This window comes from Streptomyces griseorubiginosus (genome assembly GCF_017614965.1).
Classification (GTDB): Bacteria; Actinomycetota; Actinomycetes; order Streptomycetales; family Streptomycetaceae; genus Streptomyces; species Streptomyces griseorubiginosus_B.
On record NZ_WVUG01000018.1, the window covers coordinates 1 to 56,807 of the forward strand.

The 56,807-nt window shown below is 70.5% G+C and carries 55 protein-coding genes (1 of these 55 running past the window's edge); 40 read left to right on the forward strand and 15 right to left on the reverse strand.

Annotated features, from left to right (window positions below; all coding sequences use genetic code 11):
• The 25 genes from GRC12_RS47100 to GRC12_RS05855 form a co-directional block, all read left to right on the forward strand.
• Positions 1–264 (forward strand): DALR anticodon-binding domain-containing protein (locus GRC12_RS47100; protein ID WP_439959871.1); only part of this gene is annotated, 264 nt, incomplete at its 5' end.
• A 13-nt stretch (positions 265–277) separates the two neighbouring features.
• On the forward strand, positions 278–1,669 hold the full coding sequence (gene lysA / locus GRC12_RS05740; RefSeq protein ID WP_208777982.1) for a diaminopimelate decarboxylase: 1,392 nt from the start codon (positions 278–280) through the stop codon (positions 1,667–1,669).
• Positions 1,670–1,856: 187 nt separating this feature from the next.
• Positions 1,857–3,149 (forward strand): homoserine dehydrogenase, encoded by a 1,293-nt coding sequence (locus GRC12_RS05745; RefSeq protein WP_208777983.1) that lies wholly within the window; start codon positions 1,857–1,859, stop codon positions 3,147–3,149.
• Positions 3,150–3,155: 6 nt separating this feature from the next.
• Positions 3,156–4,214: a threonine synthase gene (thrC, locus tag GRC12_RS05750; protein ID WP_208777984.1), complete on the forward strand. Its 1,059-nt coding sequence runs from the start codon at positions 3,156–3,158 to the stop codon at positions 4,212–4,214.
• A gap of 293 nt (positions 4,215–4,507) precedes the next feature.
• Positions 4,508–5,425, forward strand: a complete 918-nt coding sequence (gene thrB / locus GRC12_RS05755) for a homoserine kinase (protein WP_208777985.1) — start codon at positions 4,508–4,510, stop codon at positions 5,423–5,425.
• A 405-nt stretch (positions 5,426–5,830) separates the two neighbouring features.
• Positions 5,831–7,846: a transcription termination factor Rho gene (gene rho, locus GRC12_RS05760; protein WP_208777986.1), complete on the forward strand. Its 2,016-nt coding sequence runs from the start codon at positions 5,831–5,833 to the stop codon at positions 7,844–7,846.
• Positions 7,847–7,974: 128 nt separating this feature from the next.
• Positions 7,975–9,780, forward strand: coding sequence for a trypsin-like serine protease (locus GRC12_RS05765; RefSeq protein WP_244372075.1), 1,806 nt, complete (start codon positions 7,975–7,977; stop codon positions 9,778–9,780).
• A gap of 214 nt (positions 9,781–9,994) precedes the next feature.
• Positions 9,995–11,128 (forward strand): LCP family protein, encoded by a 1,134-nt coding sequence (locus GRC12_RS05770; RefSeq protein ID WP_208777987.1) that lies wholly within the window; start codon positions 9,995–9,997, stop codon positions 11,126–11,128.
• A 122-nt stretch (positions 11,129–11,250) separates the two neighbouring features.
• The gene (gene rpmE / locus GRC12_RS05775; RefSeq protein WP_019753312.1) at positions 11,251–11,475 is read left to right on the forward strand and encodes a 50S ribosomal protein L31; all 225 of its coding nucleotides are present in this window, start codon (positions 11,251–11,253) and stop codon (positions 11,473–11,475) included.
• A gap of 109 nt (positions 11,476–11,584) precedes the next feature.
• The gene (gene prfA / locus GRC12_RS05780; protein ID WP_208777988.1) at positions 11,585–12,661 is read left to right on the forward strand and encodes a peptide chain release factor 1; all 1,077 of its coding nucleotides are present in this window, start codon (positions 11,585–11,587) and stop codon (positions 12,659–12,661) included.
• 39 nt (positions 12,662–12,700) lie between these two features.
• Positions 12,701–13,546, forward strand: coding sequence for a peptide chain release factor N(5)-glutamine methyltransferase (prmC, locus tag GRC12_RS05785; RefSeq protein ID WP_208777989.1), 846 nt, complete (start codon positions 12,701–12,703; stop codon positions 13,544–13,546).
• Positions 13,547–13,607: 61 nt separating this feature from the next.
• Positions 13,608–14,255: an L-threonylcarbamoyladenylate synthase gene (locus tag GRC12_RS05790; protein WP_133044670.1), complete on the forward strand. Its 648-nt coding sequence runs from the start codon at positions 13,608–13,610 to the stop codon at positions 14,253–14,255.
• Complete coding sequence (locus GRC12_RS05795) at positions 14,252–14,932, forward strand: arsenate reductase/protein-tyrosine-phosphatase family protein (RefSeq protein ID WP_208777990.1); 681 nt, start codon at positions 14,252–14,254, stop codon at positions 14,930–14,932. Before GRC12_RS05790 ends, GRC12_RS05795 begins: the two co-directional genes overlap by 4 nt.
• A 71-nt stretch (positions 14,933–15,003) precedes the next feature.
• Positions 15,004–16,245 carry a serine hydroxymethyltransferase gene (gene glyA, locus GRC12_RS05800; RefSeq protein WP_208777991.1) on the forward strand — a complete coding sequence of 414 codons (1,242 nt, stop codon included), beginning with the start codon at positions 15,004–15,006 and terminating at the stop codon, positions 16,243–16,245.
• A gap of 150 nt (positions 16,246–16,395) precedes the next feature.
• Positions 16,396–17,748: an MraY family glycosyltransferase gene (locus GRC12_RS05805; protein ID WP_208777992.1), complete on the forward strand. Its 1,353-nt coding sequence runs from the start codon at positions 16,396–16,398 to the stop codon at positions 17,746–17,748.
• Between the two features lie 300 nt (positions 17,749–18,048).
• Positions 18,049–18,486, forward strand: coding sequence for a hypothetical protein (locus GRC12_RS05810; protein WP_208777993.1), 438 nt, complete (start codon positions 18,049–18,051; stop codon positions 18,484–18,486).
• 273 nt (positions 18,487–18,759) lie between these two features.
• Positions 18,760–19,530 carry a F0F1 ATP synthase subunit A gene (gene atpB, locus GRC12_RS05815; protein ID WP_208778019.1) on the forward strand — a complete coding sequence of 257 codons (771 nt, stop codon included), beginning with the start codon at positions 18,760–18,762 and terminating at the stop codon, positions 19,528–19,530.
• 76 nt (positions 19,531–19,606) lie between these two features.
• Positions 19,607–19,846 carry an ATP synthase F0 subunit C gene (atpE, locus tag GRC12_RS05820; protein ID WP_190056306.1) on the forward strand — a complete coding sequence of 80 codons (240 nt, stop codon included), beginning with the start codon at positions 19,607–19,609 and terminating at the stop codon, positions 19,844–19,846.
• Between the two features lie 39 nt (positions 19,847–19,885).
• Complete coding sequence (locus GRC12_RS05825) at positions 19,886–20,434, forward strand: F0F1 ATP synthase subunit B (RefSeq protein WP_133044675.1); 549 nt, start codon at positions 19,886–19,888, stop codon at positions 20,432–20,434.
• Positions 20,431–21,246, forward strand: coding sequence for a F0F1 ATP synthase subunit delta (locus tag GRC12_RS05830; RefSeq protein ID WP_208777994.1), 816 nt, complete (start codon positions 20,431–20,433; stop codon positions 21,244–21,246). Before GRC12_RS05825 ends, GRC12_RS05830 begins: the two co-directional genes overlap by 4 nt.
• A 130-nt stretch (positions 21,247–21,376) precedes the next feature.
• The gene (gene atpA, locus GRC12_RS05835) at positions 21,377–22,966 is read left to right on the forward strand and encodes a F0F1 ATP synthase subunit alpha (protein WP_208777995.1); all 1,590 of its coding nucleotides are present in this window, start codon (positions 21,377–21,379) and stop codon (positions 22,964–22,966) included.
• Positions 22,967–22,987: 21 nt separating this feature from the next.
• The gene (locus tag GRC12_RS05840) at positions 22,988–23,905 is read left to right on the forward strand and encodes a F0F1 ATP synthase subunit gamma (RefSeq protein ID WP_133044678.1); all 918 of its coding nucleotides are present in this window, start codon (positions 22,988–22,990) and stop codon (positions 23,903–23,905) included.
• Positions 23,905–25,341 carry a F0F1 ATP synthase subunit beta gene (gene atpD / locus GRC12_RS05845; protein ID WP_208777996.1) on the forward strand — a complete coding sequence of 479 codons (1,437 nt, stop codon included), beginning with the start codon at positions 23,905–23,907 and terminating at the stop codon, positions 25,339–25,341. The genes GRC12_RS05840 and atpD overlap by 1 nt, the downstream gene beginning before the upstream one ends.
• Before the next feature lie 111 nt (positions 25,342–25,452).
• Positions 25,453–25,827 carry a F0F1 ATP synthase subunit epsilon gene (locus GRC12_RS05850; protein ID WP_133044680.1) on the forward strand — a complete coding sequence of 125 codons (375 nt, stop codon included), beginning with the start codon at positions 25,453–25,455 and terminating at the stop codon, positions 25,825–25,827.
• 151 nt (positions 25,828–25,978) lie between these two features.
• Entirely contained in the window at positions 25,979–26,425 is a 447-nt protein-coding gene (locus GRC12_RS05855; protein ID WP_133044681.1) for a DUF2550 domain-containing protein, read from the forward strand.
• Between the two features lie 87 nt (positions 26,426–26,512).
• On the opposite strand, the gene GRC12_RS05860 is transcribed toward GRC12_RS05855, so the two are convergent.
• The gene (locus GRC12_RS05860) at positions 26,513–28,339 is read right to left on the reverse strand and encodes a glycoside hydrolase family 18 chitinase (protein WP_208777997.1); all 1,827 of its coding nucleotides are present in this window, start codon (positions 28,337–28,339) and stop codon (positions 26,513–26,515) included.
• 182 nt (positions 28,340–28,521) lie between these two features.
• On the opposite strand from GRC12_RS05860, the gene GRC12_RS05865 reads away from it, so the two are divergent.
• Genes GRC12_RS05865 through GRC12_RS05880 form a run of 4 tightly spaced genes read left to right on the forward strand, consistent with a single transcriptional unit; the run spans position 28,522 to position 31,322 of the window.
• Positions 28,522–29,211, forward strand: coding sequence for a response regulator transcription factor (locus GRC12_RS05865; RefSeq protein WP_208777998.1), 690 nt, complete (start codon positions 28,522–28,524; stop codon positions 29,209–29,211).
• The gene (locus GRC12_RS05870) at positions 29,208–30,671 is read left to right on the forward strand and encodes a sensor histidine kinase (RefSeq protein ID WP_208777999.1); all 1,464 of its coding nucleotides are present in this window, start codon (positions 29,208–29,210) and stop codon (positions 30,669–30,671) included. The genes GRC12_RS05865 and GRC12_RS05870 overlap by 4 nt, the downstream gene beginning before the upstream one ends.
• 52 nt (positions 30,672–30,723) lie before the next feature.
• Complete coding sequence (locus tag GRC12_RS05875) at positions 30,724–31,125, forward strand: hypothetical protein (RefSeq protein ID WP_208778000.1); 402 nt, start codon at positions 30,724–30,726, stop codon at positions 31,123–31,125.
• Positions 31,095–31,322 (forward strand): hypothetical protein, encoded by a 228-nt coding sequence (locus GRC12_RS05880; RefSeq protein ID WP_208778001.1) that lies wholly within the window; start codon positions 31,095–31,097, stop codon positions 31,320–31,322. Before GRC12_RS05875 ends, GRC12_RS05880 begins: the two co-directional genes overlap by 31 nt.
• A gap of 19 nt (positions 31,323–31,341) precedes the next feature.
• Here the strand turns inward: GRC12_RS05880 and GRC12_RS05885 are convergent, their stop codons facing one another.
• Positions 31,342–31,914, reverse strand: a complete 573-nt coding sequence (locus GRC12_RS05885; protein WP_208778002.1) for a cob(I)yrinic acid a,c-diamide adenosyltransferase — start codon at positions 31,912–31,914, stop codon at positions 31,342–31,344.
• 364 nt (positions 31,915–32,278) lie between these two features.
• Here GRC12_RS05885 and GRC12_RS05890 point away from each other — a divergent pair, with 364 nt between their 5' ends.
• The 3 genes from GRC12_RS05890 to GRC12_RS05900 all read left to right on the forward strand — a co-directional run bounded on the left by GRC12_RS05890 (position 32,279) and on the right by GRC12_RS05900 (position 36,424).
• Entirely contained in the window at positions 32,279–33,127 is an 849-nt protein-coding gene (locus GRC12_RS05890; protein ID WP_208778003.1) for a 3-hydroxyacyl-CoA dehydrogenase family protein, read from the forward strand.
• Between the two features lie 186 nt (positions 33,128–33,313).
• Positions 33,314–33,637 carry an STAS domain-containing protein gene (locus GRC12_RS05895; RefSeq protein ID WP_133044688.1) on the forward strand — a complete coding sequence of 108 codons (324 nt, stop codon included), beginning with the start codon at positions 33,314–33,316 and terminating at the stop codon, positions 33,635–33,637.
• 252 nt (positions 33,638–33,889) lie between these two features.
• Positions 33,890–36,424 carry an ATP-binding protein gene (locus tag GRC12_RS05900; RefSeq protein WP_208778004.1) on the forward strand — a complete coding sequence of 845 codons (2,535 nt, stop codon included), beginning with the start codon at positions 33,890–33,892 and terminating at the stop codon, positions 36,422–36,424.
• An 80-nt stretch (positions 36,425–36,504) separates the two neighbouring features.
• Here GRC12_RS05900 and nucS read toward each other — a convergent pair whose 3' ends face one another.
• Complete coding sequence (nucS, locus tag GRC12_RS05905) at positions 36,505–37,176, reverse strand: endonuclease NucS (RefSeq protein ID WP_133044690.1); 672 nt, start codon at positions 37,174–37,176, stop codon at positions 36,505–36,507.
• 256 nt (positions 37,177–37,432) lie between these two features.
• On the opposite strand from nucS, the gene GRC12_RS05910 reads away from it, so the two are divergent.
• Positions 37,433–37,825, forward strand: a complete 393-nt coding sequence (locus GRC12_RS05910) for an SCO5389 family protein (protein ID WP_208778005.1) — start codon at positions 37,433–37,435, stop codon at positions 37,823–37,825.
• A gap of 88 nt (positions 37,826–37,913) precedes the next feature.
• Here the strand turns inward: GRC12_RS05910 and GRC12_RS05915 are convergent, their stop codons facing one another.
• Positions 37,914–38,942: an LLM class flavin-dependent oxidoreductase gene (locus tag GRC12_RS05915; protein ID WP_208778006.1), complete on the reverse strand. Its 1,029-nt coding sequence runs from the start codon at positions 38,940–38,942 to the stop codon at positions 37,914–37,916.
• Positions 38,943–39,164: 222 nt separating this feature from the next.
• On the opposite strand from GRC12_RS05915, the gene GRC12_RS05920 reads away from it, so the two are divergent.
• The gene (locus GRC12_RS05920) at positions 39,165–39,506 is read left to right on the forward strand and encodes an ATP/GTP-binding protein (protein WP_208778007.1); all 342 of its coding nucleotides are present in this window, start codon (positions 39,165–39,167) and stop codon (positions 39,504–39,506) included.
• A gap of 16 nt (positions 39,507–39,522) precedes the next feature.
• Here GRC12_RS05920 and GRC12_RS05925 read toward each other — a convergent pair whose 3' ends face one another.
• From GRC12_RS05925 to mce, 7 genes are all read right to left on the reverse strand, one after another.
• Positions 39,523–40,398, reverse strand: coding sequence for an ABC transporter permease (locus GRC12_RS05925; protein ID WP_208778008.1), 876 nt, complete (start codon positions 40,396–40,398; stop codon positions 39,523–39,525).
• Positions 40,395–41,759: an ABC transporter ATP-binding protein gene (locus GRC12_RS05930; protein WP_208778009.1), complete on the reverse strand. Its 1,365-nt coding sequence runs from the start codon at positions 41,757–41,759 to the stop codon at positions 40,395–40,397. The genes GRC12_RS05925 and GRC12_RS05930 overlap by 4 nt, the downstream gene beginning before the upstream one ends.
• A gap of 146 nt (positions 41,760–41,905) precedes the next feature.
• Positions 41,906–42,676, reverse strand: a complete 771-nt coding sequence (locus GRC12_RS05935) for an ABC transporter permease (RefSeq protein WP_208778010.1) — start codon at positions 42,674–42,676, stop codon at positions 41,906–41,908.
• 2 nt (positions 42,677–42,678) lie between these two features.
• The gene (locus GRC12_RS05940) at positions 42,679–43,635 is read right to left on the reverse strand and encodes an ABC transporter ATP-binding protein (protein WP_208778011.1); all 957 of its coding nucleotides are present in this window, start codon (positions 43,633–43,635) and stop codon (positions 42,679–42,681) included.
• 141 nt (positions 43,636–43,776) lie between these two features.
• A complete protein-coding gene (locus GRC12_RS05945) occupies positions 43,777–44,712 on the reverse strand; it encodes a cellulose-binding protein (RefSeq protein WP_133044698.1) in 936 nt (311 codons plus the stop codon).
• Positions 44,713–44,904: 192 nt separating this feature from the next.
• Positions 44,905–48,783 carry a polarized growth protein Scy gene (gene scy, locus GRC12_RS05950; protein WP_208778012.1) on the reverse strand — a complete coding sequence of 1,293 codons (3,879 nt, stop codon included), beginning with the start codon at positions 48,781–48,783 and terminating at the stop codon, positions 44,905–44,907.
• Positions 48,784–49,017: 234 nt separating this feature from the next.
• Positions 49,018–49,458, reverse strand: a complete 441-nt coding sequence (mce, locus tag GRC12_RS05955; protein WP_059192301.1) for a methylmalonyl-CoA epimerase — start codon at positions 49,456–49,458, stop codon at positions 49,018–49,020.
• A gap of 149 nt (positions 49,459–49,607) precedes the next feature.
• Between mce and GRC12_RS05960 the strand changes: the two genes are divergently transcribed.
• From GRC12_RS05960 to GRC12_RS46345, 4 genes are all read left to right on the forward strand, one after another.
• Complete coding sequence (locus GRC12_RS05960) at positions 49,608–50,810, forward strand: acetyl-CoA C-acetyltransferase (protein WP_208778013.1); 1,203 nt, start codon at positions 49,608–49,610, stop codon at positions 50,808–50,810.
• A gap of 51 nt (positions 50,811–50,861) precedes the next feature.
• Positions 50,862–51,818: a methylmalonyl Co-A mutase-associated GTPase MeaB gene (gene meaB / locus GRC12_RS05965; RefSeq protein ID WP_208778014.1), complete on the forward strand. Its 957-nt coding sequence runs from the start codon at positions 50,862–50,864 to the stop codon at positions 51,816–51,818.
• Positions 51,819–51,980: 162 nt separating this feature from the next.
• A complete protein-coding gene (locus GRC12_RS05970) occupies positions 51,981–53,279 on the forward strand; it encodes an MFS transporter (RefSeq protein ID WP_208778015.1) in 1,299 nt (432 codons plus the stop codon).
• Between the two features lie 49 nt (positions 53,280–53,328).
• Positions 53,329–53,463: a hypothetical protein gene (locus GRC12_RS46345; RefSeq protein WP_280117426.1), complete on the forward strand. Its 135-nt coding sequence runs from the start codon at positions 53,329–53,331 to the stop codon at positions 53,461–53,463.
• A 77-nt stretch (positions 53,464–53,540) separates the two neighbouring features.
• On the opposite strand, the gene GRC12_RS05975 is transcribed toward GRC12_RS46345, so the two are convergent.
• The 4 genes from GRC12_RS05975 to GRC12_RS05990 all read right to left on the reverse strand — a co-directional run bounded on the left by GRC12_RS05975 (position 53,541) and on the right by GRC12_RS05990 (position 56,194).
• On the reverse strand, positions 53,541–54,017 hold the full coding sequence (locus GRC12_RS05975) for a MarR family winged helix-turn-helix transcriptional regulator (RefSeq protein WP_133044704.1): 477 nt from the start codon (positions 54,015–54,017) through the stop codon (positions 53,541–53,543).
• Between the two features lie 92 nt (positions 54,018–54,109).
• The gene (locus tag GRC12_RS05980; protein WP_133044762.1) at positions 54,110–54,907 is read right to left on the reverse strand and encodes an AIM24 family protein; all 798 of its coding nucleotides are present in this window, start codon (positions 54,905–54,907) and stop codon (positions 54,110–54,112) included.
• 2 nt (positions 54,908–54,909) lie between these two features.
• Positions 54,910–55,560, reverse strand: a complete 651-nt coding sequence (locus tag GRC12_RS05985) for an AIM24 family protein (RefSeq protein ID WP_133044761.1) — start codon at positions 55,558–55,560, stop codon at positions 54,910–54,912.
• Position 55,561: 1 nt separating this feature from the next.
• A complete protein-coding gene (locus GRC12_RS05990; RefSeq protein WP_133044763.1) occupies positions 55,562–56,194 on the reverse strand; it encodes an AIM24 family protein in 633 nt (210 codons plus the stop codon).
• Between the two features lie 159 nt (positions 56,195–56,353).
• Between GRC12_RS05990 and GRC12_RS05995 the strand changes: the two genes are divergently transcribed.
• Both GRC12_RS05995 and GRC12_RS06000 read left to right on the forward strand, forming a co-directional pair.
• On the forward strand, positions 56,354–56,698 hold the full coding sequence (locus GRC12_RS05995) for a DUF3817 domain-containing protein (protein ID WP_208778016.1): 345 nt from the start codon (positions 56,354–56,356) through the stop codon (positions 56,696–56,698).
• Positions 56,695–56,807, forward strand: the start of a protein-coding gene (locus GRC12_RS06000; protein ID WP_133044706.1) for an MTH1187 family thiamine-binding protein. 181 nt of this gene lie beyond the right edge of the window; only the first 113 of its 294 coding nucleotides appear in the window; its start codon is at positions 56,695–56,697; its stop codon lies beyond the right edge, outside the window. The genes GRC12_RS05995 and GRC12_RS06000 overlap by 4 nt, the downstream gene beginning before the upstream one ends.

The following is a 56,807-nucleotide window of genomic DNA, read 5'->3' on the forward strand; positions in this document are numbered from 1 at the left end:
CCTGCTCAACCCCGAACACGGCGTGGTGGAGGGCCGGTTCGCCTTCCTGGACGTCTCCCTGGAGGGCCGCTGGGGCGGACTGATCAGCGGCGACCGGGTCTTCGTCGACTTCTCGCCCTGCGACTGCTGCCGGCCGTGTTGCCGCGGGGAGCGGAGAAACCCTCGGCCGCCCACCGTGCCCGGCTCGCTCTTGCCGAAGCCGCCGGGGCGGTGCTGGCCGGTGGCCTGTCCCTGCTCGGCATCGACGCACCCCAACACCTCTGAAAGACGACCGAAGATGAGCCGTTCCGCACACCCCGCCGGGCCCCGTCACGCCGATGTGCTTCCCGAGGGGCACTACTCCGCCCCTCCGACAGACCTCAACAGCCTCGATGCCAAGGTGTGGGCGCAGACCGTGCGCCGGGACGCCGACGGGGTCGTGACCGTCGGCGGGATCGACGTCAAGGCGATCGCCGAGGAGTTCGGGACCCCGGCGTACGTCATGGACGAGGCCGACTTCCGTACCCGCGCGCGTGCCTGGCGTACCGCCTTCGGGCATGACGCCGACGTCTTCTACGCGGGGAAGGCGTTTCTCTCGCGGGCCGTCGTGCGGTGGCTGGACGAGGAAGGGCTCAATCTCGACGTCTGCTCGGGGGGCGAGCTCGCCACCGCGCTCTCCGCCGGTATGCCCGCCGACCGGATCGCCTTCCACGGCAACAACAAGTCGACCGAGGAGATCCGCCGGGCCGTCACCGCCGGGGTCGGGCGGATCGTGCTCGATTCCTTCCAGGAGATCGTGCGGGTCGCCCATATCGCGCAGGAACTGGGCACGCGGCAGCGGGTGCAGATCCGGATCACCGTGGGGGTGGAGGCGCACACGCATGAGTTCATCGCCACCGCGCATGAGGACCAGAAGTTCGGGATTCCGCTCGCCGGGGGGCAGGCCGCGGAGGCCGTGCGGCGCGCGTTGCAGCTCGACGGGCTCGAGCTGATCGGGATTCACTCCCACATCGGATCGCAGATCTTCGACATGTCCGGGTTCGAGGTCGCCGCCCATCGGGTGGTCGGGCTGCTCAAGGACATCCGGGACGAGCACGGGGTGGAGCTGCCCGAGATCGACCTCGGGGGTGGGCTCGGGATCGCGTACACCAGCGACGACGATCCCCGTGAGCCGCACGAGATCGCCAAGGCGCTCACCGAGATCGTCAGCCGTGAGTGCGACGCCGCCAGGCTGCGCACTCCCCGTATCTCCGTCGAGCCCGGGCGGGCCATCGTCGGGCCGACCGCCTTCACGCTCTACGAGGTCGGCACCATCAAGCCCCTCGACGGGCTGCGGACGTACGTCTCCGTCGACGGGGGCATGTCCGACAACATCAGGACCGCGCTCTACGACGCCGAGTACAGCGTCGCCCTCGTCTCCCGGGTCTCCGACGCCGAGCCGATGCTCGCGCGGGTCGTCGGCAAGCACTGCGAGAGCGGGGACATCGTGGTCAAGGACGCGTTCCTGCCGGCCGACCTGGCACCGGGTGACCTCATCGCCGTACCGGCGACCGGGGCGTACTGCCGGTCCATGGCCAGCAACTACAACCACGTGCTGCGGCCGCCGGTCGTCGCCGTGCGGGACGGCGAGGCGCGGGTGATCGTGCGGCGCGAGACCGAGGAGGACCTTCTCCGCCTCGACGTCGGGTGAGGCCCACCAGGAAGAGAGCAGGAAGAGACCAGGCAGAGACCAGGAAGAGGCCAGGGGCTGGAAGATCTTCGGTCTTCCGGGGCCGTACAAATGAAATAGATGTCTCAGGATTCGGACAATCGGCAGAAAGTCCCGTCCGGTGAGTGAGACTGGTCCAACCGTAGACGGTATGAGGAAACGAGGTCGGATGATGCGTACGCGTCCGCTGAAGGTGGCGCTGCTGGGCTGTGGGGTTGTCGGCTCAGAGGTGGCGCGCATCATGACGACGCACGCGGCCGACCTCGCCGCCCGGATCGGGGCCCCGGTCGAGCTTGCCGGGGTCGCCGTACGGCGACCGGGCAAGGTGCGCGAGGGCATCGACCCGAAACTCGTCACCACCGACGCCACCGCGCTCGTCAAACGCGGCGACATCGACGTCGTGGTGGAGGTCATCGGGGGGATCGAGCCCGCCCGGTCGCTGATCACCACCGCCTTCGAGCACGGGGCCTCCGTCGTCTCCGCCAACAAGGCGCTGCTCGCCCAGGACGGCGCCGCCCTGCACGCGGCGGCCGAGGAGCACGGCAGGGACCTGTACTACGAGGCCGCCGTCGCGGGCGCGATCCCGCTGATCCGGCCGCTGCGCGAGTCCCTCGCCGGCGACAAGGTCAACCGGGTGCTCGGGATCGTCAACGGCACCACCAACTTCATCCTCGACAAGATGGACTCGACGGGCGCCGGCTACCAGGAGGCCCTCGACGAGGCCACCGCCCTGGGGTACGCGGAAGCCGACCCCACCGCCGACGTCGAGGGCTTCGACGCCGCCGCCAAGGCCGCCATCCTCGCCGGGATCGCCTTCCACTCGCGGGTGCGCCTGGACGACGTCTACCGCGAGGGCATGACCGAGGTCACCGCCGCCGACTTCCGCTCGGCGAAGGAGATGGGCTGCACCATCAAGCTGCTCGCCATCTGCGAGCGGGCCGAGGACGGTCAGTCGGTCACCGCGCGCGTGCACCCCGCGATGATCCCGCTCACGCATCCGCTGGCCTCCGTGCGGGGCGCGTACAACGCCGTGTTCGTGGAGTCGGACGCGAGTGGGCAGCTGATGTTCTACGGGCCCGGCGCCGGCGGCGCCCCCACCGCCTCCGCCGTGCTCGGCGACCTCGTCGCCGTCTGCCGCAACCGGCTGGGCGGCGCGACCGGTCCCGGCGAGTCGTCGTACGCCGCGCTGCCCGTGTCGGGCATGGGCGACGTCGTGACGCGGTACCACATCAGCCTCGACGTGGCCGACAAACCGGGTGTTCTCGCCCAGGTCGCCACGGTGTTCGCCGAGCACGGGGTGTCGATCGACACCGTCCGGCAGCAGGGCAAGGACGGCGAGGCCTCTCTCGTCGTCGTCACCCACCGCGCGTCCGACGCCTCCCTGTCCGGGACCGTCGAGGCGCTGCGCAAGCTCGACACCGTGCGGGGTGTCGCCAGCATCATGCGGGTTGAAGGAGAGTAACCAGCAATGACCCACCAGTGGCGCGGAATCATCGAGGAGTACCGGGACCGGCTGCCCGTCTCCGACACCACGCCGGTCGTGACGCTCCGCGAGGGCGGCACGCCCCTCGTGCCCGCGCAGGTGCTCTCCGAGCGCACGGGCTGCGAGGTCCACCTGAAGGTGGAGGGCGCGAACCCGACCGGATCCTTCAAGGACCGCGGTATGACCATGGCCATCAGCAGGGCCAAGGAGGAGGGCGCGAAGGCCGTCATCTGCGCCTCCACCGGCAACACCTCGGCCTCCGCGGCCGCCTACGCCGTGCGCGCGGGCATGGTCTCGGCCGTTCTCGTGCCGCAGGGCAAGATCGCTCTGGGCAAGATGGGGCAGGCGCTGGTGCACGGCGCCAAGATCCTCCAGGTCGACGGCAACTTCGACGACTGCCTCACCCTCGCCCGCTCGCTGAGCGACAACTACCCGGTGGCGCTGGTCAATTCGGTCAACCCGGTGCGTATCGAGGGGCAGAAGACGGCCTCCTTCGAAATCGTCGACATGCTCGGTGACGCGCCCGACATCCACGTCCTGCCGGTCGGCAACGCGGGCAACATCACGGCCTACTGGAAGGGCTACACGGAGTACGCCGCCGACGGCGTGGCGAGGCGGACGCCCCGGATGTGGGGCTTCCAGGCCTCCGGCTCCGCGCCCATCGTGCGCGGCGAGGTGGTCAAGGACCCGTCGACCATCGCCACCGCCATCCGCATCGGCAACCCCGCGTCCTGGCAGTACGCGCTCGCCGCGCGGGACGAGTCCGGCGGCCTCATCGACGAGGTGACGGACCGTGAGATCCTGCGCGCCTACCGGCTGTTGGCCTCCCAGGAGGGCGTCTTCGTGGAGCCCGCCTCCGCCGCCTCCGTGGCCGGTCTGCTGAAGGCCGCCGAGCAGGGCAGGGTCGACCCGGGCCAGACCATCGTGTGCACCGTCACCGGCAACGGCCTCAAGGACCCCGACTGGGCCGTCGCCGGTGCCCCGCAGCCGGTCACCGTCCCGGTCGACGCGGTCACCGCGGCGGAGCGCCTCGGCCTCGCCTGACGGGGACGAACCGGGGTCCGGCCAGGGCCCCGACCGGGAACTCCGCAGCGACTCCGGGGGTTGTCCCTACGGGGGTGCACAGGGGGCTTACGACACGCATCGTGCGCCTCCTGTGCGCCCTATGTCGCCACAGAACCTTCCTTCGATAGGCTGTACCGAACCCGCCCGCTGCATATGCCCTCGCATATGTCGGGTGCCGCGCCGTCTCCGCGGCCCGCAGGGTCTTCGTACGTCATCGAATGTCAATCGAATGCCATTCGACAATCACGCAGCTCAAGGAGAGTCGTCGAGCGATGGCCGGTCCAGCGTTCCGCGCCGCCGCCGTGCGGGTGCGCGTCCCCGCCACCAGCGCCAACCTCGGCCCGGGCTTCGACACCCTGGGTCTGTCGCTGGGGCTCTACGACGACGTCGTCGTGCGGGTGGCCGACTCCGGGCTGCACATCGACATCGCCGGCGAGGGCAGCGAGACGCTGCCGCGTGACGAAAACCACCTTCTCGTACGGTCCCTGCGCACCGCCTTCGATCTGCTGGGCGGACAGCCGCGCGGCCTGGAGATCGTGTGCGCCAACCGCATCCCGCACGGCCGCGGCCTGGGCTCCTCATCTGCCGCCATCTGCGCCGGGATCGTCGCCGCGCGCGCCGTGACCATAGGCGGCGAGGCCCGGCTCGACGACACCGCGTTGCTGGAGCTCGCGACCGAGATCGAGGGCCACCCCGACAACGTGGCCCCCTGTCTGCTCGGCGGCTTCACCATCGCCTGGATGGAGGCGGGGGCCGCCCGGGCGATCAGGCTGGAGCCCACCGATTCCATCGTTCCGGTGGTTTTCGTGCCCGGAAAGCCGGTCCTGACCGAGACCGCGCGCGGACTGCTCCCGCGCTCCGTGCCGCACGTCGACGCCGCCGCCAACGCGGGCCGGGCGGCCCTGCTCGTCGAGGCCCTGACCAGGCGCCCCGAGCTGCTGCTGCCCGCCACCGAGGACCGGCTGCACCAGGAGTACCGCGCCCCGGCCATGCCGGAGAGCGCCGCGCTGGTGGAGCGACTGCGGGCCGACGGGGTCCCTGCGGTCATCTCCGGAGCAGGGCCCACTGTGCTGGCGCTGGCCGACGCCGACAGCGCCGACAAGGTGTCCCATCTGGCAGGCGAGGGGTGGGCCGCCAACCGGCTCGACCTCGACGCCCGGGGAGCGAGCGTGCTGCCGCTTGCGACCTGACACACGGTTGCCGGATTTCGAGAGGGGGAATGTTTGTTGGATCCGGTAGTGTTAACCTCAAGTCTGCACCCGACCCCACCATGGCGAGGTGCTTCGTGTCCCCGTCCGGGACAGACATTCTTCCGGGAGCCTCCCAAGCCGCACTGTGTTCCGTACGACGTACGTGGGCAGTACCTCGTACGCGGGCACTGAGCGACTTGCCGGGCACGCTCCGGAATCGGTGCGACCAGGCCACGTGACACCGGCACTCGGTGCCACGGCCGTAGGAAGCGCCATCCCAGATATCGCCTCCGCCACCTTTGGCGGACCACCGCCCCGGCGCGGTCCACACAGCGAGGACCAAGCCGGACGCACAACCGGTCGCCGAGCCAGAAGGCCGACGTCCGCTCCAGGGAAGGACCCTTCGTGAGCGACACCACCGATCTGATGGGCGCACGTGTCGAGGAGACCGCTGCCGCGCCCGCCACGGACGCCTCCGCGCCTGCCACCGGTGCCGGCTCCCGGCGGCGCCGCGGTACCGGCCTCGAGGGCATGGTGCTGGCCGAGCTCCAGCAGGTCGCCTCGGGCCTCGGCATCAGGGGCACCGCGCGGATGCGCAAGAGCCAGCTGATCGAGGTCATCAAGGAGGCGCAGGCGGGAGGTGGGGCCCCGGCTGCCAAGGCCGACGCCGCCGCCGAGACCAAGCCGAAGCGCCGCGCCACCTCCAAGGCCCGTACCGGCGACGACGCCGCTCCCGCCGCCGACAAGAAGTCGGCCGAGGCGCCCGCCGAGACCGCCGTGGCCCAGCAGCAGATCGAGATCCCCGGCCAGCCCGCGGCCGGCGACGACGCGCCCACCGAGCGCCGTCGGCGCCGTGCCACCGCCGAGGCCGGCGCCCCGGCGTCGAACAGCGCCGAGACCATCGTCGCCGAGGCCAAGAGCGAGCCGAAGGCCGAGAACCCGGCCCAGGCACAGCCGCAGGGCGACGCCGGTGACGGCGAGGGCCGTGGCCGTCGCGACCGCCGCGACCGCGGCCGTGACCGCGGCGACCGCCAGGACCGCGGTGACCGTCAGGACCGCGGTGACCGTCGCAAGGGCGACGACCAGCAGGGCCAGGGCGGCCAGCGCCAGCAGCAGAGCCAGCAGCAGGGCGGCGGCCGTCAGGACCGCGGCGGCGCCGGTCCGCAGGACGACGACGACTTCGAGGGCGGCCGCCGTGGCCGCCGGGGCCGTTACCGGGACCGTCGTGGCCGTCGCGGCCGTGACGAGATGGGCGGCGCCGAGCCGCAGCTCGCCGAGGACGACGTCCTGATCCCCGTCGCGGGCATCCTGGACATCCTGGACAACTACGCCTTCATCCGGACCTCCGGTTACCTCCCGGGTCCGAACGACGTCTACGTCTCCCTCGCCCAGGTCCGCAAGAACGGCCTGCGCAAGGGCGACCACATCACCGGTGCGGTCCGCCAGCCCAAGGAAGGCGAGCGGCGCGAGAAGTTCAACGCGCTGGTGCGGCTGGACTCCGTCAACGGCATGGCGCCCGAACACGGCCGCGGCCGCCCGGAGTTCAACAAGCTGACCCCGCTCTACCCGCAGGACCGCCTCCGTCTGGAGACGGACCCGGGTGTGCTGACGACCCGCATCATCGACCTCGTGTCGCCGATCGGTAAGGGCCAGCGCGGTCTGATCGTGGCCCCGCCGAAGACCGGCAAGACCATGATCATGCAGGCGATCGCCAACGCGATCACGCACAACAACCCCGAGTGCCACCTGATGGTCGTCCTGGTCGACGAGCGTCCGGAAGAGGTCACCGACATGCAGCGGTCGGTCAAGGGCGAGGTCATCTCCTCGACCTTCGACCGTCCGGCCGAGGACCACACCACGGTCGCCGAGCTCGCCATCGAGCGGGCCAAGCGTCTGGTGGAGCTGGGCCACGACGTGGTCGTGCTGCTCGACTCGATCACGCGTCTGGGCCGTGCGTACAACCTGGCGGCGCCGGCCTCCGGCCGCATCCTGTCCGGTGGTGTCGACTCCACCGCCCTGTACCCGCCGAAGCGCTTCTTCGGTGCGGCCCGCAACATCGAGGACGGCGGCTCGCTGACCATCCTCGCCACCGCGCTGGTGGACACCGGGTCCCGCATGGACGAGGTGATCTTCGAGGAGTTCAAGGGCACCGGCAACATGGAGCTCAAGCTCGACCGGAAGCTCGCCGACAAGCGCATCTTCCCGGCGGTGGACGTGGACGCGTCCGGTACCCGTAAGGAAGAGATCCTGCTCGGCAACGAGGAGCTCGCGATCGTCTGGAAGCTGCGGCGCGTGCTGCACGCGCTGGACCAGCAGCAGGCGATCGAGCTGCTCCTCGACAAGATGAAGCAGACCAAGTCGAACATCGAGTTCCTGATGCAGATCCAGAAGACCACCCCGACGCCCGGCAACGGCGACTGAGGTCTTCGCAGAACCGAGGTTCCTCCCGAAGGGGCGGCTTCCGTGACGGAAGCCGCCCCTTCGGCGCTGATAGGAACGGGCGTGTCTTCGCGCCCCTCCTGTCACTTGTGTCCCCTGGGGGAACCTCCTTGTCCACACCCCTGTCCGGCGGGCGTCACAGACGTCGGATTCGTTTCGGGCTGCCCGTCGCCGCCGCGGGCGTCGCCGCGGCCGTCGGGATCGCGCTGTCCACCGCGTCGGCCGACGCCGCCACCCCCGTGCCCACGCCCACCACCAAGCCGGCCACCGCCTCCGTGCCGACCGCCGAGCTGACGAAGCGCATCGCCGGCGCGCTCACGACCGACGGCAGCGCCACGAAGTCGGCCTACAGCGCGAGCACGACCGGCTCCACGGTCTCGCCGTACGTCATCGGCGGCACCGACACCGCCATCACCACCGCGCCCTGGATGGCGCAGCTGTGGTACTACGACGACTCCGACAGCAGCAACGTCGTCAGCTTCTTCTGCGGCGGCACCGTCGTGGCGCCGACGAAGATCCTCACCGCCGCGCACTGCGTCAAGGACGAGAACGGCAAGGCCTACGACTGGAAGGCCTACGGCGCCGTCCTGACCGGCACCTCGCAGACGCCGACCACCGACAGCTCGGGCAACACCGACCTGCACGGCGGCACCGTCTCGCTGCCGCTGCGGCAGTGGAACCACCCATCGTTCAGCCCGACGACCGTCAACAACGACATCGCCGTCCTCACCCTCGCCGCGCCGGTCACCGCGACGCCGCTGCGGATGACGACGTCCGGCGACACCGCCTCGTACGCCGCCGGCACCAGTGCCCGGCTCTACGGCTGGGGGCGCACCAGCTCCAGCAGCAGCGACATCTCCCAGACCCTGAAGTCGGCCGCGCTGACCATCCACGCCGACACCACCTGCTCCGGCGCCTGGGGCTCCCAGTACGTCAAGGGGCACATGATCTGCGCCGGCACGCAGAGCGGCACCGACAGCGGGACCAAGGCCTCCTGCAACGGTGACTCCGGCGGGCCGCTGGTCGTGAACAACCGGATCGTGGGCGTGGTCTCCTGGGGCGTGCAGAACTGTGTGAAGAAGGGCTACTACAGCGTCTTCACCAAGGTCAGCAGCTACGTCGGCGCGGCCGGGGCCAATGTCGACGACGCCAACCTCAGCTACACGGACGGCAAGGCCGACCTGTTCGTGCGCAACTCCTCCACCAAGGAGGCGTTCGAGAAGGACTCCACCGGCTCGGCGTTCGCCGCGCGGGTCTCCCTGGGGTCGTACGACGGTGTCAACGTCGTCCTGCAGACCGACCTGAACCGGGACGGCTACCAGGACCTCGTGCTGCGCCAGAGCTCGACCGGCGACGTCTACTGGCTGCACTACGTGCCCTCGAGCGACTCCTGGGCCAGGACGAAGATCTTCAGCGGCTGGACGACCCGGACCCGGATCGTCACGCCGGGCGACGTCACCGGCGACTACCTGCCCGACCTGCTGTCCGTGGACTCCGGTGGCACCCTGTGGATCTACCCGGGCAAGGCCAACGGCACCTTCGCCGCCCGCGTGAAGGTCGGCAGCGGCTGGAACCAGTACGACGTCCTGCGCGGCAAGGGAGACTTCACCGGCGACGGCAAGGCCGATCTGCTCGCCCGGAACAGGAGCACCGGGGACCTGTACCTCTACAGGGGCACCGGAAAGGCCGGTACGGGCGCCTTCTCGGCCCGGATCAAGGTGCGCAGCGCCTGGACCGGCTACAACGCCTTCGACGCGATCGGGGACGTCAACGGCGACGGCAGGGCCGACTTCCTCGCCCGCACGCCCGGCGGCACCCTGTATCTCTACAAGGGCACCGGTAAGGCCACGAGCGAGATCTTTGCCACAAGAGTCTCGGTCGGTGGCGGTTTCCAGCAGTACGACCTGTTCGGCTGAAACCCCTGGTGACGGCGGTACGGCCGTAAACCTTCGTGACGCTCTGTGCCCAACCTTCCACGGGTTGGGCACAGTGCGTTGTGCAACCCTTTCCCGAGTTTCCCCGTCTGACCGGACGGAGCGACGATGGAGCGGTATCAGTTCGTCAGCCGCGCCGATTCAGGCCTGTCCCTGAAAACAGGGGGTAACCGACCGTACGAGATTCGAGGAGCACATGTCCGCCGAGAGCAGTCCGGAACCCGGCATACCGGGTGAGACCGGGACCAACGGTCCGCGCCGCAGCGCCAAGGGGCGCCGCCGCAAACCGCGCAGCGAGCACCACAAGGCCCTGATCCTGATGGCCTGGACCGCCGCGGGGATCGTCGTGCTGGGCGGCACCGGGGCCGGCTACCTGTACTTCAAGCTCAACGGCAACATCAAGAGCGTCGACATCAACCAGGCCCTCGGCACCGACCGGCCGACGAAGGCCACGGGCGGCTCCGAGAACATCCTGGTCCTCGGTTCGGACTCGCGCTCGGGGAGCAACAAGAAACTCGGCGGCGGCGCCGACGACGGCAGCGCCCGCTCGGACACCGCGATGATCGTGCACGTCTACAAGGGCCACAAGAGCGCGAGCGTGGTCTCCATCCCGCGCGACACCCTCGTCGACCGCCCCGAGTGCACCGACACCAAGGGCGAGAAGCACGACGGCGCCTCCGGCGTGATGTTCAACTCCGCGTACTCCACGGGCGGCGCGGCCTGCGCGGTGAAGACGGTGGAGTCGCTCACCGGGCTGCGCATGGACCACTACCTCGAGGTCGACTTCAGCGGCTTCGAGAAGCTCATCGACGAGCTCGGCGGTGTCCCGGTCACCACGACGAAGAACATCGACGACAAGAAGAGCCACCTCGACCTCAAGGCCGGTACGCACACCCTCAACGGCAAGCAGGCGCTGGGCCTCGTCCGCACCCGGCACGGCGTCGGCGACGGCTCCGACCTCGGCCGCATCCAGCTCCAGCAGGCGTTCATCAAGGCCCTGGTCGACCAGGTCAAGCACGTCGGCATCTTCACCAACCCCAAGAAGCTGTACGACCTCGCCGACACCGCCACCAAGTCCGTGACCACCGACTCCGACCTGGGCTCGGTCAACTCCCTGATGTCCTTCGCGAACGGCCTGAAGGGCATCGGCTCCTCGAAGATGCACATGGTGACGATGCCGGTCCGGTACGACCCGGCGGACCCCAACCGCGTGATCATCGAGAAGGCCAAGGCCCAGCAGGTCTGGGACGCCCTGCGCAGGGACCTGCCGATCCCGGCGAGCGCCACCAAGGACACGGCGTCCGGCGAAGCCAGGGGTGTCGTGGAATAGAACGCGCGAACCCCCGGTTTGGGAGGACGGCCCCAGTCCTGGCAGACTGGTACGTCGGCTCCGGTTCACGCCTCCGCATCCCGCGGCTGCGACCCGGCGCCCTCCCGGAACTAGGAGACACCTTGAAGCGCGACATCCACCCCGAGTACGTCGAGACGCAGGTCAGCTGCACCTGTGGCGCGTCGTTCACCACCCGCAGCACGATCTCCAGCGGCACCATCCGCGCCGAGGTCTGCTCCGAGTGCCACCCGTTCTACACGGGCAAGCAGAAGATCCTCGACACCGGTGGCCGTGTGGCCCGCTTCGAGGCCCGCTTCGGCAAGGCTGCAGCCGGCTCCAAGAAGTAGCGAGCTCCAATCCGCCGGTCCACGGCCGCGCCCTTCCACAGGCGCGCCGGGACCGGCGTTTTTGGTCGCCCGCCTTCCCCTTTTCGTTCGCAGTATCAGGAGCCCAGAGATGTTCGAGGCCGTCGAGGACCTCGTCGGTGAGCACGCCGACCTGGAGAAGAAGCTCGCCGATCCGTCGGTCCACTCCGACCAGGCCAACGCGCGCAAGCTGAACAAGCGGTACGCCGAGCTCACCCCGATCGTCGCCACGTACCGCTCCTGGAAGCAGACCGGCGACGACATCGAGACCGCCCGTGAACTCGCCGCCGACGACCCGGACTTCGCCGCCGAGGTCAAGGAGCTGGAGAAGACGCGCGAGGAGCTCACCGAGAAGCTGCGGCTGCTGCTCGTCCCGCGCGACCCCAGCGACGACAAGGACGTCATCCTGGAGATCAAGGCGGGCGCGGGCGGCGACGAGTCAGCCCTGTTCGCCGGCGACCTGCTGCGGATGTACCTGCGTTACGCCGAGCGCGTCGGCTGGAAGACCGAGATCATCGACGCCACCGAGTCCGAGCTGGGCGGCTACAAGGACGTCCAGGTCGCCGTGAAGACCAAGGGCGGCCAGGGGGCCACCGAGCCGGGGCAGGGCGTCTGGGCGCGGCTGAAGTACGAGGGCGGTGTGCACCGCGTGCAGCGCGTGCCGGCGACCGAGTCCCAGGGCCGTATCCACACCTCCGCCGCCGGTGTGCTGGTCACGCCCGAGGCCGAGGAGGTCGACGTCGAGATCAACCCCAACGACCTCCGCATCGACGTCTACCGCTCCTCCGGTCCCGGCGGCCAGTCCGTCAACACCACGGACTCCGCCGTGCGCATCACGCACATCCCCACCGGAGTCGTCGCCTCCTGCCAGAACGAGAAGAGCCAGCTGCAGAACAAGGAGCAGGCGATGCGTATCCTGCGCTCCAGGCTGCTCGCAGCGGCGCAGGAGGAGGCGGAGAAGGAGGCCGCCGACGCCCGCCGCAGCCAGGTCCGCACCGTCGACCGCTCCGAGAAGATCCGCACGTACAACTTCCCGGAGAACCGCATCTCGGACCACCGCGTCGGCTTCAAGGCGTACAACCTGGACCAGGTCCTGGACGGCGACCTCGACGCGGTGATCCAGGCCTGCGTCGACGCGGACTCGGCGGCGAAGCTGGCGGCTGCATAACAGCACATACGCACGACCCAGTACGACACGGAGGAATGCGTGAACCTGCTGCTCGCAGAGGTGGCACAGGCCACCCAGCGGCTGGCCGACGCCGGCGTGCCCTCGCCGCGCAACGACGCGGAGGAGCTCGCCGCGTTCGTGCACGGCGTGAAGCGGGGCGAGCTGCACTCCGTGAAGGACGCGGACTTCGACGCCCGGTACTGGGAGGTCATCGCCCGGCGTGAGCAGCGCGAGCCGCTGCAGCACATCACCGGGCGGGCCTACTTCCGCTACCTCGAACTCCACGTCGGGCCGGGCGTGTTCGTGCCGCGGCCGGAGACGGAGTCGGTGGTCGGGTGGGCCATAGACGCCGTGCGGGCGATGGACGTGGTCGAGCCGACCATCGTCGATCTGTGCACCGGCTCCGGCGCCATCGCGCTCGCCCTCGCCCAGGAGGTCCCGCGCTCCAAGGTGCACGCCGTGGAGCTCTCCGAGGACGCCCTGGCCTGGACCCGCAAGAACGTCGAGGGCTCGCGGGTCGACCTGCGGCAGGGCAACGCCCTGGACGCCTTTCCCGACCTCGACGGCCAGGTCGACCTGGTCATCTCCAACCCTCCGTACATCCCGCTGACCGAGTGGGAGTACGTCGCCCCCGAGGCGCGGGACTACGATCCCGAACTCGCCCTGTTCTCCGGCGAGGACGGCCTCCAACTCATCCGCGGTCTGGAACGGACCGCACACCGGCTCCTGCGCCCCGGCGGGGTGGTCGTCGTCGAACACGCCGACACCCAGGGCGGCCAGGTGCCGTGGATCTTCACCGAGGAGCGGGGCTGGGCCGACGCGGCCGACCACCCCGACCTCAACAACCGCCCCCGGTTCGCCACGGCCCGCAAGGCACTGCCGTGAGCACCGCCCGCACCGCTTTCGTGGATCCCCGAAATCCGTTGTACGAGGAGGCCCGCTAGATATGGCACGGCGATACGACACCAACGACGCGACCGACCGCACGACCGGTCTGCGTGAAGCCGCGTCCGCCGTCCGCCGTGGCGAGCTGGTCGTCCTCCCGACCGACACGGTGTACGGCATCGGCGCGGACGCGTTCTCCTCGGAGGCCGTCGCCGACCTGCTCGAGGCCAAGGGGCGGGGCCGCAACATGCCCACGCCCGTCCTCATCGGCTCCCCGAACACCCTGCACGGCCTCGTCACGGACTTCTCCGAGCTGGCCTGGGAGCTCGTCGACGCGTTCTGGCCGGGCGCGCTGACGATCGTCGCCAAGCACCAGCCGTCGCTGCAGTGGGACCTGGGGGACACCCGGGGCACGGTGGCCGTCCGCATGCCGCTGCACCCGGTCGCCATCGAGCTGCTGACCGAGGTCGGCCCCATGGCGGTGTCCTCGGCGAACCTGACCGGGCACCCGGCGCCGGAGGACTGCGACGCCGCGCAGGAGATGCTCGGCGACTCGGTCTCCGTCTACCTCGACGGCGGCCCGACCCCCGGCAACGTCCCGTCCTCCATCGTCGACGTCACCGGTCCCGTGCCGGTGCTGCTGCGGGAGGGCGCGCTGTCGCCGGAGGAGCTGCGCAAGGTCGTACCCGACCTCGAGGTGGCGAATTGACAGCCCCTGACGCGGGGCGTGGCATAGGCAACGGGGAAAGCGCGGCGGAGATCACGACGACGTTCGTGGGGCTTCCGCGCGATGTCTTCCGCATCCTCCACGTCAGCACCGGCAACGTGTGCCGCTCGCCCATCACCGAGCGGCTGACCCGGCATTACGTGAAACAGCGGCTCGGCATCCTGGGCAGCGCGCTGATCGTCGAGAGCGCCGGGACCTGGGGGCACGAGGGCGCCCCCATGGAGGCCAACGCGGAGGCCGTGCTGGCCGACTTCGGCGCGGACGCCTCCGGGTTCACGGGCCGGGAGCTGCTGGACGAGCACGTGATCATGGCCGACCTGGTCCTCACGGCCACCCGCGACCACCGCGCCCAGGTCATCTCGATGGGCCACTCGGCGGGCCTGCGCACCTTCACGCTGAAGGAGTTCACCCGTCTGGTGCGCGCGATAGACCCGGCCACGCTGCCTCCGCTGGAGGAGGGCGTGGTCGTCCGCGCGCGTGCCCTGGTCCGCGCCGCCGCCGCTCTACGCGGGTGGCTGCTGGCGCCCACCGCCGAGGCGGACGAGGTCTACGACCCCTACGGCGCACCCCTGACCTTCTTCCGGTCCATCGGCGACGAGATACACCAGGCGCTGGATCCGGTCGTCACGGCGCTCACGGGTGTCCCCGCGAGGATGTAAGTACCGAGCACCCCACTGGTCCCGGGCCTACATTGGTCGTACGTCATCGCCGACGCCCCCCGGAGCCCACCATGCCGGTCATCCACACCCTCGATGCCGCCGACGTCCTGCGGCGGCAGGACCCCGAGCTGGCCGAGATCCTGCTCGGGGAACTCGACCGGCAGTCGACGACGCTCCAGCTCGTCGCCGCCGAGAACTTCTGCTCCCCGGCCGTGCTGGCCGCGCTCGGGTCGCCGCTGGCCAACAAGTACGCCGAGGGATATCCGGGCGCCCGGCACCACGGCGGCTGCGAGATGGTCGACGTCGCCGAACGGCTCGCCGTCGAGAGGGCCAAGGCGCTGTTCCGGGCCGAGCACGCCAACGTCCAGTCCCATTCCGGGTCGAGCGCCGTGCTGGCCGCCTACGCGGCCCTGCTGCGCCCCGGTGACACCGTCCTCGCCCTCGGGCTCCCCTACGGCGGCCACCTCACCCACGGCTCACCCGCGAACTTCTCCGGCCGCTGGTTCGACTTCGTCGGCTACGGCGTGGAGGCGGAGACCGGGCTCATCGACTACGACCAGGTGCGCACGCTGGCCCGCAACCACCGGCCCAAGGCGATCGTGTGCGGCTCCATCGCCTACCCCCGGCACATCGACTACGCCCTCTTCCGCGAGGTCGCCGACGAGGTGGGCGCGTATCTGATCGCCGACGCCGCCCACCCCATCGGGCTCGTCGCCGGGGGAGCGGCGCCCAGCCCGGTGCCGTACGCCGACATCGTCTGCGCGACCACGCACAAGGTGCTGCGCGGGCCGCGCGGCGGGATGATCCTGTGCGGCGCCGAGCTGGCCGAACGGGTCGACCGGGCGGTGTTCCCCTTCACCCAGGGCGGCGCGCAGATGCACACCATCGCCGCGAAGGCCGTCGCCTTCGGCGAGGCGGCAACCCCCGACTTCACCGCGTACGCCCATCAGGTGGTCGCCAACGCCAGGGTCCTCGCGGCCGGGCTGGCCGCCGAGGGGCTGGTGGTGACGACCGGAGGCACGGACACCCACCTGATCACCGCCGATCCCGCACCCCTCGGCGTCGACGGCCGCAGCGCACGGGGCCGGCTCGCGGCGGCCGGGATGGTGCTGGACTGCTGCGCCCTGCCGCACGGCGACGCGCGCGGACTGAGGCTCGGCACGGCGGCCCTGACCACCCAGGGCATGGGCGAGGAGGAGATGGGCCTTGTCGCCGGGTTGGTCGGGAATGTGCTGCGCGGCGAGGTCGAGAGTCAGAGGGCGCGTGATCATGTGCGCGAGCTGACCGGTGGATTCCCGCCGTATTCCCGCTGAGCGGGGGTAGGCGCAGCTGCGTACACCTGGTTGCAACCTGAGGACACAGCCACACGTGCAACCATCGTCGCTACCCGGCAGTCCCCACAGTTATGCGTACGTCGCTAGGGTGTGGGGCTGAGATGGCCAGCGAGACCTGTGGGGAAGCCCGTGCGTGAATACCTGCTGACGCTCTGCGTCACGGCCGCGGTGACGTATCTGCTGACAGGGCCGGTACGGAAGTTCGCGATCGTGGCCGGAGCGATGCCGGAGATCAGGGCCCGTGACGTGCACCGGGAACCGACTCCACGGCTCGGCGGTATCGCCATGTTCTTCGGGCTGTGCGCCGGTCTGCTCGTCGCGGACCACCTGACCAACCTCAACGAGGTCTTCGAGAAGTCGAACGAGCCGCGGGCGCTGCTCTCCGGCGCGGCGCTGATCTGGTTGATCGGCGTCCTGGACGACAAGTTCGAGATCGACGCCCTGATCAAGCTGGGCGGTCAGATGATCGCGGCCGGCGTGATGGTCATGCAGGGCCTGACGATCCTGTGGCTGCCCATCCCCGGCGTCGGCAACGTGGCGCTGACCCAGTGGCAGGGCACCCTGCTGACCGTCGCCCTCGTCGTCATCACGATCAACGCGGTGAACTTCGTCGACGGCCTCGACGGTCTCGCCTCCGGCATGGTCTGCATCGCGGCCGCGGCGTTCTTCCTGTACGCCTACCGCATCTGGTACTCGTACGGCGTCGAGGCCGCCGCCCCGGCCACGCTCTTCTCGGCGATCCTGATGGGCATGTGCATCGGCTTCCTGCCGCACAACATGCACCCGGCGCGGATCTTCATGGGCGACTCCGGCTCGATGCTGATCGGGCTCGTCCTGGCCGCCGGCGCGATCTCCATCACGGGACAGGTCGACCCGGACGCGCTGAAGCTGTTCGTCGGCTCCGAGAAGGCGGCCGTGCACCAGACGGTCCCGGTCTACATCCCGCTGCTGCTGCCGCTGACGATCATCGCGGTGCCCACCGCCGACCTGGTCCTCGCGATCGTGCGCCGCACCTGGCGTGGTCAGTCGCCGTTCGCCGCCGACCGCGGTCATCTGCACCACCGGCTGCTGGAGATCGGCCACTCGCACAGCAGGGCCGTGCTGATCATGTACTTCTGGTCGGCGCTGATCGCCTTCGGGGCGCTCGCCTACTCGGTCAACTCCGCGTCAATGTGGATCGTGCTCGGCATCGTGATCCTCAGCGCGATCGGTCTCGTGCTGCTTCTGCTGCCGCGCTTCACGCCGCGTGCCCCGCGGTGGGCCGAGGCCTTCCTACCGCCCCGCTACCGGCGGCGCCGCGCGCTGGCCCGTGCCGCCTCTGCGCCCGTACAGGAAGCGGGAGTTGGGGCCGTGGACGAGTCCGAGGGAGCCCCGCAGCCGTGCCCTCCGGTCGTGGCCGGTGTGGCGGGAGTCAACGGTGCGACCGCGCTGGGCGCCCGTCCGCACCTCCTCGACCGGGGAAAGGCCGGAACGTCCCGCTGACGTCGGCAAGGTAAGAATCTGACTAGAGCATTGCCAAGTCGTGGGGAAGTAAAGCCCCCCAATACCAGACAAGTCACCTCGGATTCTGCACAGACGCGCACTGTCAGTCTCATGTGTGACAGCGAGCACACGTCTTGGTAAAGACCGCATCAAATAGTTTGTGATACGGTTCACGAGAACCCGGGGTAGAGCCGAAGGACCGTGATGCGACGGTCCATTGGCCGCGAGTTCCCCTCTCGGCCCGGGACTACGCTCGTCCATGACGACACCCTGCCCCCCTGCGAAAGCGGAGTTGCCGCCATGCCGTCCAATGACGCCCGGAACCTGGTGCCGATCGCCGTACCCACGGCGGCTGCCGGCGTGGTCGCCGTCGCCGTCAGCGCGGCCGTGGCCGGTGGCAAGGGAGCGATCGGCGCGGCCGTCGGTGTGCTGCTCGCGATGCTCTTCATGGGGATCGGTCTCTACGTCCTGCAGTGGACGGCAAAAACGCTCCCGCAGCTGTTCCAGGCCATGGGGCTGATGCTCTATGTCGCCCAACTCCTGCTGCTCATGATCTTCGTGGCCCTCTTCAAGGGCACCTCCCTCTTCAACGGCAAGGCGTTCGCGCTCTCGCTCGTCGTCGCGACCGTCGTGTGGATGGCCACCCAGGCACGTGCGCACATGAAGTCCAAGATCTTCTACGTCGATCCGGACTCCGCGGAGAGCGAGCGGCCCGAGAAGACGGGTCATCCGTCGTGAGGGGTAGGGGCGGGATAAAGGCGTGCGAGATCTCCTGCTATCGTCCGGTGCCAACTGCGGCATCGCGGGCGCGGGCATCCGAGCTGACGCCTGCAGCAACGCGAGGCTCGAAGCCCCCCAGCCGCCCTCACATCCGTAACACCAGTCCGGTGCCGACCCGCGGCCGCGCGCCGCGCCGACACAACGAGGTTGCCGTACCCATGCGTCACGCCGAAGGAGCCCGTGGTGAGTGCTGACCAGACCCAGCTCGCCTTTGACTGGAGTTGTCGGATCATGTCCGACAACGGGTGTGGCTTCCCGGCTCCGGGCCTGCACTCGTTCCTGTTCAAGCCCCTGTTCACGGTGGGCGGGTTCGAGTTCAACAAGGTGATGCTGCTCGCCCTGCTCACCACCGCGGTCGTCGTGATCTTCTTCTCGGCGGCCTTCGGCAAGGCCAAGGTGATCCCGGGCAAGCTCCAGATGGTCGGCGAGGCCGGTTACGACTTCGTCCGCCGCGGCATCGTCTACGAGACCCTCGGCAAGCGCGACGGTGAGAAGTACGTCCCGCTGATGGTCTCCCTGTTCTTCTTCATCTGGATCGCGAACATCTGGTCGGTGATCCCGCTGGCCCAGTTCCCGGTCTCGTCGATCATCGCCTACCCGGCCGTGCTCGCCGCGGTCGTGTACCTGACCTGGCTGCCGCTGACCTTCAAGAAGCACGGCTTCGCCGGCGGCTTCAAGAACATCACCGGTTACGACGCCTCGCTCGGCGCGGTGCTGCCGCTCGTGGTCGTCATCGAGTTCTTCTCGAACATCATCGTCCGCCCGTTCACGCACGCGGTCCGACTCTTCGCCAACATGTTCGCCGGTCACCTGCTGCTGGTGATGTTCACCGTCGCCAGCTGGTACCTGCTCAACAGCTGGCTCGTCGCCGGCGCCGCGGTCTCCTTCGTGATGACCATCGTGATGGTGATGTTCGAACTCTTCGTCCAGGCCGTCCAGGCGTACGTGTTCGTGCTGCTGGCCTGCTCCTACGTTCAGGGCGCTCTCGCCGAGCACCACTGAGCACCGTCCGCACCACCCCCACCAGTCGTCCGGTGGCCAACCCCCACCGGTCCGTAAAAGAGAAGGAAGAAACGGCATGTCCGCTGCCATCGACCTCGCCGCCGGCGTCTCCGGTTCCCTCGGCTCCATCGGTTACGGCCTCGCGGCCATCGGCCCCGGCATCGGTATCGGCATCATCTTCGGTAACGGCACCCAGGCCCTGGCCCGTCAGCCCGAGGCGGCCGGTCTGATCCGCGCCAACCAGATCCTGGGCTTCGCCTTCTGTGAGGCGCTCGCCCTCATCGGCATCGTTATGCCGTTCGTGTTCGGCAAGTAAGACCTCTTACTCCGACACGTATCGACGAAAGGCACTGATGTGATCGCCAACCTGGTTCAGCTGGCGGCCGAGGAGAAGGAGAACCCCCTCGTCCCGCCGGGCCCCGAACTGCTCGTCGGCGCCATCGCCTTCGCCATCGTGTTCTTCTTCTTCTGGAAGAAGCTGCTCCCGAACATCAACAAGGTTCTGGAGGAGCGCCGCGAGGCGATCGAGGGTGGCATCGAGAAGGCCGAGGCGGCTCAGGTCGAGGCCCAGAGCGTCCTCGAGCAGTACAAGGCCCAGCTCGCCGAGGCCCGGCACGAGGCCGCGCGTCTGCGCCAGGAGGCGCAGGAGCAGGGTGCCGCCCTCATCGCCGAGATGCGCGCCGAGGGCCAGCGGCAGCGTGAGGAGATCGTCGCCGCCGGTCACGCGCAGATCGAGGCCGACCGCAAGGCCGCCGCGTCCGCGCTCCGGCAGGACGTCGGCCACCTCGCGACCGAACTGGCCGGCAAGCTCGTCGGCGAGTCCCTCGAGGACCACGCCCGCCAGAGCCGTGTCATCGACCGCTTCCTCGACGAACTCGAGGAGAAGGCCGAGGCCACCCGATGAACGGAGCGAGCCGCGAGGCCCTGGCAGCCGCACGCGAGCGTCTCGACGCGCTGACGGACTCCACGTCCGTCGACGCGGGCACGCTCGCCGACGAGCTGGCCGCCGTCACCGCGCTGCTCGACCGCGAGGTCGGCTTGCGTCGGGTCCTGACCGACCCGGCGCAGGCCGCTGAGGCCAAGGCCCAGCTGGCCGAGCGCCTGCTCGGCGGGCAGGTCGGCGGCCCGGCCGTCGACCTCGTCTCCGGCATGGTGCGCTCCCGCTGGTCGCAGTCCCGCGACCTGGTGGACGCCCTGGAGGAGCTGGCCGACACCGCCGACCTCACCGCCGCGCAGAAGTCGGGTTCGCTCGACGACGTCGAGGACGAGCTGTTCCGCTTCGGGCGGATCGTCTCCTCCAACACCGAGCTGCGCGCCGCGCTGACCGACCGCGCCGCGACCACCGCCGCCAAGGTCGAGCTGCTGCACCGGCTGCTCGGCGGCCGGGCCGCGCAGGTGACCGAGCGTCTGGTGACGCGCCTTGTGACCGCGCCGCGGGGACGTAGCCTGGAGTCGGGACTGGAGTCCCTGTCCAAGCTCGCCGCCGAGCGCCGGGAGCGCCTGGTCGCCGTGGTCACCTCGGCGGTGCCGCTGAGCGACACACAGAAGCAGCGCCTGGGCGCGGCTCTGGCGAAGCTCTACGGCCACACGATGCACCTCAACATCGACGTGGACCCCGAGGTCGTCGGCGGCATCCGGGTGCAGGTCGGCGACGAGGTGATCAACGGCTCGATCGCGGACCGCATCGAGGACGCCGGCCGCCGCCTGGCGGGCTGAGCAGCAACTTCATAAGCAGTACCGCAGTACGTACCTACGGCCCGGTTGGGCCGTGCAGAGGATTCCTGGGGGTCGCCCCCAGACCCCCAAGTTGAAACTTCGGGCCCAACAAGGAGAGCAGGGAACCCAGATGGCGGAGCTCACGATCCGGCCGGAGGAGATCCGGGACGCGCTGGAGAACTTCGTCCAGTCGTACAAGCCGGACGCGGCCTCGCGCGAGGAGGTCGGTACGGTCACCCTTGCCGGCGACGGCATCGCGAAGGTCGAGGGTCTGCCCTCGGCCATGGCCAACGAACTGCTGAAGTTCGAGGACGGCACCCTCGGCCTCGCGCTGAACCTGGAAGAGCGCGAGATCGGCGCCATCGTCCTCGGTGAGTTCAGCGGCATCGAGGAGGGTCAGCCGGTGCAGCGCACCGGTGAGGTGCTCTCCGTGGCCGTCGGCGAGGGCTACCTCGGCCGCGTGGTCGACCCGCTCGGCAACCCGATCGACGGCCTCGGCGAGATCGAGACGTCCGGCCGCCGCGCGCTGGAGCTGCAGGCCCCCACGGTCATGCAGCGCAAGTCGGTGCACGAGCCGATGGAGACCGGCTACAAGGCCGTCGACGCGATGACCCCGATCGGCCGCGGTCAGCGTCAGCTCATCATCGGCGACCGTCAGACCGGCAAGACCGCCCTGGCCGTCGACACGATCATCAACCAGCGCGACAACTGGCGCACCGGCGACCCGAACAAGCAGGTCCGCTGCATCTACGTCGCCATCGGCCAGAAGGGCTCCACCATCGCGTCGGTCCGCCGCGCGCTGGAGGAGAACGGCGCGCTGGAGTACACGACCATCGTCGCCGCCCCGGCGTCCGACCCGGCCGGCTTCAAGTACCTGGCGCCGTACACCGGTTCGGCCATCGGCCAGCAGTGGATGTACGAGGGCAAGCACGTCCTCATCATCTTCGACGACCTCTCGAAGCAGGCCGACGCCTACCGCGCCGTGTCCCTGCTGCTGCGCCGCCCGCCGGGCCGCGAGGCCTACCCGGGTGACGTCTTCTACCTGCACTCCCGTCTGCTGGAGCGCTGCGCGAAGCTCTCCGACGACATGGGCAAGGGCTCGATGACGGGTCTGCCGATCGTCGAGACGAAGGCCAACGACGTCTCGGCGTTCATCCCGACCAACGTCATCTCCATCACCGACGGCCAGTGCTTCCTGGAGTCGGACCTGTTCAACGCCGGTCAGCGCCCCGCGCTGAACGTCGGTATCTCCGTCTCCCGAGTCGGTGGTTCCGCGCAGCACAAGGCGATGAAGCAGGTCTCCGGCCGTCTGCGCGTCGACCTCGCCCAGTTCCGTGAGCTGGAGGCCTTCGCCGCCTTCGGTTCCGACCTGGACGCCGCGTCGAAGGCGCAGCTGGAGCGCGGTCAGCGCATGGTCGAGCTGCTGAAGCAGGCCCAGTACCAGCCGATGTCGACCGAGGACCAGGTCGTCTCGGTGTGGGCCGGCACCACCGGCAAGATGGACGACGTCCCGGTGGGCGACATCCGCCGCTTCGAGAAGGAGCTGCTCGAGTACCTGCACCGCAAGGAGCAGGGCCTCATGACCTCCATCAAGGAGGGCGGCAAGATGTCGGACGACACCCTCACCGCCGTCGCCGACGCGATCGCCGAGTTCAAGAAGCAGTTCGAGACCTCGGACGGCAAGCTTCTCGGCGAGGACGCCCCGGCCGCCGCCAAGTGACGTAAGGAAGGGACCTGACTCATGGGAGCCCAGCTCCGGGTCTACAAGCGTCGCATCCGATCCGTCACCGCGACCAAGAAGATCACCAAGGCGATGGAGATGATCGCCGCCTCGCGCGTCGTCAAGGCGCAGCGCAAGGTGGCGGCCTCCACGCCGTACGCGCGGGAACTGACGCGCGCGGTCACGGCGGTCGGTACCGGCTCGAACACCAAGCACCCGCTGACCACGCAGGCCGAGACGGTCACGCGGTCCGCGGTGCTGCTCCTGACGAGCGACCGCGGTCTCGCCGGCGCCTTCAACTCCAACGCCATCAAGACGGCGGAGCAGCTCACCGAGCGGCTGGAGCGCGAGGGCCAGGAGGTCGAGATCTACATCGTCGGCCGCCGTGGTGTCGCCCACTACAACTTCCGTGAGCGCAAGATCGCGGAGTCGTGGACGGGCTTCACCGACGAGCCGACGTACGCGGACGCCAAGAAGGTCGCGGCCCCGCTGATCGAGGCCATCGAGAAGGACACGGCCGAGGGCGGCGTGGACGAACTCCACATCGTCTTCACCGAGTTCGTCTCGATGATGACGCAGACGGCCCTCGACGACCGTCTGCTGCCGCTCAGCCTCGAAGAGGTGGCGAAGGAGGCCGCCCCGCAGGGCGAGATCCTCCCGCTGTACGACTTCGAGCCCTCGGCGGAGGACGTCCTCGACGCCCTGCTGCCGCGCTACGTGGAGAGCCGTATCTACAACGCGCTGCTCCAGTCGGCCGCTTCCAAGCACGCCGCCACCCGGCGCGCGATGAAGTCGGCGACCGACAACGCGGGCGAGCTCATCGAGACGCTCTCCCGGCTTGCCAACGCGGCCCGCCAGGCCGAAATCACCCAGGAAATCAGCGAGATCGTCGGTGGCGCGAGCGCCCTGGCCGACGCGACCGCGGGGAGTGACCGCTAATGACCACCACTGTTGAGACCGCGACGGCTACGGGCCGCGTCGCCCGGGTCATCGGCCCGGTCGTCGACGTGGAGTTCCCCGTCGACGCGATGCCGGACATCTACAACGCCCTGCACGTCGAGGTGGCCGACCCGGCCAACGCCGGCGAGAAGAAGACGCTGACGCTCGAGGTCGCCCAGCACCTCGGCGACGGCCTCTGCCGCACCATCTCCATGCAGCCCACCGACGGTCTGGTCCGCCAGGCCCCGGTGACCGACACGGGCTCCTCCATCTCCGTGCCGGTCGGCGACTTCACCAAGGGCAAGGTGTTCAACACCCTCGGTGAGGTGCTCAACGTCGACGAGACCTACGACGGCGAGCGCTGGCCGATCCACCGCAAGGCCCCGAACTTCGACGAGCTCGAGTCGAAGACCGAGATGTTCGAGACCGGCGTCAAGGTCATCGACCTGCTGACCCCGTACGTCAAGGGCGGCAAGATCGGTCTGTTCGGCGGTGCCGGCGTCGGCAAGACGGTGCTCATCCAGGAGATGATCTACCGCGTCGCCAACAACCACGACGGTGTCTCCGTGTTCGCCGGTGTCGGTGAGCGCACCCGTGAGGGCAACGACCTCATCGAGGAGATGACCGACTCGGGCGTCATCGACAAGACCGCGCTGGTCTTCGGTCAGATGGACGAGCCCCCGGGCACCCGTCTGCGCGTCGCGCTGGCCGGCCTGACCATGGCCGAGTACTTCCGTGACGTCCAGAAGCAGGACGTGCTGTTCTTCATCGACAACATCTTCCGCTTCACGCAGGCCGGCTCCGAGGTCTCCACCCTGCTCGGCCGTATGCCCTCCGCGGTGGGTTACCAGCCGAACCTGGCCGACGAGATGGGTCTCCTCCAGGAGCGCATCACCTCGACCCGCGGTCACTCGATCACCTCGATGCAGGCGATCTACGTCCCCGCGGACGACCTGACCGACCCGGCCCCGGCCACCACCTTCGCCCACCTCGACGCGACCACGGTTCTGTCCCGTCCGATCTCCGAGAAGGGCATCTACCCGGCCGTGGACCCGCTGGACTCCACGTCCCGCATCCTGGACCCGCGCTACATCGCGCAGGACCACTACGACGCCGCCATGCGCGTCAAGACGATCCTGCAGAAGTACAAGGACCTCCAGGACATCATCGCGATCCTCGGTATCGACGAGCTCGGCGAGGAGGACAAGCTCGTCGTCCACCGGGCCCGTCGCGTGGAGCGCTTCCTGTCCCAGAACACCCACGTCGCCAAGCAGTTCACCGGCGTCGACGGGTCGGACGTCCCGCTGGACGAGTCGATCGCGGCCTTCAACGCGATCTGCGACGGCGAGTACGACCACTTCCCGGAGCAGGCGTTCTTCATGTGCGGTGGCATCGAGGACCTCAAGGCCAACGCCAAGGAGCTGGGCGTCTCCTGAACTCCCTGAGTTCACCTGAGGGGGCGGGTGCGTCCCGCCCCCTCTTTCACGCCCACTAGACTTGTAACCAACACCCGGCCGAACCGCCGGGTGGTGACCCGAGGAGCCACCTTGGCTGCTGAGCTGCACGTCGCGCTGGTCGCGGCCGACCGAGAGGTCTGGTCCGGCGAGGCCACCCTGGTCGTCGCGCGCACCACGTCCGGCGACATCGGCGTCATGCCCGGTCACCAGCCGCTGCTCGGTGTGCTGGAGTCGGGCCCGGTGACCATCCGTACGAGTGAAGGTGGAACGGTCGTCGCCGCGGTGCACGGCGGTTTCATCTCGTTCGCGGACAACAAGCTGTCGCTGCTGGCCGAGATCGCCGAGCTGTCGGACGAGATCGACGTCCAGCGCGTGGAGCGGGAGCTGGAGCGCGCGAAGGCGGAGGGCGACGCCGCCGCCGAGCGCCGCGCGGACGTACGACTGCGTGCGGCGGCGACGAGCTGACCCCGCTCGGAGCCGTATGACGTCACTCAGCCGCGATCGGAACCGGAGCAATCCGGAGCCGGTCGCGGCTGAGGCAGATATGGATGATTTTTCCGTTCCGTGACCTAAAGCAAGCCGTGTTCGGTACTAGGAGACGAGGAGGTCGGTGTCGATGGTCCTCGCTCTGACTGTGTGCGGAGTCGTCGTGGCCCTGGTGGTGCTGGGGCTGTTCGTCTTCGGGCTGCGCCGCAGACTGATCCAGCGCTCCGGGGGCACCTTCGACTGTTCGCTGCGCTGGGACGTCCCCGAGAAACCCGACGCCAGCGGAAAAGGCTGGAGCTACGGTGTCGCCCGCTACAACGGCGACCGCATCGAGTGGTATCGCGTCTTCTCCTACGCCTACCGTCCCCGCCGTCTCCTGGAGCGCGCCGCCATCGAGGTCGCCGGCCGCCGTCTCCCCGAGGGCGAGGAGGAACTGGCCCTTCTCTCCGACGCCGTCGTGCTCACCTGTCTGCACCGGGGCACCCGCCTCGAACTCGCCATGAGCGAGGACGCGTTGACCGGTTTCCTGGCCTGGCTGGAGGCGGCGCCCCCCGGGCAACGGGTGAATGTCGCCTGATTCCCTGACGCGCACGCGGGGGGAGCACAACGAGCCGCCGCGGACGGGCTCGTGGACCGTCCGCGGCGGGGTGGGGTGGGTCGAGGGTCAGCCGAGGCCGCTGTTGATGGCGCTCACCAGCTCTCCGTTGCTGGTGTCGCCGCTGAACTCCCAGAAGAACGCGCCGCCCAGGCCCTGGGACTTGGCCCAGCTCATCTTCCCGGCGATCGTCGACGGGGTGTCGTAGGACCACCAGTTGCTGCCGCAGTGGGCGTACGCCGTGCCGGCGACGGTACCGGTGACCGGGCAGGAGGACTTGAGGACCTTGTAGTCCTCGATGCCCTGCTCGTACGTCCCCGCCGCGGCCCCCGTGGCGGTGCCGCCGGGCGCGTCCTGGGTGACGCCCGTCCAGCCGCGGCCGTAGAAGCCGATGCCGATGAGCAGCTTCGAGGCGGGGACCCCGATCGCCTTGTACTTGGCGATCGCGTCGGCCGTGGTGAACCCGGCCTTCGGGATGCCGGAGTACGAGGTGAGCGGGGAGTGCGGGGCCGTCGGGCCCTGAGCGTCCCACGCGCCGAAGAAGTCGTACGTCATCACGTTGTACCAGTTGACGTAGTTCGCGGCGCCCGCGTAGTCGGCGGCCTCGATCTTGCCGCCGGCCGAGCCGTCGGCGGTGACGGCCGCGGTGACCAGCTTGCTCGTGCCGAACTTGGCGCGCAGCGCGGCCAGCACGTTCTTGAAGGCCGCCGCCCCGCTGGTGTCGCAGGACAGGCCGCAGGCGTTCGGGTACTCCCAGTCGATGTCGATGCCGTCGAACACGTCAGCCCAGCGCGGGTCGTTGACGAGGTTGTAGCAGGAGGCGGCGAACGCGGCGGGGTTGGCCGCGGCCTGGGCGAAGCCGCCGGACCAGGTCCAGCCGCCGAAGGACCACAGCACCTTGATGTTCGGGTACTTGGCCTTCAGCTCGCGCAGCTGGTTGAAGTTGCCGCGCAGCGGCTGGTCCCAGGTGTCGGCGACCCCGCTGACGGACTGGTCGGCGGTGAACGCCTTGTCGTAGTCGGCGTACGAGTCGCCGATCGCGCACTGCCCGTTGGTCACGTTGCCGAAGGCGTAGTTGATGTGCGTGATCTTCGCGGCCGAGCCCGACGTCACCAGGTTCTTGACGTTGTAGTTGCGGCCGTAGATGCCCCACTCGGTGAAGTAGCCGAGCCTGACCTTGTCGCCGGTGGTCGGGGGAGTGGTCGTACCGCCCGTGGTGTGGACGGCGACCGCGCCGCTGGCCGGCCCTGTCTGGTTCGCGGTGTCGCGGGCCTGGACGGTGTAGGAGTAGTCGTTGCCAGCGGCGAGGCCGGTGTCGGTGTAGCTGGTGGCGGTGACGGTGGAGACGACCTTGCCGTCGCGCAGAACGTCGTAGTTCTTGACGCCCTTGTCGTCGGTGGCCGCGCTCCAGCTCAGCTTCACCGAGGTGTCGGTGATCGAGGACGCCGTCGGGGTGCCGGGCGCGGAGGGCGGGTTGTCGCCGGGGACGGTCGTACCGCCGTCACAACTTCCGCCGTTCAGCGTGCAGTTGCTCGGCGAGCCGGAGCCGGTGCCGTTGAAGCCGAAGGAGACGGAGGCGCCGGGGGCGAGGGTGCCGTTGTAGGACTTGTTCTTGGCGGTCCAGTGGGTGCCGGAGCTGGTGACGTCGGCGTCCCAGGCCGAGGTGACCGAGGTGCCGGAGGGGAAGTCCCAGGCGATCGTCCAGGAACTGATGGACGTGGAACCGGTGTTGGTGACCGTCCACTTGCCCTCGAAGCCGGTGCCCCAGTCCTGGGTCTTGGCGTAGGTGGCCGTCGCGGTGCTCGCGGCCTGGGCGGGGCTCGCGAGGCCGACCAGTCCGGCCAGCGGGAGCAACAGGGTCGCGAACCCGGCCGCGGCTCTGTGTCTGAAGCGCATGTCGCGCCTCCTTAGGGGGAGTTGGGGCGTGACTGAGCCTTCACACCCACGGTGCCGCGAGAATAGAAAGGTCTGGACCACGGGTCAATAGGTCTGGACCACTCTCGGTCATCTCTGCACCACCGCTGCCGCGCGCCCCGCGCAGGCCCGTACGCTGACCGGCGGTGGGCGAGGAGGGGTGTATGACCGAGGAACGTTCCGGGGCCGTGCTGGTCGTGGACGACGACGCGGCCATCCGGCGCTCCCTGGAACGCGGGCTCAGGCTGAGCGGATTCCGGGTCCGCACGGCGGACGGCGGCCGGGAGGCGCTGGCCACGGTCCGCGAGGCACCGCCCGACGTCCTCGTCCTCGACGTGTCGATGCCCGGCATGAGCGGCATCGAGGTGTGCGAACGGCTCCGCGCGGACGGGCTGGACCTGCCCGTGCTGATGCTCTCCGCGCTCGACGAGACCGCCGACCGTATCGCCGGGCTCCAGGCGGGCGGCGACGACTACCTGGTGAAGCCGTTCGCGCTGCAGGAACTGGTGCTGCGGCTGCACGCACTGCTGCGCCGCCGGCCGCCCGCGGGGGAAGTGCTCCGGGTCGCCGGTCTGGTGATCGATCCGGGCGCCCGCACCGCCGAACGCGACGGGCGGCCACTGGAGCTGACCCGCCGCGAGTTCGAGCTCCTGGAGGTGCTCGCCCGCAACGCCGGGCTCGTCCTCACCCGCGACCAGCTGCTGGAACGGGTGTGGGGCTACGACTTCGACGTGCGCACCGACGCCGTCGACACCTTCGTCAGCTATCTCCGGCGCAAGCTGGAGGCAGACGGCCGGCCCCGGCTGGTGCACACCGTGCGCGGCGTCGGCTTCGTGCTGAGGGACGAACCGTGAGGCTCTCCACCCGTATCGGACTCGCGGTCGGCGCCACCGTGCCGCTGCTCGTCCTTGCCTCCGGCTGGCTGCTGCTCCGGCTGGTGAACCACGATCTGCACAGCGCCGAGGACGACCATCTGCGCGCGCGTGCCACCGCCGTCGCCCCCGACGCCCGCGCCCTGCTGCGGGCCACCGCCAACAACCGCCCCAAGGCGGCCGACACCCGCGAACGGCGGCTGTTCAGCGCCGCCCTCGACGTCGGCGTACGCGTCACCGGCCCGGACGGCACCTTCAGCGGCGGTCCGCAGCCCGACGCCTCGGTGCCGTTGCCCGAGGGCACGAAGGGTCCCGTCACCGTGCGGGACGGCGCCGAGAGCTGGCGTGCGCTGTCCCGGACGATCACCACCCCGCGCGGCTCGGGCACCCTCTGGGTCTTCTCGCCCAACGCCGCCGACCAGGCGCAACTCCGCCTGGTCCGGCGCCGGGTGGCCGTCACGACCCTGCTCGCCGTTCCCCTCTCCGGCCTGCTCGCCTGGGCGGTCGCCACCGGCGCGACCGGCCCGCTGCGGCGCCTGGGCCGTCGTACCGCCGGACTCGACCCGCGCACCAGCACCGCCCGGCTCTCCGACGAGCCGAGCGGGGTCACCGAGGTCGACGAACTCGCGGCAACCCTGCGCACGGTCCTCGCCCGCTACGACGAACAGGCCGCCCGCACCGCCGAGGCGCTGGACACCGCCCGCTCCTTCTCCTCGGCCGCCGCGCACGAACTGCGCACCCCGCTGATGAGCATGGGCACCAACCTCGACATCCTCGCCGCCCATCCCGACCTGCCCGAACCCGACCGCACCGAGGTCCTCGCCGACCTGCGCACCGAGCACGCCCGGCTGCTGAACCTGCTGGTCATGCTGCGCGAGCTGGGCCGCGGCGACCTGGTGGAGGCGGAGGCCTTCAGGGCCGTGGACGTCTGCGAGGCGGCCGACGCCGCGGTCGCCGAGGCCCGGCGGCGCGCCCCGGACGCCCCGATCACGCTCGCCGCGGAACCCGGGGCGACGGTGCACGGCTGGGAACCGGGCCTGCGCCTGCTGCTGGACAACCTGCTGGCCAACGCCCTGGCCCACGGACGGGACGCGACAGGCCGGGCGACGGTGACGGTCGGGGTGCGGCGCGCGGGCGACCAGGTCGTCGTCACCGTCGACGACCCCGGCCCCGGAGTGCCTGCCGAGGCCCGCGCCCGGATCTTCGAGCGCTTCCGGCGCGGGCCCGCCAGCTCCGGCTCCGGGCTCGGTCTGACCCTCGTCGCCCAGCAGGCGGCCCTGCACGGCGGGAGCGTCACGGTCGAGGACGGCCCCTCGGGCGCGGGCGCCCGCTTCGAAGTGCGGCTGCCGTCCAGCGGTGGCCCGCTGCCCGCGCACCGCGACTGGCTGATCGACACAGCCGGGACAAACCGGTCACAGAGTTTCCCCAAAGACGCTCCCTAGCCTCCCCGGCGGACGGACGGACGAAGGGACCGTCCGCGGAACGGAGGCTGAGATGTACGTACGACGACGCCGGCGCACGGTCCTCACCGGGGCGGCCGTGGCGGCGATCCTGGCGGGGACCACCGGAGCGGCCGTCGCCGAGAGCACCCCCGCGCCTTCCGCCACGCCGACCGGTGACGGCGCGCGGGCCCTGTGCAAGCGGGCCCCGAAGATCGACCACCGGATCGACCGGGTCCTGAAGCGGCTGAACGCGAGCGCCGGGCAACGCGGCTCGATCGCCCGGCTGCAGCAGCGGGTGGACAACGCGAAGAGCGCCGGGCACTCCGAGATCGCCACCTACCTCCAGGACCGGCTGACCTTCCGCAAGTCGCTGGTGACGACACTGGAGCAGCGCCAGAAGGACCTGGCCGAGGTGGAGAGCTGGTGCAAGGACCACAACGGCGGCGCGAGCTGATGCGGCTGGGACTCGCGGCCGCCGCGGTCGCACTCCTCGCGGGGCTCACCACGGCCTGTGCGCACGACGACGGCTCGACCGGCACGCCGCAGAAGGCCGCCGCCACTCCTTCCGGCTACGCGGAGATGCAGCAGAAGGTCTCGGCCGCCGAGTCCGCCCTGGCCCGGGCCGACAAGGACGCGGCACAGGACCACTGAGAGAGGGGAGCGCCCCGGCTCAGCGCTCCCCGCCGGGCACCCACAGCACGTCTCCCGTCTCCTTGTTCGCCGTGCGCGCCAGGATGAAGAGGAGGTCGGAGAGGCGGTTGAGGTAGGTCGCGGTGAGGGGGTTCATCGCATCGGCGTGGGCCTCCAGGGCCGCCCAGGTGGAGCGCTCGGCCCGGCGTACGACCGTGCAGGCATGGTGGAGCAGGGCCGCGCCGGGGGTGCCGCCCGGGAGGATGAAGGAGCGCAGCTTCTCCAGCCGCTCGTTGAAGCGGTCGCAGTCCGCCTCGAGCGTGTCGATGTAGAACTGCTCCACCCGCAGCGGCGGGAACTCGGGGTTCTCCACCACGGGCGTCGACAGGTCCGCACCCACGTCGAACAGGTCGTTCTGGACGCGGGTGAGGACCTTGACGACCTCCTCCTCCAGACCGCCCAGCGCGATCGCCGTGCCGATCACCGCGTTCGCCTCGTTGGCGTCGGCGTACGCGGCGATGCGCAGATCGGTCTTGGCGACCCGGCTCATGTCACCGAGGTTGGTGGTGCCCTTGTCGCCGGTCTTCGTGTAGATGCGCGTCAGATTGACCATGCGGCCAGCGTAATTACGCTCCGCCCGTCCGGAACACACCTGTGCCCACCGTCACGGCGAGCACCGGGAGACCGACGGCCACCAGCGCGTCATCGGGGACGACGACCGATGCCGCATCTGATCGCCGGTCAGCCGGGCCGGGCGCACAGCACCGTGATGGGCGTCATCGGCCGTGAGGAGCTGTTGAGTCAGAAGGTGCTCAACTACGCCGTCCGGGGCGCGGAATGACCCCTGCCGGTGTGATGTCCGTCAGATGAGGCGTGACGCGCATTACTAACCCGTCACACAGCCGGTCATCGGCGCTAGGGTCCGCCGGAGAGGCAACCTGAACAGGGTTCAAGGCGTTTCAAAGGGGAGTCGCACAGTGGCACGGAAGCTTGCCGTCATCGGTGCCGGCCTGATGGGTTCCGGTATCGCCCAGGTCTCCGCGCAGGCGGGCTGGGACGTCGTCCTACGCGACGTCACCGACGAGGCACTGGACCGTGCCGTCGGCGGCATCCAGGCGTCGTACGACAAGTTCGTCGGCAAGGGCAAGCTCGAGGCGCACGACGCCGACGCCGCCCTCGCCCGGATCACCACGACCACCGACCTGGACGCCGCCGCGGACGCCGACGTCGTGGTAGAAGCGGTCTTCGAGAAGCTGGAGGTGAAGCACGAGATCTTCCGTACGCTCGACAAGATCGTCCGCCCGGACACCGTGCTCGCCTCCAACACCTCCGCGATCCCGATCACCAAGATCGCGGCGGCCACCGAACGCCCCGAGCGGGTCGTCGGCGTCCACTTCTTCTCGCCGGTGCCGATGATGCAGCTCGTCGAGCTGGTCCGCGGCTACAAGACGAGCGACGAAACCCTCGCCACCGCGCGGGAGTTCGCCGAGTCCGTCGGAAAGACCTGCATCGTCGTCAACCGCGACGTGGCGGGCTTCGTGACCACCCGTCTCATCTCGGCGCTGGTCGTCGAGGCCACCAAGCTGTACGAATCCGGCGTGGCGAGCGCCGAGGACATCGACCTCGCCTGCAAGCTGGGCTTCGGCCACGCGATGGGCCCGCTGGCCACGGCGGACCTGACCGGGGTCGACATCCTGCTGCACGCCACCAGCAACATCTACACCGAGTCGCAGGACGAGAAGTTCGCGCCGCCGGAGCTGATGCGCCGGATGGTTGACGCCGGTGACATCGGACGCAAGAGCGGGCAGGGCTTCTACACGTACTGACACTCCGGTACGTCCAGCCACGGAAACCGCACGGCCACTGAAACCGCACAAGCCCCGGGAGTCTCACTCCTGGGGGTGAATTCGGTATCGGTTCGCTTACAGACGGCAACCACTTCGCCGCTGAAGCAGTCAGACGATGCACAGCCACCGTCATGGAGTACGCCACCGCACTCACGGGGAGCGCATATGTACATCAGGGGCGACCACGCCGAGCTGGTCGTCGGGGGCCGCCTCGACGTCCGCAGCGCGGCGGACGCCCGTACGGTCCTGCACTCGGCCGTCGACGACGGAGTCGGCGACCTGGTGCTCGATCTGTCCGAACTGGACTCCTGGGACGCCACCGGACTCGGGGTGATCATGGGCGTCCACCGACGGGCCGGCCGCTGCGGCCGGCGCCTGGTGCTGCGCGAGGTGCCCCCGCAGATGCAGCGCCTGCTGGTGGCCACCCGGCTGCACCGGATCCTGGCGATCGAGGGCGGCATCGGGGTGGAGTCACTGCCCCGGGTGTGACGGCTGACCCGTGGGGGCAACCGGACGCTACGGTTCCGAAATCGCGCGACACGTGCAATCCTCACCGGACTGTGACGTCTCGGGCGGCGCGGTACCCCGGGCTGTCGGAGATACTGTGCGAAGGTTTAGGGTTCGGTCGCCCGCCACCCCGAGAACCCTCGAGCGGGCACCGGACCAGAAGCGACAGCGAGGTGTGCGGCAAGGCCGGGAGGGGCTGTATCGGCACACGAGCGCTTTTGGGGGGCTTGACCTATGGACCCGAACAACCGGGGACCCGAGGAGTACGGCCATGACGGCGACGGCGGTTCGCCGCGCCCGCGCCCGCCCAGGGACTCCCTCACATCCGACTTCGGACAGACTGCGCCGGCGCTCGCGCGCACGGTGCAGCTGGTCACCGGCGACTATCTGCTCACCGTCAACCCCGTCGACGGCAGCGAGATAGAGAGCTGCCCGCCCGGGGAACGCCCGGGCCGGCCCGAGAAGCTCACCCCGGCCGAGCGCGCCGAGGTGGCCCGTGCCGCCAAGGCACCCGTCCCGCCCGGACCGGCCCTGCCCGTGCTGCCGCTGCTGGAGCGCCAGGACGACCGCGAGCGCCTGGTCCGCCTGCTCGCCCGCGGCCGCTCGGTACGCCTCACCGGCCCGGCCGGCTCCGGCCGCACCGCCCTGCTCGACCTGGTCGCCGAGGACTGCTCGGACCTCGCCCCCGACGGCGTGGTCCGCCTCAGCGGCTTCCACCGCACCGCCGACGAACTGCTCCACGACCTCTTCTACAGCGTCTACAACGCGCCCCTGCACCGCCCGGGACGGGACGAACTGCTCGGATACGTCCGCGACATCGGCGCGGTCGTGGTCCTGGACGACATCGAGTTCGGCGGCGCCGCCCTCGACGAGCTGCTCGACGCGACGCCCGAGTGTGCCTTCCTGATCGGCGCCACACCCGACGTGCCCGCCCCGTCCGCCGACGCGGTCGTCGAGGAGGTCTTCCTCGGCGGTCTCGAGCGCGCGGGCGGCGTGGACATCATCGAGCGCACCGTCGGCCGGGCGCTCACCGAGGAGGAGGCCAACTGGGCCGGCGACCTCTGGTTCGAGTCCGAAGGCCTGCCGCTGCGCTTCGTCCAGGCAGGCGCCCTGCTGCGCCAGCGCGACCAGCAGCGGGCCGGCGCGAGCGCCGTCGACGAGTTCGGCGTCTTCGCCGACGCGCTGCCCGTCGACGCGCCCTTCGAGTCTCCCTTCGGCGTCGAGGAGAGCGACGACCTGCCGCTGCCCTCGCTCGGCGAGGCCGCCGCGCCCGCGCCGCTGCTCGCCTCGCGGCTCAGCGACTCGGCCCGCGCCACCCTGCGGTTCGCCGTGGCGCTCGGCGGCGAGATCCCGCACCAGGCCCACCTGCCCGCCCTCGTCGGCGACACCCACGCGGACGCGGCCCTCGGCGAACTGGCCTCCTGCGGACTCGTCTCGCCGGTCGGCTCCCGCTACCGCCTGGCGGCCGGTGTGCTGCAGCAGCTGGAGGCCGCCGGGTACGGCGACGACATCGAGGCCCGCGCGCTGACCGCCGCCCAGCACTACGCCTGGTGGGCCGGGCATCCCTCGGTCACCCCGGAGCGCGTGTGCGCCGAGGCCGACGCCCTGCTCGCCGCCCTCTCGGTCCTGGTGCCGACGACGACCCCGCCCGGAGAGGGCGAGGAGGCCGTCACCGTCCAGCTGGCCCGTACGGCCGCGCCCGCCTTCGCGGCCGGGCTGCACTGGAGCGCCTGGGACCGCGCCCTGCGGTCCGGCACGGAGGCCGCCCGGCTGGCCGGCGAGGTCGCCGAACAGGCCTACTTCCACCATGAGCTGGGCGTCCTCGCGATCTGCGGCGGGGACTTCGAGCGGGCCCGCACCGAGCTGGAGACCTCCCTCGGGCTGCGCGGCGCGATATCCGACAAGCGCGGCACGGTGGCCGGCCGCCGCGCCCTCGCCCTGGTCGCCGACCGGACCGGCACGGCGCCGGGGTTCGTGGCGACGGCGGGGGAGGAGGTGCCGGACGCACGCTACGAGGAGTCCCAGTCGCCGCCGGGCGGGGTGCCGGCCGCCTTCGGGGCGGTCGCGGCCCTGCCGCCGCCGACCGGCGAGACCTCGACGATCGTCGTCAACCGCGCGGCGCCGGGCCCGGGGACACCGCCCAAGGCCCACCGCGCCGGCATCCGCGGGCTCGCCCGGCGCAACCTCGTCGCGGCGGGCGCCGGCGCGCTGCTGGTGGCGGTGCTCGGCACGGTGGTGACGCTGGGCGCGACCTCCAACAACGACGCCAACAACCCCTCCGACAAGGTAGGCGTCAACCCGTCCGCCAGTCAGGGCGTGGACGACGGCTCCCTGGGCGCGGACACCCCGAAGAACGGCAAGGGCTCCGGCGACACGGGTACGGCGACGAGCCGCCCGAGCGACCCGGGCCCCGACGGCACGTACGGCACCTCGGACGACCCGACCCCGCCGTCCTACGGCAACACCCCCTCGGACAAGCCGAGCGGGACGAGGGGGTCGGGGGGCGGTTCGACGTCGTCGCCTTCGCACTCGACGTCTCCGAGGCCGTCGACATCGACCTCGACCAGCTCCACGCCGTCCCACTCGTCGACTCCGACCCCGACACCCACGCCGTCCGACTCGTCGACGTCCCAGCCGCCGTCGGACAGTCCGACCACCTCCACCTCAGCCAGCGGCCCCGCCTCCAGCGCGCCCGCTTCGTCGAGCGCCCCGGCCGGCACGACCAGCGGTACGGGCACGCCGAGCGGTTCCGCGGGCTCGGTGATCTGAGGCCGGGACACCACACCGAGGGGGGCCGGGTTCGTACGGACGAACCCGGCCCCCCTCGGCCGTGGAAGAAGAGCCCTCTGTCAGAACAACCGCAGCTTGTCGTCCTCGATGCCCCGGAGGGCGTCGTAGTCCAGGACCGCGCAGCCGATGCCGCGGTCCGTCGCGAGGACGCGGGCCTGGGGCTTGATCTCCTGGGCCGCGAAGATGCCGCGGACGGGGGCGAGATGGGGATCGCGGTTCAACAGCTCGAGGTAGCGCGTGAGCTGCTCCACGCCGTCGATCTCACCGCGCCGCTTGATCTCGACGGCCACGGTCTGGCCCTCGGAGTCCCGGCACAGGATGTCGACCGGGCCGATCGCGGTCATGTACTCGCGGCGGATGAGGGTGTAGCCGTCGCCCAGGGTCTCTATGCGGTCGGCGAGCAGTTCCTGAAGGTGTGCTTCCACGCCGTCCTTGATCAGGCCGGGATCCACGCCCAGTTCGTGCGAGGAGTCGTGGAGGATCTCCTCCATCGTGATGATCAGCTTCTCGCCCGCCTTGTTGACGACGGTCCACACGCCTTCCTCCTCGCCGCTGCCCTCCTTCAGCGTGCAGGGCGGAGACATCCAGTTCAGGGGCTTGTACGCACGGTCGTCCGCGTGGATCGAGACGCTGCCGTCCGCCTTCACCAGGATCAGGCGGGGCGCCGAGGGGAGATGGGCGGTGAGCCGGCCCGCGTAGTCGACGGAGCATCGGGCAATGACGAGACGCATGGTCGGCAACGCTACTCGACGGGTGCCTGTGCACGCGATTCGCCCCAGAACTCCCGGGTCAACCCCTGTTCATTTATGGCCGATTGTGTGCCCAAAGAGACCGCCCCATGTACGCATTCTGCTGGTGCCGTCACCGTCCGTTGCATACCGTAGTGAACGGGAGGTCGCGATGCGTATACAGCGCGTGTTCGAAGTCGCGGACTCCCTTATCTGTCCGGCAACCCCTGTCAAGCACGGGGGTGCGAGAGGAGAACCCATGTCGCTCGACGTCTCACCGGCCCTACTCGAACAGGCCGAGCGAGGCGAGGTCGACGAAGCAGCTTTCGTCGACTGCGTCCGGACCTCCCTGCCCTACGCATGGGAGATGATCAGCTCCCTGGTGGCCCAGCTGAAGGTGGACGGTGGACAGTTCGCCGACAACCAGACGCCCCCGCCGGACGAGCAGGCACGCGGTCAGTTGCTGCGTGCGCTCGCGAGTGACGCGATACGCGGCGCCCTGCAGCGGCACTTCGGTGTGCGGCTGGCCTTCCAGAACTGCCACCGGGTGGCGGTGTTCCCGCTGGACTCGTCCGTCGACGAGACGCTGGCCCGCTTCACCTCGGTGCGCAGCCAGTTGCTCAACCAGTCCCCGGAGTTCCGGGACTGCTGAGCGGCACGTCGCAGGCTTGCCGCTCCATACGCGGGAGGTGCATCAGTACTGGGGCGGCAAGCTCCGTGCAGGACAGCACAGTTCGAGATCAGCCGAGGTGGGGCAGGACTTCGGCGCCCAGCCGCCGTACGTTCTCCTCGGTGGCCGCGAGATCGCCCGAGCCCTCGACCAGCAGGGCGAAGCGGGAGATACCCGTCCGCTCACTGGTCGCCGCGAGCCGGTCGACGCACAACCGCGGGGTGCCCACCGGGTGCAGCCCGCAGAGCAGTTCGGTGTACGCCAGCGGGTCGCGCATCTGCCGGGCCCGCCCGTCCACCGTGACATGGGCCTCGAGCCCCTGCCGCAGCCAGCCCGGCATCGCCTTCGTCAGCGCCTCCACCGCGTCCGTGCGCCGGTCCGCGATCTGGCAGACGCCGGCCGAGACATGGGGCGCGTCCAGGACCCGCTGCGGCGCGTGCCCGGCCGCGCGCGCCGACTGCCGCCACAGCGCGACCATCTCGGCCTTCTCCTCGTCGCCCACGTGCATCCCGAGCAGCATCGGCAGTCCGCGCTCGGCCGCCAGCCGCACACTCGCCGGTGAGGTGCAGGCGACGACCACCTCGGGGCCGGGCTCGTCCGACAGGGACTCCGACGGCCTGGGGACCACGGGCACTTCACGGAAGCTGAAGCGCTCCCCGGCGGCCCCGACCGAGGGTTCGCGCAGCCAGCGCACCAGCAGATCGAGTGATTCCGGGAACCCCTTCTCGTACGCCGCGAGGCCGGAGCCGAAGACCTCCAGATCGACCCACGGGCCGCCGCGCCCCACGCCCAGCGAGAAGCGGCCGCCGGAGGCGATGTGCAGCAGCGCCGCCTGCTCGCCGAGCGCCACCGGGTGGGCGGTGGGCAGCACGCTGACCGCCGTGCCGACCCGGAGCCGGCTGGTGCGGCCCAGCAGCAGAGCCGCCAGGGTGATCGCCGACGGGCAGGTCCCGTACGGCACGAAGTGGTGCTCCGCCAGCCAGACCGAGTCCAGACCGGCCTCCTCGGCGACCTCGGCCGAGCGGATCGCGCGGTGCAGCGCCTCCCCGTGACCCTGGCCCGGGAACTGGGCCGCCAACACGAACGTTCCTACGTGCATTGCCTTTTCCTGCTTCCTTGGCTCCGACGCGGAGCTCCCCCACCCGGCATAACCGTCCGACACGTGCCGAGGACACGGCCTGGCGAAGAGATTTGCGGATTGTCTGCAGAATGGGTGGCCGCAGTGGGGACTTGAGAGGGTTGGTCCCCTACGCGTACCCCTGTCCTGGACCCGTAGGCTGGAGGCGGCCCCAGCTTCCTGTATAGCCCCGTGAGGTGTTCCGTGTCCCCGCGTCGCAACCGACCCAAGGGAGCAGATCCGTCGTCCTCCTCCGGCCGGAGCGCCGAGGACGACCGCCCCGGCCGCTACGGCGGCTGGCAGTCGACGGAGAGCTGGCAGGGCGAGGAGTGGAGCGTGCGCCATGTGGCGGGCGCGAGCGCGCAGGGCAAGACGTACCGCTGCCCGGGCTGTGACCAGGTCATCGCCTCCGGCGTCCCGCACGTGGTGGCCTGGCCGGAGCACGCGGGGGTCGACGACCGGCGGCACTGGCACAAGGCCTGCTGGAACGCGAAGGACCGCCGCACCACGCGGGTGCGGCGGTCCCGTAACGCGCCGAAGTTCTGAGCCGTTCCGGCCCCTGCTAGACGTCGCGCTTCTGCAGCAGGGACACCGCGCCGGCGAAGGCGGCCGCGGTCACGCCCAGGGCGATCCACAACGGGTCCCAGCCGGTGGGGCCGTCGTTGGTGAGGGACGTGGTGTAGAACACGCTCATCTGGCTCGGGATCGAGTAGTTGAACAGGGCGTCGCGCAGTCCGCTCAGGGACTCCGTGAACATGAACAGGGCGAGCACCAGCGGGGCCAGCACGAGGCCGATCATGATGGTGATGGCGCCCGCCGAGTGCCGGATGACGGAGCCGAGGACGAGCGAGATCAGCCCGAGCAGCGCGACGTACAGCGAGATGCCTAGCGTGCCCTTCAGCCACTCCTGGGTGGAGGGGGACCTGGCCCCGCTGAGGATGGAGACGTCCGCGAGGGCGACGAGCAGCACGGACACGAAGGTCACCGAGAAGGCGACGGCGAAGAACACGATGGCCTTCGCCGCGAGCACCCGGCTGCGGGACGGGCAGGCCGTCATCGTCGTCCGGATCATTCCGGTGCCGTACTCGGAGGCGGTGGTCAGCACGCCGAGCGTGATGATGCAGATGCTGCCGAGCAACAGGCCGAACACGCCGAAGGACAGCGGGTTGTCGCCGGCCAGGCTGCCCTCTGAGGCGTTGGCCTCGACCAGCGCGGCGACCAGCAGACCGATCCCGACGACCAGCACGAGGAACACGCCGAGCGTCCACATCGTGGAGCGCACCGACCTGATCTTCGTCCACTCCGAGGCGATCGCGTGCCCGAGGTGGGTGCGCACGACGGGGATCGGCGAGGTGTAACCGCCGTACGGCGAACCGGCCGTGCCACCCTGCCAGTCGGGTACGGCGGCCTGCGGCATCGGGGGCTGCGGGGTACTCATCGTGCGTCCTCGGGCTTGGTCAGGTCGGCGGGAGCGGCGGACGGGGCGGAGGCCGGTGCGGCGTCCTGCGGCGCGGACGGCTGCGCGGCATCCGTCGGCTGGCCGGCGGAGGGCGCCGGACCCGCTGCCGAAGGCTGGGCGGGCGGCTGTGGTGGTGCCGGAGCGGTGGAGGCGGCCGGGGCCTGCTGCGGCGTCTGGGACGACTGAGGCGTCGGCTGGGCATAGGGGTTGGCCTGGCCCGCCGCCGGGGCTCCTGGAGCGCCGTAGGGGCCGGCGGGGGGCTGTCCCGGACCGCCGTAAGGACCCGGCATCGCGAACGGCCGGCCCCCGTGTCCCGGCGGGGGTGGGGCGTACCAGCCGGGCTGGCCCTGGCCGGGGACCGGGACCTGGACCGGGGGCTGGGCGCCGGGCGGGAGGGGCTGCATCAGGCCCTCCTTCTGGTCGATGGTCGAGCGGTAGTCGACGGCGCCCTGCGTCATCCGCATGTACGCCTCCTCCAGCGAGGCCTGATGCGGCGACAGCTCCCACAGCCGTACGTCGGCGTCGTGCGCGATGTCGCTGATGCGGGGGAGCGGCAGTCCCGTGATCCGGAGCGCGCCGTCCTGCTCCGGCAGCACGTGCCCGCCCGCCTCGGTCAGCGCGGACGTCAGCTTCTCGCGCAGCTGCGGCTCGGTGTCCGGCGTCCGCACCCGCGCGAAGTCGGCGGAGTTCGCGGAGATGAAGTCCTTCACGCTCATGTCGGCGAGCAGCTGCCCGCGCCCGATGACGATGAGGTGGTCGGCGGTCAGCGCCATCTCGCTCATCAGGTGCGAGGAGACGAAGACCGTACGGCCCTCCGCGGCGAGCGCCTTCATCAGGTTGCGCACCCACAGGATGCCCTCGGGGTCGAGCCCGTTGACCGGCTCGTCGAAGAGCAGCACCTGCGGGTCGCCGAGCAGCGCGGCGGCGATGCCGAGCCGCTGCCCCATGCCGAGCGAGAAGCCCTTGGACCGCCGCTTCGCCACGTCCTGCAGGCCGACCACGCCGAGCACCTCGTCGACCCGGCGGGCCGGGATGCCGGACAGCTGCGCGAGGCACAGCAGGTGGTTGCGGGCCGAGCGGCCGCCGTGCACGGCCTTGGCGTCCAGCAGCGCGCCCACCTGACGGGGGGCGTTCGGCAGCTTGGGGTACGGGTAGCCGCCGATCGTCACCTGCCCCGCCGTGGGGTTGTCCAGCCCGAGGATCATCCGCATCGTCGTCGACTTGCCGGAGCCGTTGGGCCCCAGGAAGCCGGTGACGGCCCCGGGCCGCACCTGGAAGGACAGGTTGTACACAGCGGTCTTGTCGCCGTACCGCTTGGTCAGGCCGACAGCCTCGATCATGCTCCGCACCCATCGAAAGGTTCAGGACAGCGGGGCACACGCCCCCGTAAGGGTTAGGAGGATATCGAGGCGCTGACGGTTCCGCTCAAGAGGAAGTAAAAGGCCGGCCGCCGACCGGCCGCTTTCGGGCGTTCCGTCGCCCCGGCTCAGGCGTCCCGCCGCTTGAGCAGCACGTACCCGCCGGCGAGCGCGGCCACCACCCACAGCGCCATGATCCCGAGCCCGCCCCAGGGCCCGTACGGCGTGTCGTCGTCGATCCTCGGCACCACCTGCATGATCTTGCTGCCCGCCTGGTCGGGCAGGTACCGGCCGATCTTCTTGGTCGCCGACACGTTCCCCAGGATGTTGGAGATCAGGAAGAAGAACGGCATCAGGATGCCGAGGGACAGCATCGGCGAGCGCAGCATCGCCGCCACGCCCATCGAGAACACCGCGATCAGGGTCATGTAGATCCCGCCGCCGATCACCGCGCGCAGCACGTGCGGGTCGCCGATCGAGGCCCGGTGGGAGCCGAGCATCGCCTGACCGAGGAAGAAGGCGACGAAGCTGGTGACCATGCCGACGGCCAGCGCGAGCCCGGTCGCCACCGCGATCTTGCTGAACAGGAAGGTGCCGCGCTGCGGCACCGCGGCCAGCGAGGTGCGGATCATGCCGGTGCTGTACTCGTTGGAGACGACCAGCACCCCGAACACGATCATCGCGAGCTGACCGAGGGTCATGCCGGCGAAGCTGATGAAGGTCGGGTCGAAGGAGAGCCGGTCCTTCGCGCTCATGTTGTCGAACTCGTTCTTCGACAGTGCCGAGATCAGCATGCCGAGGGCGACGGTGACGACCACCGCGAGGGAGAGCGTCCACACGGTCGAGGCCACCGACCGGATCTTGGTCCACTCGGACCGTACGACCTGGATCGCGGCCATGCTCAGCTCCTGTTCCAGCCCTCGCCCCACGGCCGGGGCTGGTCGACGGGCGTGTCGGTGTGTGCGTGGTACTCGACCGACTCGGCGGTCAGCTGCATGAACGCCTCCTCCAGGGAGGCCTGCTGGGGGCTCAGCTCGTGCAGCACGATCTGGTGCTGCGCGGCCAGCTCCCCGATCTGCTCGGCCTTGCCGCCGTCCACCTCCAGCGCCCCGCTGCCGGCCTCGACGACCGTCACCCCCGCCTGGTGCAGCACGTCGAGCAACCGCTCGCGCTGTGGGGTGCGGACGCGGACGTACGACCGCGAGTTGCGGTCGATGAAGTCGGCCATGGACGTGTCGGCGAGCAGCCGCCCCTGCCCGATGACCACGAGGTGGTCGGCGGTCAGCGCCATCTCGCTCATCAGGTGGCTCGACACGAAGACCGTCCGCCCCTGCGCGGCGAGGGACTTCATGAGGTTGCGGATCCAGTGGATGCCCTCGGGGTCGAGCCCGTTGACCGGTTCGTCGAACATCAGGATCCGCGGATCGCCCAGCAGCGCGCCCGCGATGCCGAGCCGCTGGCCCATGCCCAGCGAGAACCCCTTGGCCTTCTTCTTCGCGACCGCGGTGAGGCCCACGGTGTCCAGCACCTCGGCCACCCGGCTCTTCGGGATGCCGTTGCTCTGGGCGAGGCAGAGCAGGTGGTTGTAGGCGCTGCGGCCACCGTGCACGGCCTTGGCGTCCAGCAGGGCGCCGATGTACGTCAGCGGGTCCTTGAGGCGGTCGTAGTGCTTGCCGTCGATCCGTACGTCGCCCGCGGTCGGCCGGTCGAGACCCAGCATCATCCGCATCGTCGTCGACTTGCCGGCGCCGTTGGGCCCGAGGAACCCGGTCACGATGCCGGGTCTGACGGTGAAGGTGAGGTTGTCGACCGCCACTTTCTCGCCGTACCGCTTGGTCAGCCCCTCGAGCTCGATCATGCGGCCACGTTAGGACGCCGGTTGGGCGACTGCCACCCGGACGGGCAAACAGAGGGCGACGCCACGGGCAACGTACGCCGACCACGCCAAGAGGCCCGCACCTTCGGGGGAGACGGTACGGGCCTCTGAGCGTGCTGCTGATTACCGGGACTGCTGCGCCGGGACACCGCGGGAGATCGGCTCGTCCTCGGCCGGCGAACCGGCGGCGGCCACGGCCGCACCGGTCAGCGTCGCGAGCATCTCGCGGACGTTCGTCAGCTGCGCGTTGATCGAGTCGCGGCGGTTGGTCAGTGCGGCCAGCTCACGCTCGGATTCCGAACGGATCCGGTCGGCCTTGGCGTTGGCGTCGGCCACGATGTCCTCGGCCTGGCGCTGAGCGGTCTCCACCGTCTGGCGGGCGCGGCGCTCGGCGTCGGTGCGCAGCTTCTCCGCCTCCAGGCGCAGCTGCTCGGCGCGGTGCTCGATCTCCGCGAGACGCTTCTCGGCCTTCTGCTGACGCGAGGCCAGGTCGCGCTCGGACTGCTCGCGGCGCTTGGCCAGGTTCGTCTCGAAGTCGGCGGCGGCCTGCGCGGCCTTGGCGCGGGTCTCCTCGAAGAGGGCGTCCGCCTCCTCACGCTTGGACTGCGCGTCCTTCTGCGCCTCGGAACGCAGCTGCGAGGCGTCACTCTTGGCCTTCTCGACGATCCGGACGCCCTCGTCCTCGGCCTTGGCCTTGCGCTCCGCCGCGAACGACTCCGCGTCGTTGCGGACCTGCTGGGCCGCAGACTCGGCGAGCTCGCGGTGCTGCTCGGCCGCGCGCCGGGCCTCCTCGCGCAGATCCTTGGCCTCTTCCTCGGCGAGACGCAGGATCTTCTCGACACGCGCGCCGAGACCGGCGTACGACGGCTCCGCGTCGCTTACCTGGGCCTGGGCGTTCTGCGTCTCGAGGTGGAGCTCCTCGATGCGCTTTTCCAGAGCGGTGATGCGGGCGAGAGCGCTGTCACGGTCGGAGACGAGCTTGGAGATGCGTTCGTCCACCTGAGCGCGGTCGTACCCACGCCGCACAAGCTCGAAGCCGTAGGGGGAAGTGTCGCTCATGGGGTTCCTGTCAAATGAGACCGGTGAGGTGATAGGGGGAATCCTAGGGGCCGAAGCGGTGTGTCATCGAGCGGATACGTGTTTGATCTGGAGAATGACACCCCTTTTGAGTGGCTAACCCCGGGACGGCTTGCCAAAAACTTGGTCAAAGGCCCCAGACCGCACCCGAATTGCTGTCGGTCAGCTGTCCGACTAGCCGTCCGACGGCTTACCCGAACGAGGGGCGCCGACCGCCGCTCCCGCCTTGACGCCACCGTCCTTGCCCCCGGCGGGAGCCTCGAAGGACTCCAAGGCCTCCAGCACGTCCTGGACCCGGGAGATCTCGGCGTTGATGTCCTCGCGCCGGCGCACCAGGATCTCCAGCTCGCGCTTGCCCTCCTCGACCGTGGCCTTGGCCTCGCGGATCGCCTCGGCCTTCAGCTCCTCGGCCTCCCGCACGAGCGCCGCCTTCTTCTGCTCGGCCTCCTTCAGAAGGCCCTCGGCCTTCTTCACCGCGGCGATACGGACCTTGCCCGCCTCGGAGTTGGCCTCCGACACCAGCTCCTTGGCCTTCGCCTGCGCCTTGGCCAGCTGCTCCTCGGCGGCCTTGATGAGCGCGTCGCAGCGGTCGCCGGTCGACTTCATGGTCTCTGCGGCCTCGCGACGGGCCCGCTCGTGCAGCGCCTCGATCTCACCCGTGATGCGGTCGCGCAGCTCCTCCGCACGCTCGCGGATCTGGGTGGCGTCCCGACGCGCGCCGACCAGCAGCTCGTCCGCGTCCGTACGGGCCTGCTCCACCAGCGAGTTGCCCTCGACCGTCGCCTCGGAGACCAGCCGGTCGGCCTCCGTGCGGGCAGCGCCCACCATCGAGTCGGCCTGCGCCTCCGCGTCGGCGGTGGTCTTGTGGGCCTGCTGCTGTGCCTCCGTCAGCAGCTTGTCCGCCTCGGCCGTGGTCTCCGTGATGAGCGTGTCGACCTGCTCGGCCACGTCCTGGCGCCGCTTGTTCGCCTCCCTGCGCACCTCGTCGAGCGTCCGCTCGGCCTCCTCGCGCGCGGAGTTGACCAGCCGTTCGGCCTCCGCAGCCGCCTCGGACCTGACCCGCTCGGACTCGCCGCGGATCCGCTCGGCGTGCCGCTGGGCCGCGCCGACCGTCTCCGCGGCCTCGGCGCGCAGCCGCTCCGCTTCCCCGGTGGCGTCCGCGAGCAGGTTCTCCGCCTGGGCGACCGCCTCGGCCCGCACCCGCTCGGCCTCCGCGACCGTGTCGTTGCGCAGCCGGTCGGTGTCCCGGATCGTCTCCGTGGTGAGCCGCTCGGCCTCGTTGCGGGCCTCGGTGATCAGGGTGTCGGCCTGCGTCGCCGCGTCCGAGCGGATGCGGTTGGCGTCCTCCCGGGCATCCGCCCGGGTGCGCGCGGCCGCCTGCTCGGCCTCGGCGAGGGCGTCGGAAGCCTCCGTACGCACCCGCTGTGCGTGCTCCGCCGTCTCCGAGCGCAGCCGCTCCGCCTCCGCGATCGCCTCGCCGACGGTCCGCTCGGCCAGCGCCTTCGCGGCGTCCGTCTCCTCGGCCGCCTCGCGCCGGATGCGGCCCGCGTCCTCGCTGGCCCGCTCCCGCTCGGCGTACGCGTCGGCGCGGACCCGGTCCGCCTCCTCCTGCGCCTCGCGGCGGGTGCGGTCGGCCGCGTGCTCGGCGGCGCTGCGCAGCCCGGTGATCTCCTCCTGGGCCTGCTCGTGCAGCCCGGCCACCGAGTCCCGTACCTGCTGGGCGTGCTGCTCGGCCGCCGACACCATCTCGTTCGCGCGCCGGTCGGCCTCCTCGACCAGCCGGACCGCCTCGGCCTGCGCCTCCTCGACCCGGTTGCGGGCGGAGGCCAGCAGCTCCTCGCTCTGCTCGCGGGCCCGCTCGCGCTCCTGGTCGGCCTCGGCCCGCGCGGCACCGAGGGTGTCCTCGGCCTCACGCCGGCGCCGGTTGGCCTCCTCCTGCGCGGCGGCCAGCGTCTCCGAGGCCTCCGCGCCCAGCCGCTCGGCCGCGGCCAGCGCCTCGGCCCGCATCCGGTCGGCCGCGTCCTGCGCCTCCGACTTCAGCCGCTCCGCCTCGGCCGCCGCCTCCGAACGCAGCCGTACGGCGATGGCCTCGCCCTCGGCACGCGAGGCGGACGCGTCCGACGCGGCCTCGTCCCGCAGGCGTTCGGCCTCCGCCTCGGCCTGCTGCTGCAGCGTCCGGATGCGCTCGGCGGCCTCGGCGCGCAGCCGCTCCGTCTCCTCGGCGGTCTCCCGGCGGATCCGGGACGCCTCCTCGCGGGCGTCGGTCAGCGCCTGCTCGGCGGCGGCGAGGCGCTCCTCGGCCTCCGTGTGCAGCCGCGTCAGCTCGTCGGCGGCCTCCGCCCGGCGGGCCTCTATCGCCCGCTCGGTCTCCTCGCGCAGCTCCAGCGCGGCCCGCTCGGCCTCGGCCTTGATGCCCTCGGCCTGCTCGACGACCTCCTCGCGGTGCCGCTCGGCCTCCTGGCGGGTGCGCTGCAGGGTCTCCTCGGCCTGCCGGCGCAGCGTGGTCGCCCGCTCGATGGCCTCCGTACGGACCTTCTCGCTGTCCGTGGTGGCCTTCTGACGCAGCTCGTCCGCGTCCTGCCGGGCCTTCGACAGCAGCTCCTCGGCGGTCTTGGCCGCCTCCTCGATCTGCGCCACGGCCTCCTTGCGGGCCTCCGCGCGGATCTTCTCGCCCTCCGCGACCGCATCGGCGCGCAGCTGCTCGGCCTCGCCGCGCAGCCGACGGGCCTCCTCCTGCAGCTCCACCGTCTTGGCGCGGTACTCCTTGGTGTCGTCCTTGGCGGCGCCCTTGAGCTGCTCGGCCAGGTCGTGCGCCTCGGCGCGCAGCCGGTCCGCCTCGGCCTCCGCCTCGGAACGGATCCGCTCGGCCTCCTCGGCGGCCGCCTTGGTGGTGTTCCGCGCATCCTCCTGCGCCCTGTTGAGGACGTCCTCGGCCGTCTTGGCCGCCTTGGACAGCTGGGTCGCGCTCTCCTCGGCGGTGATCGTGCGGGCCTTCTCGGCGGCCTCGGCGACGATCCGCTCGGCCTCGGCGCGGGCGTCCGCGACGGCCTGCTCGGCGTCCGCCTTGGTGGCCTCCGCCTCCTTGGTGGCCTCGCTGACCAGCCGGGCGACCTGCTCCTTCGCCGTGCGCGTGCGCTGCTCGTTGGCCGACTCGGCGCTCGCGAGGGCCTTCTCGGCCTGTGCGGTGGCCTCGGTGACCAGCTTGTCGGCCTCGGCCTGCGCCTTGCGCAGCGCCTCCTCGGCCTCCGCCATGCGCTGTTCGGCGGCCCGGCTCAGCTCCTGTGCCTGACGGCGGGCGCTGTCGGACTCGGTGGCGGTCGACGAGCGCAACTGCTCGGCGTGGTCGGTGGCCTCCTGGGCCTGCGTGGAGGCGGCGTTGAGCAGCCGCTCGGCGTCGGTGCGGGCCCGGCGCAGGATCTGCTCGGCCTCCGCGCGGGCCGCCTCCGCGTCGGTCTGCAGCCGCTCGCGGGCCTCCCGGGTCAGCCGCTCGGCCTCCGCGCGGGCGGCCGCCATGGCCTGCTCGGCCTCGGCACGGGACTCCTCCAGCAGCCGGCGCGCCTGCGCCTCCGTACGGGCGCGCAGCTGCTCCGCCCACGCCACGTTCTCGTTGACGTGCGACTCGACGGTCTGCCGGCGCTCCGCGAGCTCCTGGTCCAGCTGCTGACGGCGGGTGACCGCCTCCTGGTGCAGCTCCGCCTGCAGCCGCGCGGCCTGCTCGGCGTGCTCCTGCAGGATGCGCTGGGTCTGCGCCCTCGCCTGGCTCAGCTCGCGCTCGGCGTCCTGGCGCAGCTGGTCGGCCTGGATCTGGGCGTTGCGCAGCAACTGCTCGGCCTGGTAGCCGAGGTCGCCGCCGCCGAAGTCGGGGCGGGACATGATGGTGCGGCGCGCCTCGTGCAGCTTGGCGCGCAGCACCTCGACCTGGTAGCCGAGGTCCTCGGCGTGCTGGATCGCCTTCTCCCGCTCGGTCTTCAGCCGATCCATCTCGGCCTCGAACCGAGAGAGGTGGTCGACGTCAGCCGCCGGCTCTCGCTCCTGGCGTTCGTAGCCCCGCACTGCGCGGTCCCATCCGTCCCCTGGTCGCAGGTCTGCCCATACGAGCTCCGTCCTCCGCCGAACGGGGCCCCCGGGGAATGGTGTCAGATCAACGGCGGAGCATGGGCTGCTGCCCGACGCTCGCCCCCCGAAACCCGGACCCCGGCGCGGCCCTCCCGTCCTGACGGAAGGACCCGGCCACCCCTCGCTTGGGGAGCGACCGCCCCCAACCCTACCGGCCCCTATGTACGAGGGTCAGTGCTCAGGTGACTCAACAGGCGCCGAAGTGACCAGTTCTGTCAGTACGCCATGGCAATCCTTGGGGTGCAGGAACGTGATCCGTGACCCCATGGAGCCGCGTCGCGGCTCTTCGTACAGCACCCGGACGCCCTTGTCCTTGATGTCGGCGGCGTCCGCGTCCACGTCCGCGGTGCCGAAGGCGATGTGGTGGACACCCTCGCCGTTCTTGTCGAGCCACTTCGCGACGGTCGAGTCCGGCCGCGTCGGCTCGAGAAGCTGCAGGTAGGAGGCGCCGCCGTCGGAGGTCTCGTTGATCTTGAGCATGGCCTCGCGGACGCCCTGCTCCTCGTTGACCTCGGAGTGGAACACCTCGAAGCCGTATGTGGCCCGGTAGAACTCGACGGTCTTGTCGAGGTCGAAGCAGGCGATCCCGATGTGGTCGATTCGCGTCAGCATGTTTGTCAGTGCAGCGCGGTTCGGATGGTTACGCAACGTGCGCGCGATCACACCGACGGCCCGATGACGGCACGGAGTGCCACTCAGTACCTTTGAAGTAAACCCTCGTTCACTCCTCGGCAGTGCAGCCGGTAAGGGGATCGCAGCTCATGTCTGGATCGAACAGCACGACCTCGGTGATCGTCGCGGGCGCCCGTACGCCCATGGGGCGCTTGCTGGGCTCGCTGAAGTCCTTCTCCGGAGCCGACCTCGGCGGCTTCGCGATCAAGGCCGCCCTCGACCGTGCGGGGATCGGTGGCGACCAGGTGCAGTACGTCATCATGGGCCAGGTGCTCCAGGCCGGGGCGGGGCAGATCCCGGCACGCCAGGCCGCCGTGAAGGCGGGCATCCCGATGAACGTCCCGGCGCTCACCGTCAACAAGGTGTGTCTGTCCGGCCTCGACGCCATCGCGCTCGCCGACCAGCTGATCCGCGCCGGCGAGTTCGACGTGATCGTCGCGGGCGGCCAGGAGTCCATGACCAACGCCCCGCACCTGCTGCCGAAGTCCCGCGAGGGCTTCAAGTACGGCGCGATCGAGATGCTCGACGCCATGGCGTACGACGGACTGACCGACCCCTGGGAGAACATCCCGATGGGCCAGTCGACCGAGAAGCACAACACCCGCCTCGGCATCCAGCGCCCCGAGCAGGACGAGATCGCCGCGCTGTCCCACCAGCGCGCCGCCGCCGCCCAGAAGAACGGCGTCTTCGAGGCCGAGATCACCCCCATCGAGATCCCGCAGCGCAAGGGCGAGCCGGTCGTCTTCAGCAAGGACGAGGGCATCCGCGCCGACACCACCGTGGAGTCCCTGGGCAAGCTGCGCCCGGCGTTCACCAAGGACGGCACGATCACCGCCGGCACCTCCTCGCAGATCTCGGACGGTGCGGCGGCCGTGGTCGTGATGAGCAAGGCCAAGGCCCAGGAGCTGGGCCTGGCGTGGATCGCCGAGATCGGCGCCCACGGCAATGTCGCGGGTCCCGACAACAGCCTGCAGTCGCAGCCGTCCAACGCGATCCTGCACGCCCTGAAGAAGGAGGGCCTGGAGGTCGAGGACCTGGACCTCATCGAGATCAACGAGGCCTTCGCGGCCGTCGCGGTCCAGTCAATGAAGGACCTCGGCGTGTCCACGGAAAAGGTGAACGTCAACGGCGGGGCGATCGCCCTGGGCCACCCCATCGGCATGTCCGGCGCCCGGCTCGTCCTGCACCTGGCCCTGGAGCTCAAGCGCCGGGGCGGCGGTGTCGGCGCGGCCGCGCTGTGCGGCGGCGGCGGTCAGGGTGACGCCCTGATCGTCCGGGTACCCAAGGCCTGAGACCCTCCTTCGTACGCACCCGCCGTACGTACCTCTCTGAACGGAGCTGTGATGCAGGACGTCTCCACACTCGTCGCCCAGGCGAGGGAGGGCCGGCCGCGTGCCGTGGCCCGGCTGATCTCCCTGGTGGAGGGGGCGTCCCCGCAGCTGCGGGAGGTCATGGAGACCCTGGCCCCGCTGACGGGCAACGCGTACGTGGTCGGTCTGACCGGCTCGCCCGGCGTGGGCAAGTCGACCTCCACGTCCGCGCTCGTCACCGCGTACCGCAAGCAGGGCAGGCGGGTCGGCGTCCTGGCCGTCGACCCGTCGTCCCCGTTCTCCGGCGGCGCCCTGCTGGGCGACCGCGTCCGGATGTCGGAGCACGCCTCCGATCCCGGCGTCTACATCCGTTCCATGGCCACCCGCGGCCATCTCGGCGGCCTCGCCTGGGCCGCCCCGCAGGCGATCCGCGTGCTGGACGCTGCGGGCTGCGACGTGATCCTCGTCGAGACGGTCGGCGTGGGCCAGTCGGAGGTCGAGATCGCCTCCCAGGCGGACACGTCGGTGGTGCTGCTGGCCCCCGGCATGGGCGACGGCATCCAGGCGGCGAAGGCCGGGATCCTGGAGATCGGTGACGTGTACGTCGTCAACAAGGCCGACCGCGACGGCGCCGACGCCACCGCCCGCGAGCTGAACCACATGCTGGGCCTCGGCGAGTCCCGTGGTCCGGGCGACTGGCGCCCGCCGATCGTCAAGACGGTCGCCGCCCGCGCGGAGGGCGTCGACGAGGTCGTGGAGGCGCTGGAGAAGCACCGCGCCTGGATGGAGGAGCGGGGTGTGCTGGCCGAGCGCCGGCTGGCCCGTGCGGCCCGCGAGGTGGAGACCATCGCCGTGACCGCCTTGCGCGAACGCATCGGCGACCTGCACGGCGACCGCAGGCTGAGCGCGCTGGCGGAACGGATCGTCGGCGGGGAACTGGATCCCTACCGCGCCGCGGACGAGTTGGTGGCGGGTCTGACGGAGAGCTGACCCGGGCTCGAAATCCCATGGCGACCAGCACCCCGCGCTGTTAGGTTGCCCGCATGTTCCTCCTCTTGGCATAGGGCCCGCCCCGGCCCGCGCCGACCGTGAAGCACGGTCCGCGCGGCGATCAGGCGTCCCCTTTCCGCCTCGTCGAGTCGAGGAACTCCCGTGTCTTGTACGCCCGTCGGGCGGCGGCCGTCGTACGCCGTCGTCCTCCGTGTCCCGTATGCCCGCCGCACCTTCGCCTTCGCCCTGCTCGGCCGGCTGTCGTACGGCGTCGTGCCCCTGTCCGTGATGCTCGCCGTGACCCGGGCCACCGGGTCCTACGCGGTGGCCGGCACCGTCATGGCGCTCTTCAGCGGCACCAGCGTCTTCCTGTCGCCCGCGAGGGCGGCCCTGATCGACCGGCACGGCCCCCGCGGTGCGCTGGTGCCCATGACGGCCGTCTACGCGTCGCTCCTGGGGCTCCTGACCGTGCTGGTCTGGCGCCCCGGCGTCCCTGCCCTCGCCCTCGGCGCCGTGACCGCCGCGGCGGGCGCCTGCACCCCGCCCCTGGGCCCGACCATGCGCGCGGTGTGGACCCGCCTCACCCCGGACCGGACACTGCTCCAGCTCGCCTACAGCCTCGACGGGGTCGCCGAGGAACTCCTCTTCGTCTCGGGCCCCTTGCTGGTGGGTCTGCTAGTGGGCACGACCGCACCGGCGACCGCGATCGCCGTCGGAACCGCCCTGATGCTGGCGGGGACGGCAGGCTTCGTGACCTCACCGGCGGTACGGGCGCAGGGGCCCGCCGAAAAAGCCGCAGTCGACGGGGCGAGCGCATCACCCGAGGAAGACGGTCGGCCCACGAAGAGGCGTTCCGTCCTGCGCGGGATCCTCCAGCCCGTCGTCGCGGCCGTCGGTGTGGGGCTCGCTCTCGGGGTGGTGGATCTGGTGGTCGTCGCCTTCGCCGAGCAGCGTGGTCAGGGGGACGACGCCGTGGCCTGGACGCTGGCCGGGCTGTCGGGCGGGAGTGCCGTCGGGGGGCTGCTCAACGGGGCCGTGGCATGGCGCGTCCCGGCGCGGGTGCGGTTGCCGTTCACCGCCGCCGGGCTGGGGCTGGCGCTGCTCGGGGCCGGGTTCGCGGACGGTCTCGGCACGCTCGCCGCCGCGCTCGCGGTCTCCGGGTCCTTCGTCGCGCCCGCGCTGACCACCGCCTATCTCGTCGCCGACGAGGCGGCCGCCCCCGAGGCGCGGGTGCGGGCCGGCGCCTGGGTCAACACCGGTGTCAACGCGGGCAGTACGGCCGGTGCGGCCGCCGCCGGGCTCCTGGTGGGCGCCCTGCCGACGGCCCTGTGCTTCGCGGCGGCCGGCGCGGCGGCGCTGCTGACCGCCCTGGTCACGTCGAGGGGCGCCGTGCGGACCCGGAGGGGCACGCCCGGCACGCTGCCGCAGTGGGACGCGGAGGAGAGCACGTCCTCCGTATGACGCCCCGCGAGACGCCGGCGGGCGGAAACCCGCACGGATTCCGCTCGCCGTGCGTCCCGTCGCTCCGGCGGCCGGCGCGGCGGCGCTGCTGGTCACGTCGAGGCGCGCCGCCCGGCCCCGGAGGGGCACGCCCGGCACGCTGCCACAGCGCAACGCCGAGGAGGAGCGCACGTCCGCCGCATGACGCCCCGCGGCCATGGGCCGCGAGACGCCGGCAGGCGGAACCCCGCACCGGGTTCCGCCTGCCGTGCGTCCCGTCGGTCAGGGGCGCCCCCGCTGCCCGCGCAGGTGTTCCGCGATGGGCTTCAGGGCCTTGTCGAGCTCCGACAGGGCCTCGGGGGACAGCAGGTCGATGAAGTGGCGCCGGACGGACGCCACATGATGGGGCGCCACCTTCTGCATCGTCTCCATGCCGTGCTCGGTCAGCACCGCGTAGAGGCCGCGCCGGTCGGACTCGCAGTTCTCGCGCCGGACCAGGTTCGCGTTCTCCATACGGGTGATCTGGTGGGAGAGGCGGCTCTTGGACTGGAGGGTGGCGGACGCGAGGTCGCTCATCCGCATCCGTACGTCCTCCGACTCGGAGAGGTTCACCAGGATCTCGTAGTCGTTCATCGTCAGTCCGAAGGGCTGAAGGTCCCTCTCGAGCTGGTACGTCAACAGCCTGTTGACCTCCAGGTGGGTGCGCCAGGCGCACTGCTCCGCATCGGTCAGCCAGCGCGTGGCCGTCTCGGTCTCCATGAATGAAGTCTACCTAAAATGTTGAAAGGCGAACTAGTGAGGGTTGTGTGGCGCCGTGCACGCGTTCGACGTCACACTCCGCAGACTACCGCTCACAGCCCGAAGCGACGCTGGAGGTCACCCAGCTGTCCGGGAAGGCGCGGTGCGCCCGCTTGCTGTGAGGGGCCTGTGAAGCCCCCGCCGCCACCGGGTACCCCCGGCTCGTGCGGAACCGCTCCCGTGGCCTGCTCGGCCATCAGGGTCTCGGACGACTGGAGCAGGACCGTGCCCGCCCCGACGAACTCGAACTGGTGCTCCTCCCCGGAGGCCCCGCCGAGGCCCGTCATCGCACGTAGACCGCCCATGACGCCCGTCATGTAGCCATGGTCGTAGTGATGGCACGGCGACGGGCAGTCGGCCCACCCGACGAGCGCCTGAGGGTCCACCCGGATCGGGGGTTCCATGAACACCACCGGACCGTTAGATGCCGCCACGAACTTTCCGGTTCCGATGAGCGTGAGAAAACCCGGGACGATCGACTGCTTGAGCGCGAGACTTGGCTGAAAAGCGAGGAGGTTGCCCGAGCGAATGGTCAGGTTGCCGTCGTCCAGGTCGTAGGAATTGACGTCGAAGGCCCGGTCGGCGAGGAGCATCTTGCCCGAGCCCTCCGCCACCACCCAGTCGCTCGCGTGCAGAGGCGAATGGAAGGACGTACGGACAAGTCGGTCGAGCCGGCCGTGTCCGACGCCGTTGAACTCCATCTGCCCGTAGTAGGCGATCATCTTCCCCTTCTGCAGGAACCACTGGCTCCCCTTGAGCTCCACGCAGAAGGTGTACTTGTTGACGTTGTCGTCGACCGGCAGTGTCATCGGGTCGTAGACCGTCGGGCCGCCGCCCGGAGCCCCGTACATGCTCACAGCTTCTCCTCCGAGGCCTGGACGTAGACCACGCCGTTGCCGCTGAGCTCCAGCTGGAAGGCCTCGCCGGAGCCCCGGCCCACCATGTCGCGCCAGCCCAGGGCGGTCGACAGCTTGTTGCGGACGTCGCCGTGGTGGGCGACGTAGGCCTGCGGGTCGACATGCACGGCACGCCCCGGGGTGATCGGCACCTCGAAGACACCGCCGTGGGCCATCACCGCGACCGAGCCGACGCCCTGCAGGGTGGTCGTGAACAGCCCCTGGCCGGTGACCTGGCCCCGCACCATGCCCATGACCCCGCCCTGCGAGCCCATGAACATCGTGCCCTGCCGCAGCGTGCCCTCGAAGGCCAGCAGCCGGTCCGCCTCCACGTACAGCGTGTCCCCGGTGAGGTTGATGACCTGCACATGGTGGCCGCCGTGCCCGAACATCACCGTGCCGCTGCCCTCGACGCTCATCAGGGGGGTCGCCTCATTGGCGATCCGCCGCCCGATCATCGACATGACCCCGCCCTGCCCGCCCTGGATGTTGGGCGTGAAGGACACGTCGCCCTTGTAGGCGAGCATCGCGCCGCGCTGACTGAACAGCCGCTGCCCCGGCACCACCGTGGCCTCGATCATCTTGGAGTTGATCTCACGGAAGGCCACGTCACACATCCCCCGCGATCGTGTTCCGCTCACTCGGCTGCACGTACACCAGCCCGTCCCCCTCGAACCTGATCTGGAAGGCCTCGCCGCCGCCTTCCCCGAAAAAGGTGCGGAACGTCACACCGGACTGGAACGACTGCCGCAGATTCCCCTGATGGGCGATGTAGGCCCCCGGATCGACGATCAGCGGGTACTGCGCGCTCACCCGCAGCACCACGGCCGGCCCGTCCGACATGATCGCCGCCTGTCCGTGCCCCTCGACGGTCGTCGTGAACAGCCCGTTGCCCTGCGAGGCGCCCCGCAGCCCCGTGAAGGTGGTCCCCGTCCTCAGCCCGGCGTCGGTCGCCAGCAGATTGCTCGACTCCACGAACAGCTTGTCCCCCTGGAGGCTGACGAGGTTGATCTCCGAAGCCCGGTCGGCGAACCAGCAGGTCCCCTGCCCCCGCACCTCCATCACGGTCATCTGCTCACCGGTGAGCCGCCGCGTCACCATGCCGCGCAGCCCCTCACCCCCACCACTCAGCTTCTTGAAGGCCATCTGCCCGTCGTACGCGACCATCGAGCCGTTCTTCGCCTTCACGGCGTCCCCGGTCATGTCGACGGCGAGCACCTTGCTTCCTTGAAGTCGGAACATCGCCACGCTGCGAAGGTAGCCGCACGGCGGGTGGACGGAACAGATCCCACGGGTGGAGAGGGACCCTGAGCGCACCCCTAGGGGGAGCGTTTGTCACAATGGGCCAACGCTTGTGCTTCCGTTCACAAAGAGCGACCTGTCTCCCACCGAAGGTGACCCGTGGACCTCAAGACCGCCACCGCCATCCGCCGCCTGCGGCTCGTCTCGGCCCCCGAGGCCGTGTCCTTCCTGCTCCTGCTGGTCTGCTCGGTGCTGAAGCGGACCACGGACTTCAACGCGGTGCCGGTCATGGGCATGGTCCACGGCGTCCTGTTCATCCTGTACGTGGTCTTCTGGGCCGACGCCTGGAACCGCACCAAGTGGCCGCTGAAGACCGGCGCCCTCTACTTCGTCCTCTCGGTCCTGCCGACCGGCGGCTTCTTCGCCGAGCGCAAGCTGAAGCGGGCAGCCGAGGACGCGGTGATCGCCTCCCGCGCCCGCAACGAGGGGATCGTGAACGCATGATCGTCGCCTTCTCCGTGACGCCGCTCGGCGTCGGCGAGGACGTGGGGGAGTACGTGGCCGACGCCGTCCGGATCGTCCGCGAATCCGGCCTCCCCAACCGCACCGACGC

Excerpts from the sequence above, each read along its gene's own strand:
- thrB (WP_208777985.1), top strand. The coding sequence starts at position 4,508 with ATGGCCGGTCCAGCGTTCCGCGCCGCCGCCGTGCGGGTGCGCGTCCCC.
- GRC12_RS05745 (WP_208777983.1), top strand. The coding sequence starts at position 1,857 with ATGATGCGTACGCGTCCGCTGAAGGTGGCGCTGCTGGGCTGTGGGGTT.
- GRC12_RS05810 (WP_208777993.1), top strand. The coding sequence starts at position 18,049 with ATGCCGTCCAATGACGCCCGGAACCTGGTGCCGATCGCCGTACCCACG.
- GRC12_RS05875 (WP_208778000.1), top strand. The coding sequence starts at position 30,724 with ATGTACGTACGACGACGCCGGCGCACGGTCCTCACCGGGGCGGCCGTG.
- GRC12_RS05990 (WP_133044763.1), bottom strand. The coding sequence starts at position 56,194 with ATGTTCCGACTTCAAGGAAGCAAGGTGCTCGCCGTCGACATGACCGGG.
- lysA (WP_208777982.1), top strand. The coding sequence starts at position 278 with ATGAGCCGTTCCGCACACCCCGCCGGGCCCCGTCACGCCGATGTGCTT.
- prfA (WP_208777988.1), top strand. The coding sequence starts at position 11,585 with ATGTTCGAGGCCGTCGAGGACCTCGTCGGTGAGCACGCCGACCTGGAG.
- meaB (WP_208778014.1), top strand. The coding sequence starts at position 50,862 with ATGCAGGACGTCTCCACACTCGTCGCCCAGGCGAGGGAGGGCCGGCCG.
- atpD (WP_208777996.1), top strand. The coding sequence starts at position 23,905 with ATGACCACCACTGTTGAGACCGCGACGGCTACGGGCCGCGTCGCCCGG.
- GRC12_RS05855 (WP_133044681.1), top strand. The coding sequence starts at position 25,979 with ATGGTCCTCGCTCTGACTGTGTGCGGAGTCGTCGTGGCCCTGGTGGTG.
- GRC12_RS05885 (WP_208778002.1), bottom strand. The coding sequence starts at position 31,914 with ATGGTCAATCTGACGCGCATCTACACGAAGACCGGCGACAAGGGCACC.
- GRC12_RS05770 (WP_208777987.1), top strand. The coding sequence starts at position 9,995 with ATGTCCGCCGAGAGCAGTCCGGAACCCGGCATACCGGGTGAGACCGGG.
- GRC12_RS05910 (WP_208778005.1), top strand. The coding sequence starts at position 37,433 with ATGTCGCTCGACGTCTCACCGGCCCTACTCGAACAGGCCGAGCGAGGC.
- GRC12_RS05930 (WP_208778009.1), bottom strand. The coding sequence starts at position 41,759 with ATGATCGAGGCTGTCGGCCTGACCAAGCGGTACGGCGACAAGACCGCT.
- atpB (WP_208778019.1), top strand. The coding sequence starts at position 18,760 with ATGTCCGACAACGGGTGTGGCTTCCCGGCTCCGGGCCTGCACTCGTTC.
- thrC (WP_208777984.1), top strand. The coding sequence starts at position 3,156 with ATGACCCACCAGTGGCGCGGAATCATCGAGGAGTACCGGGACCGGCTG.
- GRC12_RS05980 (WP_133044762.1), bottom strand. The coding sequence starts at position 54,907 with ATGTACGGGGCTCCGGGCGGCGGCCCGACGGTCTACGACCCGATGACA.
- GRC12_RS05895 (WP_133044688.1), top strand. The coding sequence starts at position 33,314 with ATGTACATCAGGGGCGACCACGCCGAGCTGGTCGTCGGGGGCCGCCTC.
- GRC12_RS05790 (WP_133044670.1), top strand. The coding sequence starts at position 13,608 with ATGGCACGGCGATACGACACCAACGACGCGACCGACCGCACGACCGGT.
- GRC12_RS05925 (WP_208778008.1), bottom strand. The coding sequence starts at position 40,398 with ATGAGTACCCCGCAGCCCCCGATGCCGCAGGCCGCCGTACCCGACTGG.
- GRC12_RS05945 (WP_133044698.1), bottom strand. The coding sequence starts at position 44,712 with ATGAGCGACACTTCCCCCTACGGCTTCGAGCTTGTGCGGCGTGGGTAC.
- GRC12_RS05935 (WP_208778010.1), bottom strand. The coding sequence starts at position 42,676 with ATGGCCGCGATCCAGGTCGTACGGTCCGAGTGGACCAAGATCCGGTCG.
- mce (WP_059192301.1), bottom strand. The coding sequence starts at position 49,458 with ATGCTGACGCGAATCGACCACATCGGGATCGCCTGCTTCGACCTCGAC.
- GRC12_RS05960 (WP_208778013.1), top strand. The coding sequence starts at position 49,608 with ATGTCTGGATCGAACAGCACGACCTCGGTGATCGTCGCGGGCGCCCGT.
- GRC12_RS05830 (WP_208777994.1), top strand. The coding sequence starts at position 20,431 with ATGAACGGAGCGAGCCGCGAGGCCCTGGCAGCCGCACGCGAGCGTCTC.
- glyA (WP_208777991.1), top strand. The coding sequence starts at position 15,004 with ATGCCGGTCATCCACACCCTCGATGCCGCCGACGTCCTGCGGCGGCAG.
- nucS (WP_133044690.1), bottom strand. The coding sequence starts at position 37,176 with ATGCGTCTCGTCATTGCCCGATGCTCCGTCGACTACGCGGGCCGGCTC.
- GRC12_RS05865 (WP_208777998.1), top strand. The coding sequence starts at position 28,522 with ATGACCGAGGAACGTTCCGGGGCCGTGCTGGTCGTGGACGACGACGCG.
- GRC12_RS05840 (WP_133044678.1), top strand. The coding sequence starts at position 22,988 with ATGGGAGCCCAGCTCCGGGTCTACAAGCGTCGCATCCGATCCGTCACC.
- atpA (WP_208777995.1), top strand. The coding sequence starts at position 21,377 with ATGGCGGAGCTCACGATCCGGCCGGAGGAGATCCGGGACGCGCTGGAG.
- GRC12_RS05900 (WP_208778004.1), top strand. The coding sequence starts at position 33,890 with ATGGACCCGAACAACCGGGGACCCGAGGAGTACGGCCATGACGGCGAC.
- GRC12_RS05975 (WP_133044704.1), bottom strand. The coding sequence starts at position 54,017 with ATGGAGACCGAGACGGCCACGCGCTGGCTGACCGATGCGGAGCAGTGC.
- atpE (WP_190056306.1), top strand. The coding sequence starts at position 19,607 with ATGTCCGCTGCCATCGACCTCGCCGCCGGCGTCTCCGGTTCCCTCGGC.
- GRC12_RS05940 (WP_208778011.1), bottom strand. The coding sequence starts at position 43,635 with ATGATCGAGCTCGAGGGGCTGACCAAGCGGTACGGCGAGAAAGTGGCG.
- GRC12_RS05915 (WP_208778006.1), bottom strand. The coding sequence starts at position 38,942 with ATGCACGTAGGAACGTTCGTGTTGGCGGCCCAGTTCCCGGGCCAGGGT.
- GRC12_RS05860 (WP_208777997.1), bottom strand. The coding sequence starts at position 28,339 with ATGCGCTTCAGACACAGAGCCGCGGCCGGGTTCGCGACCCTGTTGCTC.